55 protein-coding genes (2 of these 55 cut by a window edge) are annotated in these 57,671 nt (G+C 39.9%); 40 read left to right on the top strand and 15 right to left on the bottom strand.

The genetic code is table 11. The features are described from left to right. Nucleotides 1-336, top strand: the end of a protein-coding gene (locus H6614_08345) for a T9SS type A sorting domain-containing protein (GenBank protein ID MCB9243667.1). 1,164 nt of this gene lie to the left of the window's left edge; only the last 336 of its 1,500 coding nucleotides appear in the window; the start codon falls outside the window, past its left edge; it ends in the stop codon at nt 334-336. A 34-nt stretch (nt 337-370) separates the two neighbouring features. On the opposite strand, the gene egtD is transcribed toward H6614_08345, so the two are convergent. Both egtD and H6614_08335 read right to left on the bottom strand, forming a co-directional pair. Then, nucleotides 371-1,354 (bottom strand): L-histidine N(alpha)-methyltransferase, encoded by a 984-nt coding sequence (gene egtD / locus H6614_08340; protein MCB9243666.1) that lies wholly within the window; start codon nt 1,352-1,354, stop codon nt 371-373. Between the two features lie 119 nt (nt 1,355-1,473). Further along, nucleotides 1,474-2,127, bottom strand: a complete 654-nt coding sequence (locus H6614_08335; GenBank protein ID MCB9243665.1) for a thioredoxin family protein — start codon at nt 2,125-2,127, stop codon at nt 1,474-1,476. A 76-nt stretch (nt 2,128-2,203) separates the two neighbouring features. On the opposite strand from H6614_08335, the gene H6614_08330 reads away from it, so the two are divergent. Further along, the gene (locus H6614_08330; protein ID MCB9243664.1) at nt 2,204-2,641 is read left to right on the top strand and encodes a hypothetical protein; all 438 of its coding nucleotides are present in this window, start codon (nt 2,204-2,206) and stop codon (nt 2,639-2,641) included. A 34-nt stretch (nt 2,642-2,675) separates the two neighbouring features. Here H6614_08330 and msrB read toward each other — a convergent pair whose 3' ends face one another. Further along, complete coding sequence (msrB, locus tag H6614_08325) at nt 2,676-3,086, bottom strand: peptide-methionine (R)-S-oxide reductase MsrB (protein ID MCB9243663.1); 411 nt, start codon at nt 3,084-3,086, stop codon at nt 2,676-2,678. Nucleotides 3,087-3,384: 298 nt separating this feature from the next. Between msrB and H6614_08320 the strand changes: the two genes are divergently transcribed. Genes H6614_08320 through H6614_08305 form a run of 4 tightly spaced genes read left to right on the top strand, consistent with a single transcriptional unit; the run spans nt 3,385 to nt 5,160 of the window. Then, on the top strand, nt 3,385-3,918 hold the full coding sequence (locus tag H6614_08320; GenBank protein MCB9243662.1) for a GNAT family N-acetyltransferase: 534 nt from the start codon (nt 3,385-3,387) through the stop codon (nt 3,916-3,918). Nucleotides 3,919-3,927: 9 nt separating this feature from the next. Beyond that, nucleotides 3,928-4,365: an OsmC family protein gene (locus H6614_08315; protein ID MCB9243661.1), complete on the top strand. Its 438-nt coding sequence runs from the start codon at nt 3,928-3,930 to the stop codon at nt 4,363-4,365. Then, the gene (locus tag H6614_08310) at nt 4,365-4,769 is read left to right on the top strand and encodes a DUF3052 family protein (GenBank protein MCB9243660.1); all 405 of its coding nucleotides are present in this window, start codon (nt 4,365-4,367) and stop codon (nt 4,767-4,769) included. Before H6614_08315 ends, H6614_08310 begins: the two co-directional genes overlap by 1 nt. Nucleotide 4,770: 1 nt before the next feature. Then, nucleotides 4,771-5,160: a RidA family protein gene (locus H6614_08305; GenBank protein ID MCB9243659.1), complete on the top strand. Its 390-nt coding sequence runs from the start codon at nt 4,771-4,773 to the stop codon at nt 5,158-5,160. A 50-nt stretch (nt 5,161-5,210) separates the two neighbouring features. Here the strand turns inward: H6614_08305 and H6614_08300 are convergent, their stop codons facing one another. Beyond that, nucleotides 5,211-5,888 (bottom strand): hypothetical protein, encoded by a 678-nt coding sequence (locus H6614_08300; GenBank protein ID MCB9243658.1) that lies wholly within the window; start codon nt 5,886-5,888, stop codon nt 5,211-5,213. A gap of 212 nt (nt 5,889-6,100) precedes the next feature. Between H6614_08300 and H6614_08295 the strand changes: the two genes are divergently transcribed. The 6 genes from H6614_08295 (at nt 6,101) to H6614_08270 (ending at nt 10,789) form a co-directional block, all read left to right on the top strand. Next, nucleotides 6,101-6,955 (top strand): helix-turn-helix transcriptional regulator, encoded by an 855-nt coding sequence (locus tag H6614_08295; protein ID MCB9243657.1) that lies wholly within the window; start codon nt 6,101-6,103, stop codon nt 6,953-6,955. Between the two features lie 70 nt (nt 6,956-7,025). Next, nucleotides 7,026-8,018: a hypothetical protein gene (locus tag H6614_08290; protein MCB9243656.1), complete on the top strand. Its 993-nt coding sequence runs from the start codon at nt 7,026-7,028 to the stop codon at nt 8,016-8,018. A 27-nt stretch (nt 8,019-8,045) separates the two neighbouring features. Further along, entirely contained in the window at nt 8,046-8,432 is a 387-nt protein-coding gene (locus tag H6614_08285; GenBank protein MCB9243655.1) for a co-chaperone GroES, read from the top strand. A gap of 39 nt (nt 8,433-8,471) precedes the next feature. After that, nucleotides 8,472-8,867, top strand: a complete 396-nt coding sequence (apaG, locus tag H6614_08280) for a Co2+/Mg2+ efflux protein ApaG (protein ID MCB9243654.1) — start codon at nt 8,472-8,474, stop codon at nt 8,865-8,867. Between the two features lie 93 nt (nt 8,868-8,960). Further along, on the top strand, nt 8,961-10,067 hold the full coding sequence (locus H6614_08275) for a glycosyltransferase family 2 protein (GenBank protein MCB9243653.1): 1,107 nt from the start codon (nt 8,961-8,963) through the stop codon (nt 10,065-10,067). Then, the gene (locus H6614_08270; protein MCB9243652.1) at nt 10,067-10,789 is read left to right on the top strand and encodes a DUF3667 domain-containing protein; all 723 of its coding nucleotides are present in this window, start codon (nt 10,067-10,069) and stop codon (nt 10,787-10,789) included. Before H6614_08275 ends, H6614_08270 begins: the two co-directional genes overlap by 1 nt. Before the next feature lie 93 nt (nt 10,790-10,882). Here the strand turns inward: H6614_08270 and H6614_08265 are convergent, their stop codons facing one another. Together H6614_08265 and H6614_08260 are read right to left on the bottom strand one after the other, a co-directional pair. Beyond that, nucleotides 10,883-11,476, bottom strand: coding sequence for a hypothetical protein (locus H6614_08265; GenBank protein MCB9243651.1), 594 nt, complete (start codon nt 11,474-11,476; stop codon nt 10,883-10,885). 35 nt (nt 11,477-11,511) lie between these two features. Continuing rightward, nucleotides 11,512-13,173 (bottom strand): T9SS type A sorting domain-containing protein, encoded by a 1,662-nt coding sequence (locus tag H6614_08260; GenBank protein ID MCB9243650.1) that lies wholly within the window; start codon nt 13,171-13,173, stop codon nt 11,512-11,514. A 436-nt stretch (nt 13,174-13,609) separates the two neighbouring features. Between H6614_08260 and H6614_08255 the strand changes: the two genes are divergently transcribed. The 13 genes from H6614_08255 to H6614_08195 all read left to right on the top strand — a co-directional run bounded on the left by H6614_08255 (nt 13,610) and on the right by H6614_08195 (nt 27,348). Then, nucleotides 13,610-15,241 carry a T9SS type A sorting domain-containing protein gene (locus tag H6614_08255; GenBank protein MCB9243649.1) on the top strand — a complete coding sequence of 544 codons (1,632 nt, stop codon included), beginning with the start codon at nt 13,610-13,612 and terminating at the stop codon, nt 15,239-15,241. 81 nt (nt 15,242-15,322) lie between these two features. Then, complete coding sequence (locus H6614_08250) at nt 15,323-16,273, top strand: bifunctional helix-turn-helix transcriptional regulator/GNAT family N-acetyltransferase (GenBank protein ID MCB9243648.1); 951 nt, start codon at nt 15,323-15,325, stop codon at nt 16,271-16,273. A 161-nt stretch (nt 16,274-16,434) separates the two neighbouring features. Then, complete coding sequence (locus tag H6614_08245) at nt 16,435-17,796, top strand: hypothetical protein (GenBank protein ID MCB9243647.1); 1,362 nt, start codon at nt 16,435-16,437, stop codon at nt 17,794-17,796. Nucleotides 17,797-17,974: 178 nt separating this feature from the next. After that, a complete protein-coding gene (locus H6614_08240; protein MCB9243646.1) occupies nt 17,975-19,321 on the top strand; it encodes a hypothetical protein in 1,347 nt (448 codons plus the stop codon). A 46-nt stretch (nt 19,322-19,367) separates the two neighbouring features. Beyond that, a complete protein-coding gene (locus H6614_08235) occupies nt 19,368-19,952 on the top strand; it encodes a GNAT family N-acetyltransferase (GenBank protein ID MCB9243645.1) in 585 nt (194 codons plus the stop codon). Between the two features lie 79 nt (nt 19,953-20,031). Beyond that, nucleotides 20,032-20,529: a DinB family protein gene (locus H6614_08230; GenBank protein ID MCB9243644.1), complete on the top strand. Its 498-nt coding sequence runs from the start codon at nt 20,032-20,034 to the stop codon at nt 20,527-20,529. A gap of 11 nt (nt 20,530-20,540) precedes the next feature. Then, complete coding sequence (locus tag H6614_08225) at nt 20,541-20,990, top strand: DUF1569 domain-containing protein (protein ID MCB9243643.1); 450 nt, start codon at nt 20,541-20,543, stop codon at nt 20,988-20,990. 110 nt (nt 20,991-21,100) lie between these two features. Further along, nucleotides 21,101-21,916 carry an AraC family transcriptional regulator gene (locus H6614_08220; GenBank protein ID MCB9243642.1) on the top strand — a complete coding sequence of 272 codons (816 nt, stop codon included), beginning with the start codon at nt 21,101-21,103 and terminating at the stop codon, nt 21,914-21,916. 101 nt (nt 21,917-22,017) lie between these two features. Next, complete coding sequence (locus H6614_08215) at nt 22,018-24,036, top strand: hypothetical protein (protein ID MCB9243641.1); 2,019 nt, start codon at nt 22,018-22,020, stop codon at nt 24,034-24,036. Between the two features lie 57 nt (nt 24,037-24,093). Then, complete coding sequence (locus tag H6614_08210) at nt 24,094-24,705, top strand: YdeI/OmpD-associated family protein (GenBank protein ID MCB9243640.1); 612 nt, start codon at nt 24,094-24,096, stop codon at nt 24,703-24,705. Between the two features lie 135 nt (nt 24,706-24,840). Further along, complete coding sequence (locus H6614_08205) at nt 24,841-25,329, top strand: hypothetical protein (GenBank protein ID MCB9243639.1); 489 nt, start codon at nt 24,841-24,843, stop codon at nt 25,327-25,329. 128 nt (nt 25,330-25,457) lie between these two features. Then, nucleotides 25,458-26,942, top strand: a complete 1,485-nt coding sequence (locus tag H6614_08200) for an ABC transporter permease subunit (protein ID MCB9243638.1) — start codon at nt 25,458-25,460, stop codon at nt 26,940-26,942. 1 nt (nt 26,943) lies between these two features. Further along, the gene (locus H6614_08195; GenBank protein ID MCB9243637.1) at nt 26,944-27,348 is read left to right on the top strand and encodes a DUF4870 domain-containing protein; all 405 of its coding nucleotides are present in this window, start codon (nt 26,944-26,946) and stop codon (nt 27,346-27,348) included. 2 nt (nt 27,349-27,350) lie between these two features. On the opposite strand, the gene H6614_08190 is transcribed toward H6614_08195, so the two are convergent. Next, complete coding sequence (locus H6614_08190; GenBank protein MCB9243636.1) at nt 27,351-28,100, bottom strand: hypothetical protein; 750 nt, start codon at nt 28,098-28,100, stop codon at nt 27,351-27,353. 106 nt (nt 28,101-28,206) lie between these two features. Between H6614_08190 and H6614_08185 the strand changes: the two genes are divergently transcribed. Continuing rightward, entirely contained in the window at nt 28,207-28,740 is a 534-nt protein-coding gene (locus tag H6614_08185; GenBank protein ID MCB9243635.1) for a DUF4870 domain-containing protein, read from the top strand. 76 nt (nt 28,741-28,816) lie between these two features. On the opposite strand, the gene H6614_08180 is transcribed toward H6614_08185, so the two are convergent. The 3 genes from H6614_08180 to H6614_08170 are packed head-to-tail and all read right to left on the bottom strand — an operon-like array spanning nt 28,817 to nt 34,072. After that, complete coding sequence (locus tag H6614_08180) at nt 28,817-31,939, bottom strand: T9SS type A sorting domain-containing protein (protein MCB9243634.1); 3,123 nt, start codon at nt 31,937-31,939, stop codon at nt 28,817-28,819. 31 nt (nt 31,940-31,970) lie between these two features. Then, on the bottom strand, nt 31,971-33,848 hold the full coding sequence (locus tag H6614_08175; GenBank protein MCB9243633.1) for a T9SS type A sorting domain-containing protein: 1,878 nt from the start codon (nt 33,846-33,848) through the stop codon (nt 31,971-31,973). Next, nucleotides 33,845-34,072, bottom strand: a complete 228-nt coding sequence (locus H6614_08170; protein MCB9243632.1) for a hypothetical protein — start codon at nt 34,070-34,072, stop codon at nt 33,845-33,847. Before H6614_08170 ends, H6614_08175 begins: the two co-directional genes overlap by 4 nt. 200 nt (nt 34,073-34,272) lie before the next feature. Between H6614_08170 and H6614_08165 the strand changes: the two genes are divergently transcribed. Together H6614_08165 and H6614_08160 are read left to right on the top strand one after the other, a co-directional pair. Further along, a complete protein-coding gene (locus tag H6614_08165) occupies nt 34,273-35,730 on the top strand; it encodes a hypothetical protein (protein MCB9243631.1) in 1,458 nt (485 codons plus the stop codon). 7 nt (nt 35,731-35,737) lie between these two features. Continuing rightward, nucleotides 35,738-37,198 (top strand): hypothetical protein, encoded by a 1,461-nt coding sequence (locus tag H6614_08160; GenBank protein MCB9243630.1) that lies wholly within the window; start codon nt 35,738-35,740, stop codon nt 37,196-37,198. A 52-nt stretch (nt 37,199-37,250) separates the two neighbouring features. Here the strand turns inward: H6614_08160 and H6614_08155 are convergent, their stop codons facing one another. Both H6614_08155 and H6614_08150 read right to left on the bottom strand, forming a co-directional pair. Next, complete coding sequence (locus tag H6614_08155) at nt 37,251-39,413, bottom strand: T9SS type A sorting domain-containing protein (GenBank protein MCB9243629.1); 2,163 nt, start codon at nt 39,411-39,413, stop codon at nt 37,251-37,253. A gap of 47 nt (nt 39,414-39,460) precedes the next feature. Continuing rightward, a complete protein-coding gene (locus H6614_08150) occupies nt 39,461-39,727 on the bottom strand; it encodes a hypothetical protein (GenBank protein ID MCB9243628.1) in 267 nt (88 codons plus the stop codon). A 181-nt stretch (nt 39,728-39,908) separates the two neighbouring features. Here H6614_08150 and H6614_08145 point away from each other — a divergent pair, with 181 nt between their 5' ends. Further along, nucleotides 39,909-41,381: a hypothetical protein gene (locus tag H6614_08145; protein MCB9243627.1), complete on the top strand. Its 1,473-nt coding sequence runs from the start codon at nt 39,909-39,911 to the stop codon at nt 41,379-41,381. Nucleotides 41,382-41,558: 177 nt separating this feature from the next. On the opposite strand, the gene H6614_08140 is transcribed toward H6614_08145, so the two are convergent. Then, the gene (locus H6614_08140) at nt 41,559-42,779 is read right to left on the bottom strand and encodes a T9SS type A sorting domain-containing protein (GenBank protein ID MCB9243626.1); all 1,221 of its coding nucleotides are present in this window, start codon (nt 42,777-42,779) and stop codon (nt 41,559-41,561) included. Nucleotides 42,780-43,034: 255 nt separating this feature from the next. Here H6614_08140 and H6614_08135 point away from each other — a divergent pair, with 255 nt between their 5' ends. After that, complete coding sequence (locus H6614_08135) at nt 43,035-44,480, top strand: hypothetical protein (protein ID MCB9243625.1); 1,446 nt, start codon at nt 43,035-43,037, stop codon at nt 44,478-44,480. Nucleotides 44,481-44,504: 24 nt separating this feature from the next. Here the strand turns inward: H6614_08135 and H6614_08130 are convergent, their stop codons facing one another. Further along, complete coding sequence (locus H6614_08130) at nt 44,505-45,602, bottom strand: T9SS type A sorting domain-containing protein (GenBank protein ID MCB9243624.1); 1,098 nt, start codon at nt 45,600-45,602, stop codon at nt 44,505-44,507. 195 nt (nt 45,603-45,797) lie between these two features. On the opposite strand from H6614_08130, the gene H6614_08125 reads away from it, so the two are divergent. From H6614_08125 to H6614_08095, 7 genes are all read left to right on the top strand, one after another. After that, nucleotides 45,798-47,297, top strand: coding sequence for a hypothetical protein (locus tag H6614_08125; GenBank protein ID MCB9243623.1), 1,500 nt, complete (start codon nt 45,798-45,800; stop codon nt 47,295-47,297). Beyond that, nucleotides 47,298-47,504 carry a hypothetical protein gene (locus H6614_08120; GenBank protein ID MCB9243622.1) on the top strand — a complete coding sequence of 69 codons (207 nt, stop codon included), beginning with the start codon at nt 47,298-47,300 and terminating at the stop codon, nt 47,502-47,504. An 81-nt stretch (nt 47,505-47,585) separates the two neighbouring features. Continuing rightward, complete coding sequence (locus H6614_08115) at nt 47,586-48,953, top strand: hypothetical protein (GenBank protein ID MCB9243621.1); 1,368 nt, start codon at nt 47,586-47,588, stop codon at nt 48,951-48,953. Between the two features lie 109 nt (nt 48,954-49,062). Further along, nucleotides 49,063-49,740, top strand: coding sequence for a response regulator transcription factor (locus H6614_08110; protein MCB9243620.1), 678 nt, complete (start codon nt 49,063-49,065; stop codon nt 49,738-49,740). Beyond that, nucleotides 49,737-50,987, top strand: a complete 1,251-nt coding sequence (locus H6614_08105; protein MCB9243619.1) for a HAMP domain-containing histidine kinase — start codon at nt 49,737-49,739, stop codon at nt 50,985-50,987. The genes H6614_08110 and H6614_08105 overlap by 4 nt, the downstream gene beginning before the upstream one ends. Before the next feature lie 68 nt (nt 50,988-51,055). Next, on the top strand, nt 51,056-51,517 hold the full coding sequence (locus tag H6614_08100) for a PepSY-like domain-containing protein (protein ID MCB9243618.1): 462 nt from the start codon (nt 51,056-51,058) through the stop codon (nt 51,515-51,517). Nucleotides 51,518-51,565: 48 nt separating this feature from the next. Beyond that, a complete protein-coding gene (locus H6614_08095) occupies nt 51,566-52,312 on the top strand; it encodes a hypothetical protein (GenBank protein ID MCB9243617.1) in 747 nt (248 codons plus the stop codon). A 16-nt stretch (nt 52,313-52,328) separates the two neighbouring features. On the opposite strand, the gene H6614_08090 is transcribed toward H6614_08095, so the two are convergent. Then, nucleotides 52,329-53,789 (bottom strand): hypothetical protein, encoded by a 1,461-nt coding sequence (locus tag H6614_08090; GenBank protein MCB9243616.1) that lies wholly within the window; start codon nt 53,787-53,789, stop codon nt 52,329-52,331. 211 nt (nt 53,790-54,000) lie between these two features. Between H6614_08090 and H6614_08085 the strand changes: the two genes are divergently transcribed. The 3 genes in view from H6614_08085 to H6614_08075 are tightly spaced (at most 34 nt apart) and all read left to right on the top strand, a layout consistent with a single transcriptional unit that may run on beyond the window. After that, nucleotides 54,001-54,201, top strand: a complete 201-nt coding sequence (locus H6614_08085) for a hypothetical protein (GenBank protein ID MCB9243615.1) — start codon at nt 54,001-54,003, stop codon at nt 54,199-54,201. 34 nt (nt 54,202-54,235) lie between these two features. Next, nucleotides 54,236-56,101, top strand: coding sequence for a T9SS type A sorting domain-containing protein (locus H6614_08080; GenBank protein MCB9243614.1), 1,866 nt, complete (start codon nt 54,236-54,238; stop codon nt 56,099-56,101). Nucleotides 56,102-56,124: 23 nt separating this feature from the next. After that, a protein-coding gene (locus tag H6614_08075) for a T9SS type A sorting domain-containing protein (protein ID MCB9243613.1) crosses the window boundary here: on the top strand, nt 56,125-57,671 show its 5' portion. Its footprint extends 334 nt past the window's final position; 1,547 of the gene's 1,881 nt are visible here — the first part of the coding sequence; its start codon is at nt 56,125-56,127; its stop codon lies beyond the right edge, outside the window.

Here is a 57,671-nt window from a genome sequence, read left to right as displayed (position 1 = left end):
CAGTCAAGATTGATCTCATTCTACGATCCTGATATGCTTGTAGGATTACAAAATCAAAATAGTTCTGTTCCGGAAAAATATTCTCTACAACAAAATTATCCGAATCCCTTCAATCCCTCGACCACAATATCATTTGATATACCTCTGAACGGGTTCGTAACGCTGAAAGTTTATGATATTCTTGGTAAGGAAGTTAAAACACTGGTCAACAAAAGCTTAACCGCCGGAAGCTATGACTTTAGCTTTGACGCATCCGAGCTTAATTCAGGAATATATTTCTATACCCTGAGAACGGGTGACTTTGCAGAAACTAAGAAGATGTTACTAATAAAGTAAATTTTAACATTTTATAATACTAAAAAGGCAGCTTTTAGCTGCCTTTTTTATTAAATAACGTTAGTGCAAAATACTTTCTATCGTCATTCCATGTCTTTATCCAGTCCAGTCCTGCAGTATCCGCAAATTCCATTATAAGGTCATCGTTAAATTTATATGAGTTCTCGGTGTGGATGCCCTCGCCTTCGTCAAGCTCAATTTTCAAACCGAGATCGTTTATCATTACACTCTGCTTCTCCTTAGAGAATAAATGCATTTCTATCCTGCTCTTCTCTTTATTAAAAATGGACTCATGTCTAAACTTCGAAAGGTCGAATTCTCCACCCAGTTCATTATTTATTCTTTGAAGAATATTGAGGTTAAATTCCGCCGTCAAGCCGTCCCTGTCATTATAAGCTCGTACTAATATATCTTCATCTTTAATTAGATCGAACCCTATCAGCAGCGCATCTGTATCCTTCATCTCGCTTGCGATCTTTGACAGGAATTCCTTAATGTATGACCTTCGGAAATTACCAATGCTCGAACCAAGGAATATCGTTAGATTGTCCGAGTTATCTATATCTTTAACTATCCTGTATCCGGAAATATATTCAGATAAGATACCGTTTATTGTTAAGTTCGAATAATCTTTAAGTAATTGTTCAGATGTGGGGATCAGTATATCTGATACATCGAGCGGAATATAATTCAACTGCCGTCCTGTTTTGAGCTCGGCATCTAGTAAGTGACGGGTCTTTGTAGACGTACCACTACCAAGCTCTACCATAACAGGTTTATTCTTACTAAACTCAATTATATCACCTGACCTTTCTATCAAAATGCTCTCTTCCGTTCGTGTCGGATAATAATCCTCTATCTGTGTTATTTTATCGAAGAGCTCCGAACCCCTATCGTCATAAAAATATTTCGGATATAGAAATTTTTTCTCTGCAGTAAGCCCGTTCTTAACATCCTCTGCGAATGTGCTTTCAGTCAGAGCTTTCTCAAACCTGTAAATGTTTAACCGGTCATTCAAAATTTCTTTTGAAAAGACCGGCGAATTTTTTATTACTGTGTCCGTCGGTAACAATTTTAGGAAGGTTAGTTAAACTTAAAATAAAGTTCTTGTTGCTAATTACAACACCTAAAGAGCGTCTAGCTGTTTTCCCAGCGGTTTATTAGTTCAATAAATTCTTTTTGTATAGTTTCACATTTGTCTTTCGTGTACCATATTGCTATATCTTTCTGAACTTCGGCGAGTTCTTTCTGCTTTGTTCGTTTATGTTCCCGCATCATCTCCTGCGCCGGCTCAGGTCGGGGTCCCCACGTTCCCATATAGCTCCAGTTGGACTTATCTACAGATATAAGCTTTGGTATCGATCGTGTCCCGCTCGTCAGACAGCAATCCATTAATTCGGGGTTCTCATCCCTGAAAATAAACCCTAACCCTATATTATCAGAGAGTTCTGCTATCTTGTTTATTGCAGGAATGTTCTGCGCAGAATCTCCGCACCATGATTCCGTTAATACCAACCACGCATAATCCCTTTTTAGATCCATAGTGATCTCGACCATTCCGGGCAGTATCTCGATCGTATTATCCCATCTTTTCATTCTTACGGCATTTAGCTTGGTATTGTTTACCCTGCTTTCACTTTTCTCCGTACCGGTCGTATCTCTCTCATCAGCCAGCCTAAGTACTAAATTTTTATATTCACTATAAGATAATGCATTCTCGAATTTATTCCTGAAGAACTTAGGATTATGTTCTTGAATATTGCTATTTATTGCTCCGGTATTGTTTGACATTGTAAAATTATTTTAATCTTGATACTCTTATCAACATAAATTGGAAAAAATTAATCTTAATCTAAATTCATAAATTATGGCAGCAGAAGAAATAAAATTAATAATGAAGTACAATGCTTTTGTATTTAATAAAAATCTTGAAGAAATTTCAAACGAAGATAGTCTCACCACTGCTGATGACAGGGTAAACCTTATAAACTGGGTTGCAGGACATATTGTAAATACGCGTGATGATCTGCTTGAAGACGTTGGGAGTGGAAGGATCCTCCAACCTGAATACAAAGAATATTACGCGGGGAATAAACAACTTCCCTCAACCGATGTTGCAATTGATATTGATACAATAAAGAAAGATTTCGAGAAGCTTACGGAAGAAATAAACAAGGTCCTTGACGAAGGAGATAATGAAAAAGACAAAAAGGTAGCCTTTTTTATGTTTCATGAATCATACCACGCCGGACAATTGGGCGTGTTAAGGAAACTGCTTGGAAAAGAAGGAAAAATGCGGATATAAAAAAGCCCGCGTTGTGCGGGCTTTTAAACTAATTTTACTTCTCGTTTCCTTCTTTGTCTTTGAATTGCAATGATACCGAATTTATACAGTACCTCTTTCCAGTAGGAGGAGGTCCGTCATCGAATACATGCCCTAAATGTGATCCGCATCTTCCGCATGTTACTTCAGTCCTTACCATTCCATGTGAAGTGTCCTCACTAAGAATAATACTGCTGTCTGTTACCGCTTCAAAAAAGCTGGGCCATCCACATCCTGATTCAAACTTTGCAGTCGAATAGAATACAGGATTTCCGCATGCATTACAATGAAATGTACCTACATCTTTAAAATCTTCATACTTTCCCGTAAAGGGTCTCTCTGTTCCTTTCTCTCTGAGAACGTGGTACTCTTCGTCTGTTAGTTCTTTCTTCCACTCTTCTTCGGTTTTGTTTACTTTGTCGGACATATTATCTCCCTGGGTTTGATTATTTTCCGAATCCAATGAATCGGAGACCAATTTGACGTTTTCACTAACTACATTGTTGCCCGGTTCATGGCCCCCGGAGAAAAGCGAATTTCTGAATAAAAAAGCCACTACGGCTACCGCCGCGATACCGATCACTATTAATGGTTTCATTTTCATTTGTGGGTTATTGTTTGCTCTAGTGCTCTACGTAATATCAAACAGATTCCACTGCTGTTTAGTTTCTTAAACTGAATATATTTATATATGATTGAAATGTTAAGCGATTAAAATTATATTAATGTATGCCAGTGCTAATTTAATGGAATATAATAACATAGAGATACGCCAATTTGATCCGAATATGGATTCGGTTTCTGAGCTGACTAAACTTCTTAATAAAAGCTACAAACAGTTAGCTGATATGGGATTCCGGTACGTTGCTACTCACCAGGGAGACGATATAACATTGAGCAGAATTAACAGGGCATACTGCCTGGTTGCTTTAAAAGATGGCAGGATCATAGCAACTATATCCTATTACCATGAATCGGGTTACGAAAGATGTAACTGGTATGATAAAGATGGTGTCGGATATTTTGGACAATTTGGAGTTGATCCCGCGCTTCAAAAATCGGGCATAGGAAGCCGTTTGATGGAATTGATCGAGGAACATTCCCGCAACAAAGGTGACGCCGAGCTTGCTCTCGATACAGCCGAGGGCGCTTCTCATCTTATCGAAATATACAAAAAGAAAGGCTACCGCTTTATCGAATACGTTCGATGGAAAGATACTAACTACCGCAGTGTAATAATGAGCAAAAAACTAAACTGATCAAAAATCATGAGCACAAACGAAACAATTGCCGTTCTCAGACCGGATGAAAAATTCACCACTCATATCTCTGTAGACGGTCACGAAATAATTGCAGATGAACCAGGCTCCTCCGGCGGATATGATAAAGGACCGACTCCCTACGGTCTCATTGCATCCGGGCTTGCCGCCTGTACCGTAATGACTATGAAATGGTACTCCGATAGAAAAGGCTGGAATGTTGAGGAGTTCAAAGCCATTATTACTCACGGAAAAGATTATGTAGAAGATTGTGAGAATTGCGAAGAGGGTAAAAAAGCCCAGATCTATAAATTTAATGTGACGGTAAAAACAAAAGGACAGCTCTCCGACGGGCAGAAGCTCAAATTAATTGATATCGCTAAGAAATGTCCCGTCCATAGGACACTTTTATCACCGATCGACATAGAAACTAAATTCGAAGACTGATGCCCGCAGGATATTCCGGTACACCGCTCGTAAAAAAACTCGGTATTAAAGAAGGCTTTAAAGTCCGCTTCATAAATAAGCCAAAGAATTATATGGATCTGCTGGAAGAAATTCCTCCTGCTGTTAAACAGATCAAAACAGGCAAAGCTGACTTTGTTCACATATTCACTAAAAGCCGTAAGGAGCTTGCCTCCGAATTGAAGAAGAATATGAGATCCATAGAGCAGGACGGAATGATATGGGTTTCATGGCCCAAGAAAGCATCTAAGATACAGACAGATATTACGGAGGATGTTATCCGTGAAGTTGCCCTCCCGATGGGACTTGTGGATATAAAAGTATGCGCTGTGGATGATATCTGGTCTGGATTAAAACTCGTCATCAGAAAAGAAAACCGAAAATAAAATGAGCGAAAGAAAAAAAGTATCTGCTGGAACAAAATGGGGCGATTCCGTCGGGTATTCCCGCGCGGTTCGTGCGGAAAATATCATCGAAGTAGCCGGCACAACCTCCTTTGAAAATGGTGAAGTTGTCGGAGTGGGTGATGCATATACCCAGGGAATGTTTATTTTAAATAAGATACACTCTGCTATTTGCGAGCTGGGCGGTAACATAAATGATGTTGTAAGAACACGCATGTTTATTACGGATATCGGCGCTTGGGATGGTGTTGCCAAAGCCCATGGTGAGTTCTTTTCTGAGATCAAACCCGCTTCTACTATGGTCGTTATTAGCGGGCTTGCTCATCCTGATATGCTTGTCGAGATCGAAGCTACTGCAATTTTAGACCAATAAAAAACCCGGCTGAAAAACCGGGTTTTAAATCTTTTAATTCTCCCCTAAATTTATTCCTTCTTTGGTTCTTTCTTTACAGGAGTATTGTTATTATTGCTCTCCCTCTTATACTCTCTTCCGGAGTTATCGTTATTATAGCTCGGCGGAGGAGTATAGGTATTATTTGAGGACTTATAAGAATTATTCGAAGATTTCTTCTTAGTTGTATAACGCTTTTTAGAAGTTTTTCTCTTCTTGGAATATTTCTTTTTAGAGTTCTTCTTGCTCTTTGTGTACTTCTTATTTTTATTTGAAGTTTTTTTGTTGCCTACTGTTTTACCGGTGGTGTACTTCTTACCATTCCAGGTAAAAGTAGAAAGACCTTTTCTCTTTGCGTCCTTGTAAGCAGAGCCAAAACTTACGTTCTTGTAGCTGGCGCTTTCACGCTTGTTGTTGTTGCTTTTCTTATTGCTGGTGACATTCTTATTGTTGCCATCGGTATCCTTCACTGTGGTGTAAGTCTTCCCGTTGTATTTGAATGTCTTTAAACCTTTTTTTCTTGCCTCTCTGTATGCCTGTCCGAAACTCGAGAGGTTACTGCTAGACTTCTTCTTGTAAGTCTTTTTCTTTGAAGATTTCTTTTTCTTCTTTTTCCTGTTTTGCTCTACCTTTTCAGTACCGCTTGTTGATGCTTGAACGGTGCTGACTTCAGCAATAAACCCTCCAAAAAAAGAAAAACAAATCCCCAAAATAAGCGCTCGTAATAACACGTAGCCCTCCTTGTTTAATTAAATGGTTGACGAAAAAGTAAATTCACATTGCTAACGATTATTAACTTATTATTAATAACCAAAAAAAACAATACAATTTGGGGTAAAAGCCATATTCCGCGCTAAAATTAAACCTTTTCACTGTTTTTTGCATCAAATGTAATATATTTTAAGTAATATTTCATTTTTTAATGCAAGATTCCCATTTTAAGCCTAATCTCCTATTACTTCTAAATAGAATCGCTGATAAACCTGCATACATCACATTGAACACAGGTAATGATGTATTTGGATTTACTGTCGGTGAGACATTCCTGCCTCAGACATTGATCTACGCCCATAGAGGGGGATACCTGATCTCCCAAAACGATCGAGAAACTAGGTTGAGAAATGGATCCTTTCTTATTTTAAATAAAAATGAAAAATTTTCTATTTCCAAAATAAACGGTACCGATCGCGGACCTGTATTGCTGTTATTTAAAAAAGATTTTGTAAGCGATACCCTTTCGGAAAGCATCTCGGAAAAAATATTCCCGGCTGACTGGAGTTTCCATTCCCTGATCCGTGAAATGAGTACTGGCATAAAGAGGATTTCCTCGGATTTCCAGTGGGGAGAAGAAAAGTTTTTCGAAGTACTAATACATTTAAATTCGTTGGGGAGTAAAATTGAAAACGAATTAGAGAACCTGAGCCACCAAAAGAAATCAACCAGGTTGGAAACTTACCGCAAACTAAATAGAGCAAAAGATTTTATCCGTACATACTATGATGAAAAATTAAATCTCGATGATATCTCCAAGCAAGCTGGATTATCCAAATATTATCTTATCAAATTGTTTAAAGAACTTTATCAGCTTACTCCATATGAATTCCTACTTAGACAGAGAATGATACACGCCTGCGAAATGCTGAGGACCGAAAAGAAAAGCATAACAAACATTTGCTACGATACCGGATTTGAAAGCCCTTCCTCGTTTTCTTTATTATTTAAAAAACATACCGGATTATCCCCTCGCGAATACAGGAATTTATCCCTTAATTATTAGCAACATTTGATAAGAATTATTTCGTGTGCGAAACTAATTTTAGATTATTTAAATTTAATAATCTAGAAACATGAATACACTTAAATTGAAAAACCTGTTATTTATACTAATTTTGTTTTTACCATATCTTGCCCAAGCGCAGGATAAACCTGCTATCCGGTTCGATGATAAAGTCCGCATAGTCGAGGCATACAGGATAGCGGAAAAATCCGCTGATAGCATCTGGCAGGGATGGTCAAAAACACCCTTCGTCATTCTGTTAGTGGATGATAATTATGAGTATCTCTTAGGGCATACTCCTTTGACCGATGATTTCGTTTCTTTGGGTTATGACGATATTCTCAAGCAGGAAGTCTATTACCGTAATAGAACATTCGATAAGAAACTCTTAGCCACTTTTCCAGCAATTGACGGAATTCCTACTATTGTGATCGGACTCCCGGAAAACACCGGCTTAAACTCTGTCGGTTGGACAATAACATTACTACATGAGCACTTCCACCAGATGCAAATGTCTGATCCTGATTACTACACATCAGTCGCATCTCTCGATCTTGCAAAAGGTGATGAGTCGGGTATGTGGATGATAAACTTCCCTTTTCCATATAATTCCGCTGAAGCAGAACAGCAACTCGCGGTAACAAATGCTCTACTGGCAGATTTAATTGCAGATTATAATGAAGATAAGCTTAATGAATATTTAAAAGAAAGATCGAAGCTCAAAGAGATATTTGGCGAGGAAAATTACCGCTACTTCTCATTTCAGCTATGGCAGGAAGGTATTGCTCGGTATACAGAAATGCAGGTTATGGAAATGCTAAATGAAGGATATACACCAACAAAAGCATTTCAGCATCTCTCAGATTATCAGGATGTAAACAATGTGATAATATACGCATTTAAAGAATTGCAGAAAACTTTGAGAGAAGCCAAGTTAAGTGAATACGAAAGAGTTATATTCTACTCCATAGGTGCAGGGGAAGGATTATTACTTGACAAAGTTGATCCTGATTGGAAGAAAAAATACTTTACGGAAAAATTTTATATTGAGAATTACTATTAAAGTTATATTTTATTGTAAAGGGGATTGATGGATACGCATACTTCTGAAGCTGAAAAATTAAAGAACCTCATAATTGTCGGTGACAGGGTTTTAATAAAACCAAAGACTGCCGACGAAAAAACCAAAACCGGTCTTTATCTTCCTCTCAATGTACAGGAGAAGGAAGAAGTAAGGAGCGGGTTCGTGATGAAAGTGGGACCGGGCTATCCAATACCCCTTCCGGCTGAAGGTCTTGATGAAGATTGGAAGGGAAGTGATGAAGCAGTTAAATATATCCCATTGCAGGCAAAAGAAGGCGACCTTGCCATTTACCTTCAAAAAGGCGCGGTCGAAGTTCTTTATCAGGATGAAAAGTATTATATAGTCTCTCAGCACTCTATTCTTATGATTGAGAGATATGACGATGTTTATTAAAATAATTTATATATTCCGATAAGTAAAAAAAATTGGTTCATGACTACAAATATTAATTCGGATACCACTACTAATGGCATAAGAGTTCAGGTTTTCCCTGAATATGTACAGGAGCATTCTGACACAGATAATAACCTCTATTATTTTAAATACAGGATAATTATTACAAATAATTCCGATAAGGCAGTAACCCTTGTTTCACGACATTGGGAGATAATTAATTCCGAGGGAGATACAGAGGTCGTAGATGGTCCCGGGGTTATCGGGAAAACTCCTTATCTTGAACCCGGTGACGATTTTGAATATGAAAGCTACTGCCCTCTCGATACGAGCTGGGGTACCATGGAAGGCTCTTATAGCATGCAGGATGATGACGGTGATTCATTCGACATTGAGATCGGACGTTTTTATCTGTGTATACCCGTAACCGTGTAACATTAATCCGTAACTTTGGTTTTTAATCACCTCTTTGATTCCTTCATTAGTGATCCTCTCAATATCATTATCTTTATTCTTTTCTTTTTTTATTTGCTGACCTATATAGAATATTATTTCGGTAGCAGATCGATTAAAAACCTGAAAGACTTTCCACCAATCAAGACTAACGCTCCACCCTATATCTCTTTCATCATCCCCGCTAGAAATGAGGAAAAGAAAATAAAAGAAGCCCTTTCGTCCGTCCTTGCTCTGGATTATCCTCGATATGAAGTAATCGCAATTAACGATAGATCTAATGATAATACCGGAAAGATACTGGACGGGTTATCAGCATCAAATCCCGATCTGAAAGTCGTTCATGTCACTTCACTTCCTCCCGGATGGCTCGGAAAGAACTATGCACTCGATTACGGGGCAAAAAATGCTTCCGGTGAGTATTTCATCTTTACAGATGCAGATGTAGTTTTTAAACCGGATACGCTGAACCGTGTATTGGAATACATAAAACAAAACAACACTGATCACCTTGCAATGGCGCCGTCACACGTTTTTAAAAAGATCCTGCTGACTGCAGTTATAAGTATTTTTGAATTCCTTTTCATGGTAAAATTTAAACCGTGGAAAGTATCTAACTCCAAAAGCAAATACTTCATCGGGATAGGCTCATTCAATATGATCACAGCAGACGCATATAAAAAGACAGGCGGATTTGAAACACTGAGGATGCGTCCGGATGATGACATTATGCTTGGGAAGCTTGTTAAAAAATCCGGCTATCGTTCTAACTTTGTTTATGCTCCCGAACAATTATCTATCGAATGGTATAACACTGTGGGCGAAATGATCCGTGCATTCTATAAGAATACATTCTCTGGCTTTAATTACAGCCTGCTTAATGCAGTTCCTTCTATTTTTATGCTCGTTGTATTATCAACCCTACCCTATATAAGCCTTTTTTTTCTTAGCGGTATCGGTTTAATTATAGATGGAGCAATACTTGTAATAATCTTCCTTATATACCTGCTCTTAACAAAAACAAACGGAATAAGTATTTTTTACTTTCTCACTTACCCCGTTGCGTGTTCTATTATCGCTTACCTCATGATAAGATCGGTTTTCCTGAGCGTGATCAAAGGTGGTGTCGATTGGCGCGGTACTTTTTACAACTTAAAGGAATTGAAATCTAACAAAGTATAATGTCCGATAACTGGACCACAACTGATAAATGTCTTAATTGCGGTAGTCCCGTAACCGGAAATTACTGCTCAAATTGCGGTCAGGAAACAAATACCGGACGGTATGGTGTTTCAACGATTTCAAAAGATCTTGCAAAGGAAAAGTTCAATATTAAGTCAAAACATCTTAAGACCCTTTTACAGCTTATAATTTCACCGGGTAAATTTTCAAAAGAGTTTTTGTCGGGTAAACGGGTCTCTTATACAAAACCCATCACCTTTTATTTGTTTATCCTTGGTATATACCTGGTACTATTTCATAATTTCAGTGATGTTATCCTTCCCCCTGATAATACGGATGTAAAACATAATGAGCTGAATAACATTGTAAAGCAGAACATGAACTATTTTAGTTTTATCATGCCTGCGGTATATTCGCTGACTTTCTATTTGTTCAACGGAAAGAGAACAGGAATTAACATTGCCGAATCATTCGTGATTTCATTATACTTTTTTGCAGCAACACTTGTAATTGGTATATTATTTATGCTTTTGATTTTTATAGATCCTCTACTTTGGTCTTTGAGAACTATTATTATTGCCCTATATCTCCTTTACTCCTATTATCAGCTTGCTCAGTTGAAAGGGATAAAAGGCATTCTACTTACTATAATCACGACCTCTTCAGGATTTTTTATAGTGGTTGTAATAATTCTTGCATTCAGCATTATCTTTGTTTACTAGAGAATGTTATAGGTTCCATAATGGAATTAACATAAAAAAAAGGCTCTGCCGAAACCGGTAGAGCCTGAAATATTCTTTAACTCAAATAATTTTTTAGGTGGCGAACTTGTATATCTCGCCCGGTCCCTCATACTCCAGCAGACCAAAATCTTTTTCCGATAATGTGATCTTTGCATTGCCTAAAAATTCCGGCTTCTCTATTTCTATCACATTGCCATTCCTTGTAAATTTGTATTCACATGGTATCAGCTTGCCCGTATCCCAATTGATAGCGTACACTTTTTTAACAGCCGATTCACCTTCCGCCAATCCAACCATTAATAGTGCGTTAAAGTAATCGAACATTGGGTTTGGTCCGTCGAATATCTTCTCGTCTATATCCACCTCGCCCGATTGCATATCATCTTCCTCTCTGAAAAAATACGTGTAACTTTTTCCGTTTGACCCGGTAATTTCATATGTCACGTTCTTTTGAGGAGAACTCAACTGAATCCTTACACCCGAATAACCCAATGGCGTCAGGTTAAACTCACATTTTGCTCTTACATCGGGTCTGTTAATAAACTTCCCTTCCTCGGATACGTACCAGTTGCCGTTTCCGGCGATCAGCTTATACTCCTGCTCCTGTAATAGTTCGTTATCCTCCTTGTTGTACATTAATAGCTTCCCGGTGGTTTGTGTCTCCATGGCAGTTAAATTTACTTAATGAAAATTTTTAAAGGTTATTTTATTAGTAACATTTTCCTTGTTTGTGAAAAGCCTTCCGTTTCGAGTTTGTAAAAATATACCCCGCTTGAATAGGCGCTCGCATCAAAATTATAACTATATGAGCCTGCTTGTAATTCTCCGTTGACAAGTAACGTAACCTGCTGACCTAATTGGTTATAGATCGTTAATTTCACACCCGACGCTTTAGCTATGTCGAATCTTATCTGCGTAGAAGGATTGAACGGATTTGGATAATTTTGATAGAGCGCGTAGCTTTCCGGTGTGTTTCCGGAGTTATTCACTATTCCCACCGGAATATCATTGGTATCAACCTCTATATTATAGAGCGTTCCGCCGTTTCCGAATGTCCTCGCGTGAATTGCCTTCCCGCCGGCTATCACAGTTCTTCCATCACCTGATGTGCTCGTCCAGTATAATGAACCCGGAGTATTGAGCGCATACAATGGTGCATTCCCGGCAAATGTCTTAAATATAAAAAGATCCTCTGTTGAGTTGCTGATCGGTCCATATGATGATGCACTTAATATATTACCACTCTTTGAAAAGGATACGTTGCTAATCTCATCACCTGCACCTGAAAACGTCCATATCGGTGTTGAGCTTCCCGAAGAAAAGACTTTTACCTTTCCGTCGTATGAGGAAGCTGTTATGAAATTCAATGTACCTACGGCGATAAAATCTCCATTGTCGGTTATGTCGACCGCATACATCCAGTTATAAAATGACCCGGGCGCCTCCTGGTGTTCCCACTGGAATACATATGAGCTTCCATTCCATTGAAATACTCTTACATATCCCCTGTAATTGATCGTTGCAATTATACTTCCGTCTCCGCTGATTCCCTGGCGGCTTTGAGTTCCCGATGTCGAAAGAGGATTTATTAGCCCCCTATCCAGAAGCTGTCCGGTGTATGTTCTGAATACAAGAAATTCTCCGTATGTATTCACTATAACTACCGAATCATTTGCCGATATCCTGATACCCTGTATTAAGCCCGTGCTGACTGTCGGCACTACTTTAAAGCTCCATACCGGGGTTGTCGAACCGCTGTTGAAACCGAATATTGTGCTCGAATCCGACCTTGATGCACATGCAATCAAAAAATTTCCGTTACTTGTTATATCGACCGGTCCGGCTATCCCGGTATCTGGTAATGTTGTGAGGTCATAATTAAAAAATGGAGTATTACTAGAACTGTTGAACAATAAAATACTATGATATGACCCTGTCGCAATTACTCCGCCTGTATCGGATATTGCAATATTGTTCTGGCTCGTTTGAGTACTTACAAAATATTCCCAGGCTGGTGTGCTATTGGCATTACCGTATAGTGATATTCGCTTATTATTTAGGTCCCACGAGTTGATCGTCCTGTTACCATTCCGGCTTACTTCACAATGGTTTGATATAGCCGTTGCGTCACCGGTGTTCCATCTTAAGTTAGTCCCGTTTGCATCCAGTATAAACGGGATCTGGTTGTACTCCTGGGGATACTGGTAACCTTCGTTCCGCTCGGCATTGATCACCGTGCGTTTCTTTATTATTCCGTTTTCGTTTACTGTCTCCTCGAATTTTCCTATCTGTGGGTGGTCTTGTGAATATGTTTTTACTGAAAATATAGATAGGAACAAAAGCAGTAAAATAGTTTTGCTCATAGGTGAGTGAATTAAAATTTTTTTTGGAAATGTGCGTAACAATATGTTAACAAAAATTTTTCAAAAATAACAGAGAATTTTCATTTATTTTATAGCTCTCGGAAATTGAGATTTCGCCACTCCATAGGTGATTTCCTACAATAAAATCGGTTTATAGCTTATTTGAAGACAATTTCATCTATAATAATTTTGAATCTATAAGATTAGGTTGTACTCATTGTTCTATTAGGTGAAGCAAAATGGAAATGTTACGGTTACTACTTCGTTGCTGCCCAGGACGCTAGTATTATACTGTTAAGGCATTAACATGCTCCAAATTCCATAATGGCGAGTATTAGTCCTCCTGATACCGCCTGCTTCACCGTCTTTTTTTATCTCTTCGTCCCAAAATCAATCCTACATTGCAGTTTTTTACTCCTTTTTATAATTTATTCCAATGAAATTCTCCATCTGCATAGTATTAATTTTTCTTAATTCCCTCGCGGCTTTCTCGCAGGTATCCCAGCAATGGGTCAAAAGATACAATGGACCTGCCGGGGGTTTTGACATTGCCAGAGAAATGTTGCTAAAACCTGACGGCTCTATCATTGTCATTGGCAATTCCGTCGGAATCGGCACTTCCTCTGATATTGTAATCATTAAATATTCTCCGGCTGGTGATGAACAATGGGTATCACGTTACAATTACCCTGCTGATAGGTCTGATAATGTTTCATCAGCGGTATTGGATGATCTGGGATACATTTATATTACCGGCTTTATAACGGACTCTACCGATGTTACCCGTATGGCTGTGCTTAGATTCGATTCTGCAGGAATATTTCAATGGATCAGAACATTCGATTCAACTGCCTACACACAGTCTTACGGCGAGTCCATCGCTGTGTCCGGTGACGGCAATATCTTCGTTACAGGAACCGCAAGGAGCATTTCTTCTTTAAATGATTTCGTTACTATGAAATTCTCCTTATCAGGTGAACTCTTATGGCGAAAGACATATAACGGACTAGGTAATGGAGATGATAGCTCCGTCGGACTTGTACTGGATGATCAGAATAATGCCTTTGTTACGGGAAGCAGTAAAACAACCGGAACAGCATCCGATATTGTTATGCTTAAATACAACAATTCGGGAAATCTCCTGTTTACAAAAACATTCTCCGGACCGTCGGACCTGGATGACAGACCTACTTCGGTCACTACCGACCAAAATAACAACATAATCATAGCCGGGGTTACTTCCGGCTCAAATGGTTTCGATTACCTTACTCTTAAATACTCTAACCAGGGAAACCTTTCATGGTCTAAAACATACGATGGTACAGGCAATAGTATTGATTACACATATAAGGTAATAACTGATGCCGAAGATAATATCTACGTTACAGGAAGTAGTAGGAGCGGTACTCTACTGGGAACGGAAGATGCCGTTACAATAAAATATGATTCTGCGGGTGCTGTAAAATGGACTAACCGCTTTGACGGTCAGGCATCGGGAAGCGACATAGGATACTGTCTTACAGTTGACTCAAAGCAAAATGTTTATATTGGATGCGCTACCGATAGAGGAGGTATTCAGCTTATACTCGGAACATTAAAACTCAACTCTTCAGGTAAAATGGAATGGTTGCAAACTTATAACTTTTATTCCGCGCCTGAGGATTTTCCATACAGCATCCTGGTCGATGATCTGGACAATGTTTACCTGTGCGGTATCAGCTTTGGAGGAACTACTGATTACGATATTGCTACAATAAAATACTCACAATCGATAGGAATTAGCCAGATTGGAAGTTCCCTGCCGGAGAAATTCGAGCTTTTCCAGAATTATCCCAATCCCTTTAATCCCTCGACAAAGATAAGCTTTGATCTTCCGCAAAGCTCATATGCCACATTAGCCATCCATAATTCTATCGGACAGGAAATTACCGTCTTAATCGACCGGGACCTTCAGCCCGGTAAATATGAGTTCAATTTTGATGCTTCTTCCCTGCCTTCGGGAATATATTTCTATACCCTAAGTTCAGCCGGCTTCAGAAAAACTGGAAAAATGATGCTTATCCGCTAGTTTTTCTCCAAAATTAACCCTTGACAAGAGCCTATAAAATAAGTATGTTAAAAATACATAAGAACTTATATAATTCATTATATGGATTTAATTAAGCAATTGGGTTATTTATCTCTCGGTACCAGGTTCAGGATACTTACGGATAAGCTATTACAGGATGTCGATAAGGTATACAAAAACCTTGATTTAGATTTTGAACCCCGATGGTTTACAGTTTTTTACCTGGTTCATAATACCGGAGCGATAACAGTCACAGAAATTGCAAATCACCTGGGATATACACAGCCCGCTGTCACGCAGATAATTAATATTTTAACTGAAAAGGGTCTGCTCAGCTCGGTTAAGGAAAAAGAGGATTCCCGTAAAAAGGTTATAACCGTAACTACAAAAGGAAATGAACTCTTTAAGAAACTCCAGCCGGTTTGGCAGGTGATCGAGAGATCCGTTAGAGAGCTTTTCTTATCGACGGGATATGACATTCTTTCCGTCCTTGGAAAAGTCGAGGCAGAGCTGGAGCGAAAGGATATTTTTTCACGCGTCTCCGATGCGATAAAACAAAAGAATGAAGACGGTATAAAGATCGTGCAGTACCGTCCGGAGTATAAAGATTTCTTCAAAGACCTTAACTATGACTGGATCAGAAAATACTTTAGAGTTGAAGAGCCCGATAGAAAGATTCTTGAAGACCCGGAGCATGAGATACTTGCAAAAGGCGGTACTATATTCTTCGCTGATTATAATAACACTATCGTGGGCACCGTTGCATTAATAAAACATCCAAACGGCTCTTATGAATTAGCCAAAATGGCTGTCACAGAAGAATACCAGGGAAGACATATCGGCGAGAAACTTGCTATGGCTGTTATCGAAAAAGCCGCTGAAGAAAACGCTTCTGAATTATTCCTCGAAACAAATACAAGTATGATAGCCGCAACTAATCTTTACCGTAAGCTTGGCTTTGAAGAGGTTATACAAAACGAGCCAAGCAAATACGAAAGATCTACAATTAGAATGAATATGAAGCTCAATTAATATTTTTAGAGGGCGCGAAGGGAAAACAAATGGAAAAGTTCAATTCTACAAAAATAGTTATCACTATCTTGAAACTGGGATTTATACTGGCATTACTATTGTACTCGCATTCTACACTTTTTAATTAAGAAGATATAAAAAATAAAATAACTGTAAATACAATGAAAACACTCTCAACTTCACGGACATTTTTGCGGATCCTTGGATTGGCGTTTACCACCCTCATAATAATCCAGAATCCCGCTAAAGGTCAGAACGAAACCGGCGGAAAAACCTTAAACTCGGAGGAAAAAATGCAGGTCGTCACAAACATCTCTGACCTTCTTAATAATAATTATATATTCCCGGAGACTGCCGCCAAAATGGAGGAATTCATTAAGTCCCAGCTCCAGAGCGGCGTTTACGATAATATTACAGACCCGATGGAATTCGCAATGCAAATGACAAAGGATCTGCAATCCATTAGTAAAGACAAACATATCCGTGTTGGATACTCTCCCCGACAGGTTAATGAGATCAGGGAAATGCAAAGCCAGAATGTTAGCCAGGAAGAACAGGACAGGATGTTTCTGCAGCAGCTCCTCGGTGATAACTTCGGCTTTAAAAAAGTCGAGCAGTTACCCGGCAATATTGGTTACATTGACTTCCGCTTTTTCGGTCCGGGTAATCTGATCAAAGACAAGGTCGCCACTACAATGTCCTTTGTGGAAAATTGCGATGCGTTGATCTTTGACATGCGGTACAATGGAGGTGGTGACCCGACGGGCATTCAGCTAATTTGCAGTTACCTCTTCGGTGAAGAGCCGGTACATCTTAATGACCTCTACTTCAGACCAAATGACACACTGGAACAATACTGGACTTTAAAAGAAATTAAAGGAAAGCGTATGCCTGATGTGCCTGTTTATGTTCTAACCAGCTCATTCACCTTCTCCGGCGCAGAGGAGTTTTCATATAACCTGAAAAACCTTAAACGTGCTACTATCGTTGGTGAAACTACCGGCGGAGGCGCGCATCCCGGAGGTACTGAAATTGTCAATGACGATTTCGTAATGAATATCCCTTCGGGTAGAGCAATCAATCCATATACCAAAACTAACTGGGAAGAAACCGGTGTCTCACCTGATGTACCCGTAGACAGTAAGGATGCATTTACAAAAGCATATATTATGGCTCTTGAGCAGATGGCTTCAAAAAGTACTGATGATGAGAAAAAAGGAGTTTTCAATTTCCTCAAAGAGTCTCTCGAAATGTCTATGAATGCACCTGATATCAGCCTCGATGTCCTCAAAGGCTATGCCGGAAAATACGGAGAAAGGCTGATCACATATGATGATGGAAGATTATATTACCAGCGCGCAGGCAGACAGACCTTTGAATTAACACCCCTAAGTGAAGATACATTTATGTTTAAGGAAGTAGAATATTTCCGTATCAAGTTTGATAAAGACTCAAACGGAAACGTGACCGGTATTACTGGTATTTACAGTAACGGTCATACAGATAATACTCCAAAGGATTAACCGGACACTCATCTCCAACGGTTATTCCATTATAATCCCCCGTTCGCTGCTCCGATAATCAGCATTTGCGGTTTTTCCGCGCGGGGGATTTTTGCTTTATAATTCAAAAACTGCTATTTTCTCTAAACCCTCTTATATTGTTTATCATCCTAATTTATATACAAATCAATCTATAATTATGGTAAGTAAATTAATTAGCCAGTTTGTTTTCTTAGTAGCGTTTGCATTTTTAATGTATGATCCGGTTTTTGCGCAGACCAAAAACGAAAACTTTGTGCTTGATATGGAAGTGAAATCTGAGACTGTCAGCTCAGTTTCAGAGTTACTTTTGGATAATTACATTTTCCCGGACTTAGCTAAAGAAATGGGCGATTACATAAATACACAACTTCAAAGCGGAGCATATAATAATATTACGGATCCTGTTGATTTTGCTCAACAACTCACAATTGATCTGTTAAAAATTAGCAATGATAAACATATAAAGGTTTCCTTTTCACCTGATCGTGTAAAAGAAATGAGGGAATTCATGGAAATCCGGCTTACTCCCGAAGAAGAAGACAGTTTGTATATTGAAGAGTTAAAACCCGAAAATTTTGGTTTTAAAAAAGTAGAGATCCTCCCGGGTAATATCGGCTATATTGATTTTCGACGCTTTGCTCCGGCTAATATTATCGAAGAGAAAGTTTTTTCTGTTATGGAATTTTTAAAAGATACCGATGCTCTTATTTTTGATATGCGTTATAATAGCGGTGGGAGTGCTTCAGGAGTTCAGTTAATTTGTAGTTACCTCTTTGGAAAAGAACCCGTCCATCTTAATGACCTATACTTCAGACCGATGGACACCACTGAACAATTTTGGACATTAAAAGAGATAAAGGGAAAGCGCTTGCCGGATATTCCTGTATATATTCTTACAAGTTCATTCACTTTTTCAGGGGCTGAAGAATTTTCATACGATTTAAAAGCGTTAAACCGCGCAACCCTTGTCGGACAGTCTACAGGTGGAGGAGCGCATCCGGGAGGACCTGAAATAGCCAATGACTACTTCTATATCAACATTCCAAAAGGAAGAGCTATTAATCCATACACCAAAACCAATTGGGAAGGTACAGGCGTCTCTCCTGATGTAGATATCGATAGCCGTTTAGCTCTTACCAAAGCCCATATTCTCGCGCTCGAAAAAGTTCTAACAAATGTTAACAATGACCAAACTAAAAGCCAATTAAATTTTTTAATTGGATCCTTAAAAGATGCTCTGAATGCTCCTGAAATAGATGTCAATACACTGAAAAGTTATGTAGGAACTTACGGTGAAAGGAATATTACCTATGAAAACGGACAACTCTATTTTCAGAGAGGATGGAGGCAAACCTACGAGATGAGCCCTATTTCGGAAGATACCTTTATGTTAATGGATATGCCTTACTTCCGTATCAAATTCGACAAGGACGCAAATGGAAAGGTAATTGGTATTACAGGTATATACGACGACGGGCACACTGATAATACCTCAAAGGATTAATCTCGGTTTGCGTTTTTTATAATATTCCTTCTGATTATGTTAAGTAATGATTTTTAATAGAAACATCGTCCTTGAGGATTCAAGGATCCTCCTCCGCCCTGTCGAACCCAACGATAGAGACGGGCTTCGAAGTATCTTCTTCGATGATGAGATATGGGAATATACCGTAACAAAAACATCCACCGAGGACGAACTTACCACATTTATCAATGACGCATTATACAATAAACAAAATGCTGTCCGCTACACTTTTACTATCATAGATAAAATCTCCGGTGAGATTGCAGGTTCATCCAGCTTCGGAAATCTCTCGGAAATAGACAGGTGTGTCGAAATTGGATGGTCATTTATGGGAAGGAAGTTCTGGGGCACGCATGTAAATATCCACGCTAAATTCCAGATGTTGCAGTTCGCTTTCGAGCAAATGAAAATGAATCGGGTCGAATTTAAAACCGATGATGCTAATCCCCGTTCCGGTCGCGCTCTGATAAAGATCGGTTGCAAAAAAGAAGGAGTTCTCCGAAGCCGCCACCTCCTGCATAACGGCAGAATGCGTGATACGGCTTATTACAGCATACTTGCGGATGAATGGGAAAATACTAAAGAAACAGTATTTGCAAAGCTATTATAAGCACCGCGTTTGACCTTTAACTTGCAACTTTTTATATTAATCTTATACAATCAGTATTTAACTTCCATCATTTAATTCAATGATAACTAGAAAAGATATACTCCTTCAGCAGATGCACGCCTGCTTCGATGAGGAGACGTGGTTCGTTACTCTCAAAAATGCTCTCGATGGACTGACGCCGGAAAATGCCGCGTGGAAATCCGGCGGCAATCATTCTATACATGAGATTGTAAACCACCTCATCTTCTGGAATCAGCGGTATCTCAACCGTTTCATAAATGTTCCCGTCGAGGAGATTAAGGACAACGAGTATACCTTTACAAATGACGCTACCGGTAGTCACGTAGATAGCTGGAAAGCAACGGTGGAAAAAGTCTATAGTGTTTTTTCCGAATGGTGCACTCAACTCGATGAAGCACTGGATACCAAACTAGAAGGAGTTCCTATAAAAGGTTATCCTGATACATGGTTTACAGTAATTGGAAATATCAATATTCATAACGCTTATCATATTGGACAGATCGTTACCCTGCGCAAAGAACAGGGATCATGGAACCCCGACAGGGGTGTAAAATAACCACAATAAAAATGAAAAGCCTCTACAACGAAAAGGATTTAAACGAGATTATCTCCCGTATTGAAAATCTTCCGGCTGATGCTCAGCGTCAGTGGGGTAAAATGAACGTTGGACAGATGCTTGCTCACTGTAACGAACCCTTTAAGCAGGTATTCGGAGAGGTCAAGCTTAAGCGCACTCTGCCCGGGATCCTGTTCGGCGGATTTGCAAAAAAAATGGTCACAGGTGATAAGCCATTTAAGCAGGGACTACCCACTGATAAAGCTTTCATCTTTAAGGATGATACGAATTTTGACGAGGAAAAGAATAAGCTCATAGAAGCCGTTCGCCGGTTTGGAGAGGGAAAAGGAAGCAACCTGACCGATGACCCGCACCCCTTCTTTGGAAAGATGACTACAGAAGAGTGGGACATGCTGTTTTATAAACACCTCGACCATCACCTTCAACAATTCGGAGCATAAAATGATGATTACACTTGGGAATCTTATTCTTTGATGTTACGTATTAAGAATTATATAGCGTCTATGATTTTCATCATAGAGCTTCATTAAGCAACAAAATAAATATATTAATGTACTCTGTACTTAAATACGGACAATATTTCGGGACAGTAGATATATCCTTTGATTTAAATGAATTAAAATTAACTCAAACATCATACTTACCCTTTTCAAGATTACCATCACATTACCATCAAAATAATTACCTTTGCTACGTTAAACGCGGCACATATTCCGAAAAATTCGGCAATAGGACAATTCACTGCACCAGGGGTGATTTAATAATTCATCCGGTTCAATACGAACACTCTAATACATTTTTTTCGTCACCGGTGACATGCCTCAATATCGAATTAAACTCATCGATTGAATCTTATGCTAAGAATGTCCCTTATGTACATACTTTACAAAAAATACAGGATCCTGCACTTTCCATCTTATTGGCAAAAATAAGCTCGGAAATTTTCCTCTCTGATGAATTCTCACCTCTTGTTATTCAGGGACTTGTCATCCAGCTCTTTGCTCAAATGGCACGTACCCAGTATAATTTTCCGCTCAAAAAACCACTCTTTCTTAAAAAGATAGAGGAAATTCTTAATGAGGAAACCGGCACCTCTCTTGATCTAACACTCTTGGCAAAACACGCCGGGGTTCATCCAGTTCATCTCGCAAACACATTTAAAAAATACAATAACAAAACTATTGGCGAGTTTTTTCGTGAACTTAAACTAGAAAAAGCGATTTCATTGCTTATTTCAACAAAACTCCCTCTTGCACAAATTGCGTTCCAATGCGGATTTTCTGACCAATCACATTTCACTAGGGCATTTAAAAAATATACTCACCATACCCCGACAGCTTTCAGGCAGATAAATTCTCCCCATTAGCCTGTAGCACTAATCCTGTACAAAAAAGCTTAGAATATTCTATCAACAATTATACTTTAACATTATATTTGTGAGAAGATTTATCTAATCAAAAATGAAAAATGAAAGCTGTATTTTTCATTATAATTGCTGTTTTACTTTTTGATAAACATGGTGATACCGCAACAATTCAAACTATGCCTCAAGATCCATATTATAATATAAAGCTTAACGTTTTTCCTGACGAAAAATATCTTACTGCAGAAGGCACTTTAGTGTTTAACATTAAGGACTTTCCTGGCGACTCTATTAAATTTCTCCTGAACGAAACCATGGCAGATCTTAAAATGAACCTCATCGAGACTGACGGTTCCATTATTCCTCTTTCTCTCGAAAAGGAAGAATCTCAAAACGGACAGATTCAATATTCATTTTCCACTCCTGTCAACTCCGGTTCACATTCTCAGGTTAAGGTCTCATTCAGCTTTAACGGCGGTCGACAATCTGCTTTTGAATTCTATCTCGGTTCCGACGGCTCGTTCGCGGCAGGTGTCGCTGCTGCTTGGTATCCGCAGTTGCTGGTTCCGCTTTCAAATGGAAGCTATAATGTAGCGTATGCTATTGGGCAGTTAGGAATATCAGTACCTCATAAATATACTCCGGTTGTAGCAGGAGGAACCCTGGTGTCTCAATATGAAGATTCTTTGAACACAAGAATATATAATGTTGATAAACCCGGATATTTTACCTTCTATGTCGGTAAATATACACTAACCAGCTATAACGGAGGTCCGATACCGGTTGAAGCGTACACCCTAGACAATAAAGAATATATAAATTCGTATCTTGAAGGCTCCTCTAAAATTGTAGATTTCCTCACTTCTGCTTTCGGACCATATCCTTATGATAAATTTATAATAGTTGAAATACCCGATGAAGAATCTCAAAAGCAGGGCATTGGCGGTGCAAGCGTACCCGGAGGAATAATGATGCCATCCGGCTCTCTTGAAGCAAAATTCAATCTCGCGCTTTACGGGCACGAGATCTCTCATCAGTGGTGGGGAAACCATATAACTAGAACCGGGGATGCCGGAACCGGCATGCTAGATGAAGCTCTTGCGCAATTTGGAGCACTAATCGTTGTAGAAAAGTTTGATAATAACAATGGTGCCGAAAAGTTCAGGCGGACAGGTTACCCAGGTTATATATTTAGTCAGAGCGGATTCGGTTATCTCAAAAATACTGCCGCTGGTATTGATAAACCGCTCTCTCAGCTTACACCTGCTCTCACCCATACTCTTGGAGACAGCAAAGGATTCCTTGTTTATGATATCCTTTCTCAGCAGGTAGGAAGAGAAAGATTTTTCAATGCCCTTAAAAACATAACTGCAAAATACGCGCGGATAACATGGGAACAGTTTCTTCAGGAGGTTCAGGATGCTTCAGGTCAGGATTTGCAATGGTTTTATGACCAATGGTTTAATAGAACTGGCGCGCCTGAGTGGAATTACGACTTTGTTCAAAACGGAGATACACTTCAAATAAATGTCACACAAACCGAACCTTTCTACCGTATAGACACCCTTGAAATAACTATTGCCGGTAATGACGGAAGTGGGTCCTCAACACGAAATGTTTCTATAGCCGGGAAAGAATCAATAATCAAAATCCCCGTAGATTTCTCGGTAAATTCCGTTACTCTGGACCCCCATTTCAAAGTTCTCAACTGGCAGCCCTCCTACAAAGAAGAGGTTTACCAGCTTGCACCGATTGCAAAGCTAACTGATCTTCGCGTTGCAGATAAACTTTCCGAAGCCGAGACATTATATGACAGCCTTAAAAATAACATTCCTTCTCCGGACCGTTATGGTTTTTATTCACTTCTTCAGTATGAAATTGCCCGCATCATGTTTGCTCAGGAAAAGTATCAGGAAGCCATGGAGCACTTCAGAAACTCTGTTTCCGCACCTTCTTTTAATAATAATATTTTACCGTGGATCTACTATAGAATGGCTCAAACTGCTCAAAAACTCGGCGATAATGAAACCCTGCGGTGGGCTGTACAATCTGCTGTAGATACCGATGAAGCTAATGGGGAAAGGACTATAGTCAGCACCCTTGCTCTGAAACTCCTCAAATAAAACTCCTTCATTTTTCATCAAAAAATAATATATTCAGGTAGGATTAGCTCAAAACCTATGCCTAAAAAAGATAAACGCGTCGACGCTTACATTGCAAAAGCACAGCCATTCGCTAAACCTATCCTGAAACACCTGCGAGAACTAGTTCATAAAGCCTCACCTTTGCTTGAGGAAAATATAAAATGGAACGCCCCGAGCTTCGAATACAAAGGCAATGTTTGCGGATTTGCTTCATTCAAAGAACATGTCACCTTTGGATTCTGGAAAGCCGCCATTATGAAGGATGCAAAGAAATTTCTCGCCGCCGACACCGCCTGGGGACATCTGGGAAAAATTAAAAAACTCTCCGATCTCCCTTCCGATAAAAAGATTATAGCTTATGTAAAAGAAGCCGTCGACCTAAACGAAAAAGGCATAAAACTGCCTCGCTCTATTAAATCCGGAGAGAAAAAGCCCGCTCCCGAACCCCCTGACTACTTTATGAAAGAATTGAAAAAAAACAAGAAAGCGATGGGCGCCTTCGCCGCTTTTTCACCCGCTCATAAACGCGAATATATAGAGTGGATCACCGAAGCAAAAACCGATGCTACGCGTGATAAACGAATCGCAACTGCCATCGAATGGATGTCCGAAGGAAAATCCCGTCACTGGAAATATAAAAACTGCTAGATACTTTTTTGAGGAGAATCTAACACCAGGAAGCACATGAAAAAATAATTATTTCTTCCTCTTTTACCTTTTTTACTTTTATTTTTTTAGTAAAAAAACTATCCTTTACTTCTTACTAAATCAAAGGAGGAATACATGGGCTTTGTTAGATTTACTTTCTTTCTATCACTTCTTCTTCTATTCAGCAATGTTTCGAAGTCAAAAACCGGCGGCGATCCAACTTGGACTATTAATTGCCAGGTCTGGGATAATGAAAGCAAAGGATATGTCAGCACAGGACAGGAGATCGTCCGTAAATACCAGATCGGTTATGCACCTCTGCTAAAGATTGGCATCGTTTATGGACAGAATAATAGCAGCTCTCCGCGTGAATTAAAGATCATTGACGTTATGAACGGATACGACCCTAACGTTGAACAACAATGGTGGTTCAACGCTGCCGGAGGACTCTCGGCGGACCCTGGTGAGCAGGACTGGCTTGAGGTGTCTTTCGTTGGCGCAACGAATAAGAACGGTTGGATAGACGAAGGAACTTATGAAAGTGAAATAACTTTTGAAGATCAGACCGATGGCGCTATCTACAAAGTACCCATCACTATATATGCATTCAAACCCGGAAAATAACTAAGTTTATGCCCTTATCTCCCACTTAGAATGAGAGAAGTCCCGGTCCTCTAGAAAAGAGAGGGCACCGGGACAGAGGGGTTCTAAATTTAATTTCTCTTCCACTACATATATCTTATATTCTTTCAATGAGATTTATCCTATCCATATTACTTTTTTTTGCTTTATTATCTTCCTCACACTCTCAGACTCTTAAAGTCGGTGCAAAAGCATTCAACGAAGGCTATATCCTCGCCGAAATACAATCACAGCTCCTCGAAGATGCCGGCTTCACCGTCGAACGCACATTCAATCTTGGCGGCACGCTCATTTGTTTTGAAGCACTGAAAAACGGTGAGATAGATACTTACCCGGAATACACAGGTACAATTTCCGAGGAAATTTTAAAGCTGAATACAAAACCATCTGAGGACGAACTCCGCAGCCGGCTGCTGGGTCAATATAAACTCAATATTACTCCCTCATACGGTTTCAATAACACTTACGCCCTCACAATGAAACGTGAAACCGCCGATCGTCTTGGCGTCAGAAAAATATCTGACCTTACCGCTCACCCTGATATCACTATTGCGCTCAGCTACGAATTCCTGAAACGAAAGGACGGCTGGGATAATCTCGCGTCTTTCTACAGCTTGAAAAATAAACCCGTAGGCATAGAGCATGGACTCGCCTACCAGGCGCTCGATGAAGGAAAGATTCAGCTCACCGATGCATACTCCACTGACGGAGAAATAGAAAAATATGACCTTGTCATACTCGACGACGACAGAAGCTTCTTCCCTAAATACTATGCGCTCTCTTTTTACAGGGATCAGCTTGACCCCAAAGCCCTCACTGCCCTCGAAAAACTCGACGGGCAGATAACCGAATCCGAAATGCAGGACATGAATTACAAGGTCCTGTACGAAAATAAGACCTTCGGTGAGATCGCTCACGAATTTCTTAGTAAAAAGAATCTACTGGATAATACAACCGGGCATACTTCGTCATCCTGGCTTATGGAGATCCTCGATAAGACTTTGACTCATATCTGGCTTACGTCGTTTGCCCTGATTCTATCTATACTGGTAGCTTTGCCCCTGGGGATATGGATATATTACTTCTCCTCTGCCGCGCGTCCGATACTATATGTCGCCGGTCTTTTACAGACAATACCTTCCATCGCCCTCCTTGCATTCATGATACCCTTGTTCGGTATCGGGGTCTTGCCCGCTATCGTGGCTCTGTTCCTGTACGCGCTCCTGCCCATCCTCCGTAACACCGCCACCGGCTTATTCTCCGTCGACCCTCTGCTCAAAAAGGTCGGTACCGGGATGGGCCTCACCCGCTGGCAAAAACTCCGCTATGTCGAGCTCCCGCTCTCCTTCCCTACGATAATCGCTGGAATCAAAACCGCCGCCGTGATAAATATCGGCACCGCAACACTTGCTGCTTTCATTGGGGCGGGGGGACTCGGTGAATTTATAGTTACGGGGCTGTCGCTGAATAATACTAACCTCATACTAATGGGGGCCGTACCCGCGGCGTTATTGGCTATACTGGTGGAGTTCTTCTTCGAAATGGTAGAGCGTGTCCTCGTCCCAAAACATCTCAAAATGAAACTGGAAAACTAACATGGAACATCAATCCCCGCCAAATTTAACACAGGATGAGAGATTAATGAGTTTGTTTTGCCATATCATCGGAGGCATCATCTTATCGATAATCCTTTACTTTGTTATGAGCGATTCAAAATTCGTGCGCTTTCATGCTCTGCAGTCAATCTTTTTCCATTCATTGATGATCATACTAATTATGATCCTTTTTATTATCTATTTCTTTATAGCCAATATCATGAGATACAACGATAGTCACGTATGTCTCCTCTTCTTAATCCTTCTATGTATAATTGGTTTTTCGTTCGGAAGTCTTATCTACAGTATAATGGTCGGTGTGTCTGCATTTCAGGGAAAGCTCAAAGAATATCCTATCGTCGGCAGGTGGGCTTACGATAAGATCTACCAGGGATTATACTTCTGATATTATTTGGAAAGCAATTCCTCCACCCATCTAACCCCCTCATCATAATTATTCCTCAGCGCATCGCCGTCCTTGCAAAAATACAGTCTCTCCAATTTCTTAACTACGTCCGCCGGCAGTTCATAATAAACATACCGTGTAGCAAAGTTATAATGCTCTCTTAACGCGTATTTCATTCTAAGCAGATCTATGAGTGGTCTCAGTACATACGAATTATAGAATGCAAACGCCTCTATGTAATTTTTTCTGTTTATCTCTTTCAGCGGGAGTATCTTAAACATTTCAAAAGTTGTCTCTATATACCGGCGCCTCCTCTCTATCCCTTTATCTATGTCATTGCTATCGAACTTCGCCTTCGTCTCTGTGCCATTCTTATCCAGATAGAATTTTAGTCCGCCATGTATTTCCTTCTCCGTGAATTTTGACTCATTACTCCGGGGTATTACCGAAAGGTCTATCATCAGGAAGGGGCTTGTATCCTCCAGCAGATAAAACGACTGCGGATTGCCATGCCACGTCGGGTCTGGAAGCCTGTATTTTATCTTGACGGGCGATATCCCATTCAGCACTTCCTCTATCTTAACAAAAGCATCTTCTACATTTTCATCGTTAACGTCCACACCCAGATCTATATCAGACCATTCGTCCGTCCTATCGAATGCCTCAGAACCTCCCTCCCACATCGCGTTAATATATACGACTGGTTCGAGCTCTTTTATCAGCCTGTTTATTATTTCTTCTCTTTTTATCATATTTTTTAAATAATATAACGGTTTTCGCTTTCCATTGTTTCATTTCCTCTTACCATTTCCGGTTTAAATTTTTTATTGTATCTTTACCCAATCAATCACTACCAACATGACGGATCAAACCAACACAGAAAACATAACCTCCGATGACAAACTAATGGCGCTCGTAGTAAATATAGGCTCCATATTCTCAGGTATGATTCTGCCCCTGGTTATTTACCTGATATACAGAAAGAAAAATAAATTTGTAAGCTTTTATTCACTCCAATCCCTTTACTTTCATATCTTTCTCATTATTATGCTCATTGTTTTATGGAATGTTGTAGGTATTATTCTTTTTTCATTAAATGTTAACATTGATAATGCAGATGAGATGTTTACACGGCAATGGTTCACAAAAGAGCTTATAATTCAAGGAAGTATATTTATTTTATATATTGTGTCGGCAATTTTTCTGATCAGAGTGGGATTCAAAGCAAATAAAGGGCTGATAGTTAAACTCCCTCTTGCCGGGAAAATGGCATACGAAAAGGTCTATGAAGAAGAATACAAAAAATCTTTTAATCTCAACCGAAATTATAAATCCGAATTCACCTACAAAGACAAGACCTCCGAACAAAAACGCGGAAAGGGACTAATATAAAAAGCGTCCCATGTGATACAGGGACGCCTTTGTAAGATCAGGGTTCAACCAAAGAAACCTGAAGGAATGACAGTCTCTACTTCACCAATATCATCTTCTGTACCTTCACAAAGTCACCTGCCGTAATCCGGAAAAAATACACTCCGCTGGCAAATTGTGATCCATTCCACTCTACCTCATATCTCTGTGGCTCCAGGTCGTTATTAACTAGCGTAGCTATCTCCCTGCCGGTAATATCATAAACTTTCAACGATACAAAACCCGACTTTGGTATGTCGAACTTTATCTTTGTTGTTGGGTTGAATGGGTTAGGGTAGTTTTGGTATAGCTCATAGACAGTCGGTAATGATGAAGGCTCTATATTAGTTACGCCGGTAGTAAAATTCCATACGGATGAGAAAGGTCCTTCTCCCAGGGTATTCTTTCCGCTCACTCTCCAGTAGTATTTTGTATTGACGGCGAGAAAGTTATTGCCTAGCTGCAATTGTGATGATGTTACGGTATCGACATCCACTAGTGTGCTTCCGAAAGTGGAATCGGTCGATATCTGTATGTGGTAATTTACTGCACTGCCAACGTCATCCCAGTTCATTAAGGGGTTTACTTCTACCAGTACAGCATTATTAGCCGGATATACCAGCACGGGAGCCTGCGTGATAGGACCGATCCCATTGAACTCATCCGCCCCCACGTCGGGCATTGTCGGGTTTCTTGTCGTGCCGTGTATATCCGTCGTTATTCCTGCTATCGGCATTGCCCCGCCTTCACAGAGTGTAGCCACATTTGTCTTCATATCCAGATTGTATGGGTGCGAGGATACATTCATAAATGGACTGTTTTCTGTAAATGAATTTGTTTCCGCCGGTGCTACCGCCGTCTGAAACGCGCTAAATGTGGTATGAAGAGTCATGCTGTCGAGATAGTATATGTTAAGCGGTCCGCCGGATACATATACGTTATTATTGTTCGAAGCAGGATTATAGATGGCTCCACCTGTATTAAATATGCCAATTGTTGTTCCGGTGGTAAATTTGTTTACAAGAATGTTATTCTTTAATGTAGCATCGGTGTTCCCGTTTAGATACAAAGCAAAACTGGCTGAGTTCGTACCCGGTGAGCTCCCATCCATATAAATGGTATTATAAAAAATATTCGCAGTATCACCGCCGTCTATCCATAGCCCCGGTATACCATACCCCGAATTATCCAAAGGCGCGTATATCTCGCTAATCATATTATTAAACACATTATAATTCGTATAACCCGCGCTTCCATCTAGCAGCATTCCATATGCAGGACTATAGGTTACTTCGTCAGCTCCTTCATTGATAATGTTGTAAACACGGTTTGCCGATATGTTTCCCATACTGCTGCCATCGACGAAAATACCTCCCGTCTGTCCCGCACCTTCATTTACAACATCATGAACCTCATTCCCGCTTACATTAATTGTCCTGTTATCCGAACCGTTCGAGTTCTGTGTAAAGATTCCCGTTGTATTTCCGGTGCTGTTATTGACAAGGTTGTATAAAGTATTATCATAAATACTTTCATATCCGTCTGCCTGTGAACCGAAACAGTAGATCCCGTCTACACGCCCTGCACCTGAATCACTTAAAAGATTGAATATTGTGTTATTGTAAATCTCGATCGTATCCGTATTATTGTTATTGTGAATACCTCGTATTGTGTTGTTACTCAATTCTTTAAATAAATTCCTGATCGTATTATCATGTATGCTTTGCTTTCCGGGAGCTGTATATTGACTGTAAATCGCTGTCAGGGTTCCTCCGGGAGCAGGATTGTATATACTGTCTATTATGTTGCCACTGATTTCATAGCTCTCTCCCGCGGTTGAGAGGTATACGCCATAAGTATGTCCCTGACCGGGTGCTGATTGAAACCGTCTTAGATTTTTTATTTCATTATCAGAAATTGTAAGCATTGATCCAGAGATAAAACTTAGCGCTGAAACGTAAATTCCGTATTGAGTACTCCTCGCAGTGGAACTGCCATTACCGACGTAATTATCCCTTATCGTATTTCCTGATATATTTATTTTATATATGTGCACTCCTACATATATGTAATAATTAGTTGCTGTGGTTGCGCCGTCATATCTGCAGCTGTGTATTTTGTTATTAGTTATGCTGACCAGGTTATCGGTGCCATTTGCGCCCATATTTGCATAGATAGCATAGTGGGCGATGGTTGAACCTCCGCAAGTATCGGATATGTCGTTATTATCGACTGTTACTGTTGTATTATTACCGCTGCTCATTAAAATTGCCATTGCCGATCCGTTCTGATTTCCCGTATTTACTCTTATGGTATTATTGCTGATGTTTATACTGTCCTGGTTTGTGATGTAAAATCCAAGCCTGGTATAGTTTGAAACACCGTTAGATAACCCGCTTCCGATATTTATCAGAGTATTTCCGGTGATGCTTCCTACATCAAAGAAATGGTCATAAAGATCATAAGGCGGTGATGATGATGAACCGATAAACATCATTCCGTTGTAGCTGTTATTCAGCGTACACCCCTGTATTGAAATGTGTTCGTGTCTTCCGCTTATTGTCGTTGCATTAGTTGTGGTACCGGCTGTATCCCTGCTCAAAGCTGCTATGCATAGTGACAATGTATTTGTCTGTTGCTGTAATATCGTGCATCCCGTTATTGTAACATATTTACACCCGTCCGTAGAAGACTTCCTTAGCATTACAATACCAAATTCCGTTCTAAGCGTCTGTGACGTGCCGGTGTAATTCTCTACAAAATCTATATTGCTGAATGTTATGTAATCCGTGCCAACCAGTTCTATGATCGCATCACCATACGTTCCCAATGTGGTTACCGATATTACTCCCGAACCTCCGGCGTCAGTTTGTAATTTGGGGTTAGTCCCTGCTCCGCTACGTTGAAATACAACCGGGCTGGACACGGTAGGTAGGTTAGTAACGATGTCTATCTTATAACCTCCGGCAGGAATAGTCTCGGTATATCCCGGCGCAATATTAAAAGTAACACCGCCAGCGCCTACACCGTTGCCGTTTAGATCGTTAATCGCGGAGGCGACGGTGGGATAATCCCCCGGTATTGTTTTGTTACCTGATATGCCGCCCCCGGCATTCGCATTGCTTTGTGCCAATAGTAAAAAAATAGCTATCGCAAGTACTGTTGTTGTAATCCTTTTCATTTTATGCTATTATAGTTAATGTTAATATTTTTTATTTTACAAGAGTCATTCGTTTTACCTCGACAAACCCATCCGTTTCTATCCTGTAAAAATAAATCCCGCTCGAATAACTACCCGCGTTCCATTCTATCTCATACCTGCCCGCAGTCAGTTCGTTATTCACGAGCGTGCTTACCTGCCTGCCCAAAACATCGTAGATATCCAGCTTCACTACACCGCTCTTTGGTATATCAAACTTTATCTTAGTCGTTGGATTGAATGGATTAGGATAGTTGTTATAGAGGGCGTACTCATCAGGAAGTGAGCCTGTGCTTTCAATGCCCGTTATCATAGTTGAAACCATATTCGAATAACCCGAGTTACCGCCTGTATTATACGCATACACCCTCCAGTCATAAGTTCTTCCAACTATCAATCCCGTTTGTATAGATGTTACAGAATCTGTGATCGTGGTGTCGGTGTTTACCCAGTTCGTATTTATATTATCCCTTCTTTGAACAACAAAACCATTCTCCGTACTCGAACTGTCCGTCCAGCTCAGAAAAACTACTCCTACTTCAAGCACACTTAACGATAAACTGTGCGGAGGATTCGGTGGAGATAGTACATTTACGGGTATTGTATTTGAATATCCTGAGTTGCCTGATACATTATAAGCGTATAATCTGTATGAATAACTTCCCGGAGTCAGTCCTGTATCAAGGTATGAATGGATATTCTTACCGGTTGTATCTATGGTCACCCAGTTTGTATCCGGCAGATCCCTCCTTTGAAGGACAAATCCGTCTTCATTTGACTGAAACTCAGACCAATCAAGTTGAACAGCCCCGGGTGATGGGAGGCTGTGAGTTAAATTGATAGGCGCAGGAGGTACATACACAAATACCGCTATTCTGCTGGCTGCGGTATCCCCCGCTTGAGAAAAAGAGCCGCCTGTATACAAATTATTATTATAATGTAATAGACTAAATACCGCACTGCTCGTCCCCTGTCCGATCGGTGACCAGCTCGCTCCGTTCCATTTGGCAACTCTTCTTACGGAATCCGTGCCGGACATCTGAAAATTTCCTCCAATATATACATCATTACCTGATGTTATAACGGATATGACAATACTGTTTACTCCGGGACCAAGCGCTGACCAGCTGGTACCGTTCCATTTGGCAACAAAGTTTACGGGAACACCACCTGCCTCGGAAAAATAGCCGCCGACATAAAGATTGTTGCCCGCAATTGCAATTGACTGCGTAATGTTATTTAAACCTGATCCAAGCGCTGACCAGTTTGCGCCATCCCATTTTGCAATGCGATTTGCAGGAATTCCGCCTGCTTGTGTAAAGTAACCACCCGCGTAAAGATTAACCCCATCTGTAGCCAAATTGATAACTGTATTGTTTAACCCTGAATCGAGCGCAGACCAACTTGTGCCGTCCCATTTGGCGACGCGGTTAGCCGGGTTTCCGCCTGCCTCGGTAAAGGTACCGCAAGCATAAAGGTCATTCCCTATAAAGACAATTTCAGAGACCTGGTCATTTAAACCTGAACCTAGCGGTGACCAGCTCGTACCATCCCATTTGGCTATGCGGAATGCAGGAGTACCGCCCGCAGTGGTAAATTGACCTGCCGCATAGACAATTCCATTTTTTACAACAAGTGAAAAGACGCTATTGTTAAACCCTGTGCCAAGCGCAGACCAACTTGTGCCATCCCATTTGGCTATGCGGTTTACAGTATTTCCTCCCGCTCTTGTAAATAATCCACCTGCATAAATAGTATCTCCATCAGCAGCAAGGGTGTAAACTGTACTATTTGTTCCTGATCCCAATGGGAGCCACGTTCCGGGCTGAGCCATGCCTTGTGATGTAATAAAAATGAACAATAGTATTATTAGTTTCTTAAATACTTTCATTTTAAATCCTCCTGGTAAGATTTTTTTATTTTCGATTTTTTTATTTCTTCTATTATCCTGAAAAGTTTGTTCTCGATCGCTTCTGCTTTATTGGGGGAAAGATCCTTCTTCCTCAAAAACATTTCTGCTTCAGCCGATACGATTATCATTTTCACAATATCGCTGTTCGCCTCTGTTATCATTCCGTTTAGAATGTTTAATTCCTTTTTTATTTTTGTTAGCATATCCATCTTTTTTAAATTCTTTACACAAAATTACTCCTGTACCGGTGTTCACTTCAAACAAATTTTTTTAAATAGTTTCATGGAAAATTCACATCCGAAATTGGCAAAAACGACGATTTTAAGCTGAATTTTAACTTTCCCCTTTTAACTTTTGAACTCCGGAGGTATATTAGTTTCAATAAAATAGACCCTTTTTATTAATGCATAGTGGTAAACTTTTACAGATATTAAAATCTTTTTCTCCGGACGAGGCAAAGAATTTCGAAAAGTTCATTGCATCACCATACTTTAGTACAGGTAGGAATGTGGAAGGGTTGTACTCGATCCTGAAGCCCTATCATCCCGAATTTGATTCACCAAAGCTGGATAAAAAAAATATATTTAAGAAACTCTTCCCCGGAGAGAAGTTCAGTGAGATGAAGCTTAAGAATGTCACTACCGCCTTGACAAATCTCGCGGGGAGATTTCTTGCTTACGAGCGGTTTGACTCTGATCAGTTTAACGCTAATTATCTTACAGCCTTTCAGTTTAAGATCCGTGGAAATGAAAAGCTCCTTTCCAATTCACTCAAACTTCTTGAAAAGGGTTTAGAGAAACTCCCCTTTGATTCGGTAGATCTCTTTTCAAAACAGGAGAGGACCGCCCGTTTGAAAGAAGAATATCATTATATGGTGAGTGACTTCCCGAATGTCTTTAAAGAACGTGATAGATATGCTGGCTATTTTACTCTTTCGTTTCTTATTGCGTCTTTGAGGCGGGAAAGAGAAAAAGTGCAGATAAAAGAAGCCTATAATATCCCGTTGGAAAATACTTTGTTTGATTCTGTTATAGACTTTCTTGATTTTGAAAAGTTAATAGGTGATCTAAAAAAGAAGAAATATTCGATGGTTTGGATGTTGGAGTTGTACTATTACTGTTTCTGCTTTACGCGGGATCTCAGCGATAAAAATTCTTTCGAAAAATTTAAGAAAATTTTTTATCCCAATATCGATAAATTCTCTCGCCGTGAAAAATATTTCTTCTTTAATGACATTATTGATTTTAGCGTAAGGAACGAGCATAGAGGAAATAATTCATATATTAACGAAGAAATGAAAGTTTACAAGGTTATGATGGAACAGGATAGCTTCACTGTTTCCAAAAGCGAGTATATAAGTATCATACTTTATAGAAATGTGATGCTGCTGTCGTTGATGCTCAGGGAATATGACTGGCTTGTACAATTTATGAAAAAATATTCCGGTAAACTAAAACCTGAATATAGAGAATCGATGAAGCATTTTACCAAAGCCAGCATAAACTTCGAACAGGGGAATTTTGAATTGGCGTTGGAAGATCTCAGCAAGATCACCTATGACGTATTTTTCTATAAATCCGATATCAAAGGCTTACTGCTTAAGACTTTTTATGAACTTGACCTTTATGAGCAGGCATTTTCGTTCATTAATACATTCCGGCAGTATTTAAAAACCGGTAAACTCGGTTCCAGTAATACAATTATGTTCCAGAACTTCCTTAACTTTTATACAAAACTTCTTAAAGCAAAAACGGGAAATAAAACAACTAGCGTTGGAAAGCTCATTGATCAATTAAATGCAAAAAAATCCGTTTATTCCGGTAATTGGTTGATGGAAAAATTGAAAGAACTTAATAAATAAAACATCTGTGAATGATAGCAAATTAATTCAGATTCTGAAGACCTTCTCTGTAAATGAGATCAAGGACTTCGAAAAGTTCATTGCATCACCATACTTTAGCACAGGTAGGAATGTGGAAGGGTTGTATTCGATTCTGAAGCCCTATCATCCCGAATTTGATTCACCAAAGCTGGACAAAAAGACCGTTTTTAAAAAACTCTTCCCCAGTGAGAAGTACAGTGAGATGAAGTTCAAAAACGTCACTACTGCTCTGACACGTCTCGCTGAACAGTTTATTATTAATGAAAGCTTTAAAAACGACCCGCTTGAATTCGAATCAAAACTTTTTAATACCTATTGGAACAGAGAGAACCTCAAATTATTTGCCGGCACTATGAACTCTCTCGAAAAAAAGATCGATAAACTGCCCTTTGACCATGATTCAGCGTTTATACTTAACGAAAAGATTGCATCTCTTAAGTACAGCTATTTTTTAAAGATCAATCGCCATGATAAAGCAATACCTTTAATCGGAAAGGCAGCTGAATATAATGCCCTGACCTTCCTTACCCGCTTTATAAAAAGTATTAATTACAGGAGTAAGGTATCCGGGACATATAAGGCTAAAATGGAAAACACACTTGTGGATGTATTATGGGAAGGCTTAGAGTTTGAGCGCATCCTGGCGAACCTGAGAAAACGTAAATACCCTTACCTTTGGCTACTTGAGCTGTACTATTATACTAACAGGTTTTATTCTAACCCGGATGATACGGAGTCATTTCACAAAGCAAGGGATGTCTTTAATAAGAACATAGAAAAATATTCCCGCATCGAAAAATATTTTGTTCTCAATGACTTTTATTCATATTGTATCCAACGCTTTAGCAAAGGCGATAATAGTTTCATTCGTATGGAATTCGAGATTTGCAAACAGCTCAAAGATGAAAATGCTTTAACTTCAGCCGACTATGTTTCTCTTGAATTGATGAATTACAGAAATGTTGTATACTCAGCCATAAAGGCTAAAGAGTATGACTGGCTCGAAAATTTTATCAAAGATTGTACACCCTTACTGCGCCCGGACGGAAGGGATAATATGAAGAACTTTGCACTATCAAAACTGGAATTTGAAAGAGGAAAGTTTGAGAATGCACTTGAGTACGCTTCAAAGATACAATATGATATGTTTACTTATAAGCTGGATATCAAAAACCTGCTCCTTATGATATACTACGAACTTGGTCTACTCGACCAGGCCGAGTCACTCATAGCTACATACAAACACTACGTAAAATACAACAAAGATTTTTCACGTAATTATATGCGTAAATTCAAAAACTTTATTACTATTTATTCTTCTCTCTTCAAAGCCCGCTCCACCGCCAATACAAAAGACATGGATCTTCTCTTGAAAAGAGCTGAAGATATGGATGTACTTCCATCCCGTGCATGGTTTACCCGAAAGATCAAAGAACTACAAAAATAAAAACGCCCTGTATGTTATACAGGACGCCTAATGGATTCTTACTTGAAAGACTTTACTTTACCAGCATCATCTTTTTAGTACTGACGATCTGCCCATCGACTGCCAGCGAATAAAAATATACTCCGCTCGCCAGTCCGCTTCCGTCGAACCTCTGCTCGAACGTGCCCCGGTTCAGCTCTGCATTATCTAATAGAGAGGCAGCCTCCCTGCCGGCAATGTCAAATATTTTGAGCGATACCGTTCCCTGCTCGGGGAGAGCAAATTTTATCGTAGTCGAGGGATTAAAAGGGTTCGGGTAGTTCTGCTCCAGATGATACTCTGACGGTACTTCATTTGTGAACGTAAGCTCGGTCCCGGTCATGGTCTCTTCATATCTCCATACTCCGGAATTAGCCCCGCATAAAAAAGCCCTGTTTGTAGCAGTCATGTAAACACAATTTGCTGTACTTCTTGGAGTATTAAGTATTTCCCATGAATTTCCGCCGTCCCGGGTTCTTAAAACATCACCGCCGCTTACAGTTACCATCCCGTTCAGCGGGTCTATAAAATAAACCGACTCAAGTGTCGATGAGACCGGTACCGCCACGCTGTCCCAGTTGGCACCCCCGTTCGTGGTTTTTCTTAAATTTCCATCATCGCCGGCAAACCATCCCGTATTTGCATCCAGCATTTGAATTGAATTGATTGTACCTGTCATTCCCGAATTTTGAACGGTTACGCTTGCGCCGCCGTTAGTCGTTTTATACAGTAAACCGTCGTCTCCGCCGGTCCAGCCGGTATTTGAGTTTATAAAATACGACCCGTAAATATAGCTGCTCCCGTGACCGGATACATAAGGTGTCCAGTTTATACCTCCGTTCGTTGTTTTAAATGAGCCGTCGCCAAATACATACCCGGTATTTACATCGGGAAATGATATAGCCGAAAAACCACTCGCGCCTCTGCCTGCGCCCGGCATGGAGAATAGTAAAGGTGAAGTAAGTTCTGTCCAGTTCTCTCCCCCGTCCGTGGTTTTGAACACATTGGAGTTACTGCCGGTAGTATAACCTGTCAGGGAATTGACCATACTCAGGGAGACCATTCCCCCATCGTCCGTATTAGGGAAATTTGCTATTTGCCAGTCTGTCCCCCCATTCGTCGAATACATTACCTGGTCGAATGTGGTTGATGTCGTTGGGCTCCCTGCAGTGATGACCCGCCCGTTTGTGCTCTCTGCCCAGATACTTTGCATGGTTCCTGTTTTTAAGATATTTGTATATGATTTCCTGTTCGAGGGGTTGTATCTTGCATTTATTAGCCCGAAATTACCCGCGGTTATAAGTGTGTCCCCCATCACGCTTATATCAGTACTGTATAACCTGTCTGAAATAATCTGCGAAGGAGCAAGTATCTGAACCGTATCCCATGAAGTTGTTCCTACGGGCGCTCTGTATATATTGGTTGGATTTCCCGTTATATATACATAATCCACTGAGGATATATTTGCAAAATCTATATCCTGATAAGGAGTATTGGGGAGAGAACCCGACATATTTGTCCAGCTGCTTCCAAAGTTTGTCGTCATGCTCACTTTTCCGTTTATACTAACAGCATACCCGGTATTGCTATTTAAAAAATTCACCTTTTGTATACTGCCCGCTATTCCTGTGCTTATCGTGCTCCAGTTTTGTCCTCCGTTTGTTGTTTTACGTATGTTACCGCTTAAGCTCGCCAGTATGATATTACTTGTGTCTTTTGCATAGACATCGTAATAGCTGGTCGGTGTCCCTCCCGGGAGCGTGTCCCACGTAGCTCCGCCATCCGTAGTTTTTGCAATGGTTGAGGGAGAGTTGCCCGAAATAAACCCTGTACTGGAGTTTAAAAAATGCATCCCGGTCCAGACTATACCCGAAGAAATAACCGCCCCGGATGTATCCCAGCTTGTGCCGCCGTTCGTGGTTTTCAGTACCTTCCCGACGCGACCGCATAGCAAGCCCGTATTCATATCCGAAAAATACCCGTCAAATAAGCTCGTTGATCCGTTACCCTTGAAAATGTTATTCAATACGGTCCAGGTATTTCCTCCATTTGTCGTTTTCATAAAGGTTGCCCCGGCACCGCATGCGTACCAGTTATTCGCGTCCCACCTTTTTATCCAGAATAGGTCATTGCCCTGGGGAGTTGGATGTATCCATTTTATCTGGTTATTTACCTGGGCGGAAGTGATTTTCGGCATGCACGCCGTGATTAACAGCAATAATAAAAGAGAGATTAAAGGTCTTTTCAAGGTTTTATCCTCCTTATATTTTTATTAGTATTTTTTACAATCTTGTCTAACCGGGAAAACATCGCCTTCAGATCTGATTCCTCTGAATTCGATATATTGCTCTTTTTTCTTTTTGATAGATTTTCTAAATAACCGCTTATCATTATTATTTCTGTAATTTCCGAATCGTTGTATTTCATATTTCCATTGTAAAATCCCTCACGGATCAATTCTTTGCAGATTTTTATTTTTTCTATTAGATCTTCGTTTGTTTTTCCGTTCATTTTCATGCTTTCTTGATCAATTGCTCCTAAGATAATAATGCATATACCCTTCGTGCAAAGAATTATTTTGCGAATATTGAGGTAACTTTGCCGGCTTAACAATTTTGTAACTGTACTATGTCGTTAAAATATAGTATCTTAAATGAGCCACATTCTTCCTAATTATTGCAAAAAAACTGCCGTGAAAAATACAACCGCGATCAAGCTCCTGAAAACTTTCTCGAAAAAAGAGTTTAAGGAGTTCGAAGGGTTTGTCCATTCTCCCGGAAAAAGCAGGAGACGTGATGTCTCCCGGCATTTTGATGCTGTAAAAAAATACTATCCCAATTTTGACAGCCCGAAATTTACAGATGAAAACGTTTACAAGGCGATATTGCCGGGAGAAAAGTTTGATAAAGCCCGGTTTGCATTAGAGGCGTTTTACCTCTTTGAATCCGCGTGCCAGTTCCTATCTGCACTGGAGTATGAAAAAAATGAAATAGAGCAGGATCTTTCTTTATTGAGACAGCTCGCCGAGCGGGGAATGGACGGCTCGTTTGAAAAACTAGCAAAAAAACTCGATAAGGTTATTGTAAGCGCTAACTTTCAACTCGACGCTTTTTTTAGATACCGCTTTGCTTACGAGGACCTCTTGATGACCTTTTATATCAGGAAAAATGATTTTGCATCGCAGTTTAAACATTCCTTGAGAAAAGCAGACTGCAGTATAGGGCTTTCGCTATTAAGGTCATTGAGGAGTATTGCGGATAAGTTTATTGCCGAAACATATTATAATATAGAGCCGGACGCGGTGCTACTGGATATGTCATTAAGTAATGCAAACCTCGATAAGCTCTTCGCTGATTCGAAAAAGCACCCGTACCTCAAGCTTCTCGAAACAGTGTACTATCTCTCCAGAGGTATTACCGATAAAAAAGGATTGAAGTGGATAGATAGGTCAGAGGAAGCATTTTTTGAAAATTTCGATTCTTATTCCCTGGATGAAAAGGTCTATATATTCAGAAGCATTATGAACGTTAACCAGCTCAAAATGAACCTGTCCCCCGATAAGGAAGCGGTTAAAGTCATGAACAGGAAGCAGTATGATCTGATGAAGACAACTATAGAAAAAGATATTTATAAAACCTCTAAAGAAAAATACATGCCGCTTTTTCTTTTCAGGAACATTCTCATTGCGTCGCTTGAAAATCAAGATTACAAATGGTCGGAGAAGTTTATAAACGGTTACGCAGATAAACTCAAACCGGCTAACCGGAATAATATGCTGAATTTTTCTATGGCTCTGCTTTTATTCGACCTGGATAAATTCGAGAAAAGCCTGGAGTATCTCTCTAAGGTCAAGTATGGAACGTTTCTTTTAAAAAGGGATGTAAAGATCCTGCTCATGCAGTTGTATTATGAACTTAAACTTTTCGACCAAGCTTACTACATGCATGATACTACGTATAAATATTTCAAAAACACCCCTGACGTATCTGATGACCTCCGCATTAATAATCTTAATTTCCTGAAATACTACTCCGGTCTGTTAAAACTAACAAACGAACCCGACCCCGTCGAGGCGGAGCTGACCCTCAAAGATATTAAGAAAATCCCTGAGACTATCGAAAGCTGGGACTGGCTCGCCAAAAAATTCGAGGAATTATCCAAATAAAAAATCCCCCATTTTAAAGAAACGACCGCCGTTGTTGGTGTTTGAGTGAAGCGTCACCAACAACAACTAAACCCTGAAGAGCTGACATTTTAGGGGTGCACTAATTAAAAATCCCCCCTTTTACAAAGGGGGGAGCCTCGTAAAGGCGGGGGGTTAAGAATATTTATCTGATCAAAATTACTTCACTAGCATCATCTTCTTTGTCTCTACAAATCCTTCCGTCTGCAGCGTGTAAAAATACACACCGCTCGATAGCTTCGAGCCGTCAAGCGTGTATTCGTACTCACCTGCGTTTAGTTTGCCATTTACCAGTACTGCTACCTCTTTTCCTGCTGCGTCAAAAACGCTCAGCTTTACAATGTTTTCACTTTTAATTTTAAATTTTAAATTTGTCGTCGGATTGAACGGGTTCGGATAGTTCTGCTCGAGGGAATATTCTCCGGGGATTTCATTGGTTTGTAAAGTGATCGATGCCAGTGTTGTGGTTCTCCATATAATACCGGTCGCTCCTCCAACCCAGGCTCTGTTACCGTTCCGGGACAATGCTGTCGCAAGCTTCAGATCGGGTGACGTAAAGTCCGGTGTCCAATTACTGCCTGCATCGGTGGTTTTATATATTGACGTGCCTGCGAGTGTCATATAAAATGTATTTCCGTATCCTGTAATTCCCTGCACCGTACCTCCTGCCGGTAATGTAGATGAAGACCATAAAATACCTCCGTTTGTCGTCTTGTACCCGGCACTACTTCCTCCCGCCAAACCTGAGCTCCCGGTTATCCATATTGCCGATATTCCGGAGGTTGGTGAGAATGTCCACGAAGAACCTGAATTAGTTGACGCATATATCCCGGTATTTGTTCCGAATGCGTAATTGCCTCCTGATGCATAGAGACAATTTGGCAATATAAATCCTGTCCCTGCCAGATACATTCCTGACGAATCCCAAGTAAAACCGTTGTCGGTTGTTTTCCATATCGACCATCTGCCTCCTATTGCATCTCCCACCATTATGCCTGTCCCGTTTGGAAATATGTGAATTGCCTCTATATAACCGTTCATCTGAGAAAACACCTGTGACCAGTTACCGCCGCCGCCTGATGTTCTCCACACCTTGCTTTGAGAAGTACCAAAATCATTTGTTACAACTAATGCATTGCTGAGATCTATTCCGAACACAGTGATAGGGGCTGATGCAAAAGTTGAACTCGACCATGTTGACCCGCCGTTATCTGTTCGGAATACTTTATTGTCACTGCTCACTGCCCATACTACGTCATTATTGACTGCTGAAATAGATGTTATGGATTGACCTCCCGTTATAGTCGGACTCCACTGTGAAAATCCAGTAGTTGATAGCCAGCTAAGAAGTAAAAAAATAGATATTATTAATGCCTTCATCTTTTGCTCTTTTATATATCCCCCAAAAGCCAAAACCCTTTAGTGATTGCGTTATGATCATACTGCTGGGAGGAGGATCAGCAATTGGGGGAATAAAATTTTTTCAGATTTAATCATAACGCAATTCAACATACATTATTTAGTCATTGATTGACAAAGAAAAATATATCAATTTTTAGCTCAGCCATTAAGCGGAGCTTTGATATAGGTATTATATTTATAATAATTTAACTTATTCACTTTTAGCCTCAAATCGTGAAGAATACCCGGTTAATAAACCTTCTTAAAACATTTTCAAAACAGGAAATAAAACGGTTCGGAGACTTTGTGCGCTCGCCGTACTTTAACCGCAGTAAAAGAGCTGAAGAGTTGTTCGATGTGATTGGAAGGTATTACCCAAAGTTCTCATCAAAAGATCTTTCCGAACAGTTGGTCTATAAAAAGATCTTCAAAGAGAAAAAGTATGACTACTTTAAACTTAAGAATGTTATTTCGGACTTATATGGTTTGGCGATGGATTTTATAAAGCATAGGGTGTCGGAAAATACATTTGAAAAAGAGCTCCTATTCCTTGAAGATCTGAGAAAAAGGAAACTGGAAAAACATTATGAAACAGAGCTGAAAAAAGTTGAAAGATCCCACTTAGATAAGAAAATAAAAAATGAGAACTATTTTTTCGATCTGTACAGGCTTACTTCCGAAAAAATATATTACAATTTCCAGCTGAAACCAAATACAGTCTTTCACATGCTTCAGGATGAGTTCGATAATTTCTTTCTGTTCTCCGTGATCAGGCTTATGAAATTCTATACGTTGATGTTCCACGAACAAAGACAGAATAATTTCGATTACGATATGAAACTTCTGGACGAAATAAAGCAATATCTCGCCGGACCGGAAGCCGAGAACAACCCGACATTCCTGTTGTACAAATATATTCTTCTCCTCGAAGAGAATCGTGAAAAGGAACATTATTACAAAGTAAAAGAGGTGCATAATAAATATTCCAATGTGCTTACATTTACTGATAATTATATGAGCTACATTCATAGAATAGGCTTCTGCGCTTACCTCTATAATATAGTCGGGGACATATCTTTCCACGGTGAGATGTTCGGTATGCAGCGGGAAATGCTCGAAAAAGGGTTTTACAATAATTCTGTTTTTCCTTATCCGGATTTTTTAAATCATGTCAAGATAGGCACTCTTGCCGGTGAGCATAATTACGTGAAAAATTATATCGGCAAATATAAGAACCGGCTTCCTGGGGATGAAAAAGAAAACTGTCTTAACTATGTCGAGGCGTTCATTGCATTTCATCTTGGTAAAAAACAAAAGTCACTCGATTTCGTCAGCCGGACTAACTTTAGTAATTTTATCATGAAGATACAGGTTAAGATAATGCAGATTCAGCTTTATTATGAACTGCAAATGTATGAACAATTACTCGGAGCTGTTGATACCTGCCGTCATTACTTAAAAAACGAAAGCTCATTGACCGATCAATACCGTGAAACTATAGCGGGATTCCTTGGTATCGTTAACTACCTCGCGCTCTTAAATGAAGATCCTAAGAAAGCAAAGGATGAGTATAGAAAACGGGATGTTATTAAACAGATAAATGCATTAAATACAAACGTCTTTGGAGTAAAACTATGGTTGATGGAACAAATAAAAAAACCCGCATTCAAGCGGGTTTGAAAAAGTGTCGCCAAGTATTTTTCCTTACTTCACTAGCATCATCTTCTTTGTCTCGATAAATCCATCCGTCTGTAGCGTGTAAAAATACACCCCGCTCGATAGCTTTGCTCCGTCGAATGTGTACTCATACTCACCTGCGTTTAGTTTACTATTTACCAGCACTGCCACCTCTTTTCCTGATGCGTCAAATACGCTCAGCTTTACAAAGTTTTCATTTTTAATTTTAAATTTTAAATTTGTTGTCGGGTTGAACGGATTTGGGTAGTTCTGCTCGAGCTTATATTCGTCTGCAATGTTGTTACCTGTATTCTGAATTCCTGTTATTGTAAAGTGCATAAAGCTTACCGAGTTACCGTTGAAAGACGGGATCACAAGCGTGTCCGTCATCCTGTTGTAAAAAATATCTGCCGGTCCGTTTATACCCGTTGCTACCTGCATCGGAGGCGCAGAAAAAGTGATGTCATAATAATACACACTACCTGTTCCCCAGCTCGACACGAATATGTTATAATTATCGTCCCTTGTCAGCCCGTCTAACTGTTGGAACGGTGTGATTGCTAATGTCGAAATAGATGAGTCGCTCATATTGATTCCGTATATCGCTGAATTTGATGTTATGTATGTGCAAACCAACATCCTATTCCTGGGCGCGTCATACAATAATCCGTTAGGAGTATCTATTCCCGATGCGAATGTCCAGAATGCTCCCGTAGCTATGTTGAATTTTATTATGCGGTTGTTGTTCATATCGGATGCATAGATAAACCCGTTACCGTCGGTTTCCACGTCGTTCATAGACGTGATGTTTCCTGCCATCGGCACCTGCACATTAAAAATTTCCTGCCCGTCACTCAGCCTGTATCCCATCATCCTGTCAAAATTCGTCACATATAGATTATCCCCCGCTATCACCATTCCCCTGTACACCGCGAATCCCGGCGCCGTCACAAATGGACTTACCACGCCCTGTGAGCTGATCGCTTTTATGTCTGCACCCCCCACATTCGATACTAAATACCTTTGCCTCGGCGCATCATATACTACGCTCTCCGGAGCATTGTACTGCCCGTATACTTCCACCACAAAAAACATACTAACTAAAATAAATAATAGAGCTTTCATTTTACTTCTCCTTTTGATATTTGATTTAAAATTTGTTTTCATCTTTCAGAAATCTTTAATCAAAACTACCCATCTCTCCCTCATAAACCAAAGAAAATTCACACTATTTTTAATATTTTAATTGTATCTTTAGGGAAGATTTAGGCTAAATTCTGGTAAATTTTGGTGGTTTAGAAATTACTAAATTAGTAATGTATGGTACAATCAGATGACATATTTTTGCTGGTGAAATCGCTGACAAAGGAGGAGAAGATCCATTTTAAGCGGCATGGGGGGGTGCATGTGATGGGCGACGGCAATAACTACATACGGCTGTTCGATGCGATAGACGCGATGAAGGTGTACGACGAGGAGGCGCTGATGAGAAAGTTCGAGGGGGAGAAATTTACGAGGCAGATATCGGTGGCAAAAAACTACCTTTATAGAGCCATACTCAAATCGCTGAAAACCATTCGCCGTCCGCGGTCAAAAAAGGAAGAAATACTGAGCCTGCTCGCAGAGGTGAATATATTGTTTGAGAAGAGGCTGTACGGGCAGTGCAAGAAACTGCTCCGGCGGGCAAAAAAGATTGCGCTGGAATATGAGAAGCATCCGGAGCTAATGGAGATACTTTCATGGGAGATGCAACTAATATACAGGGAGGACGTGCTGAAAAGATTCAGTGAGGAAAACATAAACCGGATATTCGACGAGAGGAAGGAACTGCTTAAAATAAGAGAGAACCTGAATGAGTACGACAGGCTGGAAAGAAATTTTAAAACGCTGACGGGGTTTGTTAAAGACAGGGAATCCGAAGAGTATAAGAGGAAGCTGAAGAAATTTTTCGCGCACCCGCTCCTAAAGGGAGAGGAGAAGGCGCTCTCGACTGTGGGCAGGCTGAAATACTACGCAATAAAGGCTAACTATTTCTATGAGACACAGGAAGACGAAAAGAGTTTCGATTATGAGATAAAGCAGATCAGATTGCTCGACGATAAGCCGGCGGTCAAGTCGGAGCGGTTCATAGATTACCTGGTATTGATGAGCAATACTATACTGCTGTGTATAAATCTGAAGAAGTACGAAGATTATAAATGGTACCTGGATAAGATGAGAGAGCAGATGGATGAAAGGATAGTTTTAAAGAATACATCCTACCAGCTGTATATAATAGAAAGGTCGTACCTGATGGAGATGGTTTATTATAATAAGCAAAAGGACTTCGCAAGGATAGTGGAGCTGTATGACCGGGCGAAGGAGAAGGCAGAGGAGAAGGGAATGGAACTCCGCGCGACGGAGGACAGGAACATGAGATATTTTGTGTGTGTGGGATATTTTAATATGAAGGAGTATTCTAAGGCGCTGGAGAGGCTAAACGAGATATTGAACGATAAGGAGGCGGAGTCGCGTCCGGTGGAGTATATTACCGCGCGGATCTTTAACCTGGTACTGCATTACGAGCTGGGGAACATGGACCTGCTGGAGTATGCTTCGGCATCTACGCAAAGGTACATAAGAGAGCGGAAGAGGATATCGAAGTTCGAGATGCTATTCTTCAGGCTAATGAACAGGCTGGTGAGAAGGAAGCCGGGGAAGAGGGAGTCAGAGATATTCGGGGAGTTTATTTATGAACTGAAAAAGCTGAACGCGGGCGAGCACAGAGCGGAGATGCGCTCGATGAGTTTCCTTGTGAGCTGGGTGGAGAGTAAACTATAAATGAAAATCCTAACCACAAAGACACTAAGAACACAAAGATTCACAAAGACAACAATAATGGAATGGCAGCATTTTGAAACAGCGGTACTGCTAGAAGAATACTGGTGGAGCGCTCAGTTTATTAACCCCCGTCCCGATCTAATACCTTGGTGGAGTGGTGGGAGCCTTAACTATAAGTTTTCAGTGTGTCAATGTTCAGTTTATTAACCGATCTCATCGTGACATAAAAAGGGAGGATAATCATTCCTATAGGTTTTATCAAAAGAAAATTACTATTTTAACTATACTATGACAGAAAAGTATACAAAAAAATTATTAAAGCTTTATGAAAGTTTATTATACTCGAAGAGAACAGACATAAGTCTTCTGTTTACAGACAAACCTTACTTAAATTTTGTCGATGAACTAATTAAATTTAAAGACTTTTCAGATATATATAATTGGGAGATTGCTCACTATGTTATTTCAAAGCATTGTCTTAAATATAAAAATGAAAAAATAAAAAAAAATAGAAACGATTTACTTCTAAAACTAATAAGGGACTTAAAAAGAAATTTTTCAAAATTTCGCAAATTGCATTTAATTATAGTTCCGCTACCATCATTAAGTTTAAACAGTTTAATAAGCTTTAAAAATATTACCTTTATTCCAAGCAATTTCACATTAGATCAGAAACTTGAAACAATTAAGAATTTGTCAGAAAGCACAAATGAGAATGTACTTTTTTTTGCAAATCATACTTCAAAAACGAGATCTCCAGATTTTTTTGAATATAGTTTAATGTGTATCCAATATATCGACTACAATGAATTTATGAGACTTAGGGTTGATGAAGTTGTTAAGGTTTACGTATACTTATTACGAAGTCTTTACTTCTCAGAGATACTAGAGCATAATATTAACGACTACAAAATCAATTTATTTGTTCAACCTGTTACGCAAAAATATTTAAAAAAAAATAGTCATGTTGCAATATTTGGAAAAACTAATGAAGTGCAATTCCATAAGGTATTAAGTTTTTCAACCAAATGTTATTTTAATATTGACTGGCTGGAAAATCCAATTTACCAAAGAAAATACTTAAATCTAATTAAGAAATATTCTGAAGTAAACAATGACTTCGAGCAATTATTTTTAAATTCTCTAATAATCCTTAACAAAGCATATGACCAAAAAATGTTGAACGAACATTCCTTATGTTTACTCCTATTAATGACATCTTTAGAAAACCTATTAGCCCTAAATAAAAATGAAAAAAGACTAAGAATTGCAACACTGGCTCCCAAACTTGTATCAATCAAAAAATCAAAAATGTCGCGTTTCTCTTTAGTGTTAAGTCACATGTATTTGCAGAGGAATAACTTTGTTCATAGTGGTAAGGAAGTTAATTTTTATAATAATATTTCAGACAGACTAGAAAGCCCTTTTGAAAAATATCTTCTCCCAAGCTTTATCATTGCCTCCAAACTAATTGTTTCGTTTCCAAAGCATATCAATAAGTTAAGAAAACTCTCTTTTGGAAAAAATTTTTATAAAGAGTGGGAAAAATATCTGGATGATATGTTTTCAAAAGCACTATTCGGAGCTTCTAAACTTGAACCAACTAAAAAGAAAATTGAATCTATAGATTCCTATTTAGATAGCTTGTTTAAATAATAGATGGAGAAAACAACTTGATAATCGACCTAGTTCAGCTAACAAAGGGCAAACTCAATATGATAACAAGTACAGAATTTCTTTAGATTGTTTGTGTTAAATTATAATTATGAAGATATTAATAGTAGAAGATGAGCCCGAACTTCTGGATTCCATCGAGAGGTATCTGAGCGAGGAAGGCAATATTTGCGAGGCATCTAATAATTATAAAGATGCATCCGAAAAGGTATGTATGTACGAATATGACTGTGCATTAGTGGATATTATGCTTCCGGACGGAAGCGGATTAGACCTTATAGACATGTTGAAAAGGGAGCAGTCAAAATGCGGGATAATAGTAATCTCTGCCAAAAATTCATTAAACGATAAGATCACCGGGCTGGACCTGGGAGCGGATGATTACATTACAAAGCCATTTTACATGTCGGAACTTAATTCAAGAGTGAAATCGGTAATAAGAAGGCGGGTATTCGATGGCAATAAGTCGGTATCTTTTAATGAAATAAAAATACTGCCGGATGAGAAAAAGGTTTTTGTGAGGGATTCGGAGGTAAGCCTTACGAAAAAGGAGTTCGATATATTGTTGTATCTGATCTCAAATACAAACCGTGTGCTCACAAAGGAATCAATTGCGGAACACATCTGGGGAGACTTTGCCGAGTCTTACGATAATTTCGATTTTGTATATACACATCTCAAAAATCTCAGGAAAAAGCTTTCGGACGCAGGTTGCAAGGACTACATAAAATCAATTTACGGTACGGGGTATAAACTCTCCGAAGAATGAAACTTATAAATAAAATAAGCATAAAGTTTTTCTTCGTAACACTGTTACTATTTATCTTATTTGGTTTTGTGACGCTTTATGTCATAAAGGGAGCTATCGAATCTGAAATAGACGAGGAGCTTGCCACCACGAGTGAAGCCGTAGTGCAGAACATTAAGAATGAGAAGAGCGTCGTCTTCGAGCCGTTCATAGAAATAAATAAAATGGATAAACCGGGTGAAGATTACCATACATATAAGGACACTTTATTACCGGATGAAGATAATGAAGCGGAACAGTACAGGGAATTAATAAGCTATAGAAACATAAACGGGTCATACTACAAAATAACTGTCAGAACTTCATCCCTGGAACAGGACGATCTCTTCGATTCACTTTTGACAGTTTTCTTAATCCTTACCCCGCTTCTTCTCATATCGCTTTACTTCGTTAACAGGAGCACGGCGAAACAGGAACTAAGACCTTTTTACAGAAATCTAGAGAAACTAAAATCCTTTTCATTAAAAGAGGAAAAAGGATTTCAACTCGAACGGACAACTGTTAAGGAATTTAAGGATCTTAATGAAACATTAGAGGAGCTCATTTCCAGAGCTGTTTCCGAATACAAGCTGATAATTGAATCATCGGAAAATCTTTCGCATGAGCTTCAAACTCCCATCGCCGTAATAAAGTCAAAACTCGAGCTTTTGATCCAGAATGAAGAATTAGATCCGGAAACAGCCGGATTAATTAATTCTATAGAGAACCAGATAAACCGGCTTTCAAAGATAAACCGGTCGCTTATTTTATTGATGAAGCTCGAGAACAAGGAAATGTTCGAAACAGAAAGTGTCAACCTAAACGAGCTGATAGAGAAGCACCTGGAATTTTCAGAAGACATTATTAAGAAAAAGAGTTTATCCGTTAATAAAAATGAAAACGACCCATTAATAATAAACATGAACAGAGCGCTTGCCGATATATTGATCGGTAACCTTATCTCAAATTCATGCAAACACAATTATGAAGGCGGACAAATAGAAATAGAAACGAGCAATAATCACCTGGTCATAAAGAATACAGGAAATCAACCCGCTACAGATACCGGCAATTTTTTCAACCGTTTCGGGAAAGATGACAAGGCTTCAGACAGTGTCGGATTGGGACTATCGATCGTCAAGCAAATATGTAATTTCTATAACTTTAGCATTAGTTATATCTATTCCGACCCTTTTCATACCATAAGAATAAATTTCATTTCGCAATAGCACAAATTTCCTTCAGATTCTCCGGTTAATTTTATACAGGTATTTAATTAATCAAAGAGGATATTATAATGAAGATCAAACTTTTAATTCTCGCAATCGTTTTGTTTCCTTTAACGCTGTCGGCACAGGATGTTCCGTCTAACGTAAAAGAAAAGGCAAAGTCAATGTACCCAAATACGAGCATCAAGTGGGACGTCGATGGACCGGGTAAATATGAAGCCGAATTAACGGACAATGGTGTTACAATGTCCCTGCTATTCGATGATAACGCAACACTGCTTGCAACCGAGACTAAGATGGACGTTAGCGGGCTTCCGCAAAAGGTTCAGGACTATATAGCGTCAAATTATAAAGACATGAAGATCACCGAAGCGGCTAAGATCGTGGATAACAACGGAAATACAACCTATGAGGCAGAGGTATTCGATGGTAAAAAACATAAGGACGTTCTATTCGACAGCAACGGCAACCCGCTAAGGGGCAAAGGCGATAAGGATGATGATGATGAAGATGAAGACGACGGGGATTAATAAATTCCCGTCACTCCCCTTTTTTGAAAAATTACTTATTACAAGACAATGGACAGATTGAATAAAGTTGCGAAGATAACGGTATACTTCTGGATAATGAAAGTATTCGCAACGACACTGGGGGAAATCGCCGGAGATCATCTATCGATGACTTCCGACATAGGATACAGTGTGAGTTTAGCTATAACGATGGGTTTGTTTGTGTTGGTGGTCTCGATACAGTTATCAGTTAATAGATTGTACACGGCTCTTTACTGGCTCGTTATAGTAGGTTCGACGACAGCGGGTACAGAGGTTTCCGATTTTATGGACAGGACACTGGGATTAGGTTACGCCTGGGGATCGCTCATACTCTTTTCATTATTGATGCTTGTCTTATACCTATGGCACTTTCGTGAAAAGGGTATAAGAGTATATCCAATCACCGAAAGAAGAATCGAACTATACTACTGGATAGCAATATTGATCTCGAACAGCCTGGGAACAGCATTCGGAGACTATTTAACAGATAACATGGAACTCAGCTATTTAGCAGGAGCAAGTGTAACAGCAGCGATAATAATTATTGTGGTACTTCTACATTATTATACAAAGATAAATGAGATACTATTATTCTGGATCGCATTTATTTTCACCCGTCCGTTCGGAGCAACGTTCGGAGACCTTCTTACAAAGCCTTTATCAAAGGGCGGTCTCGAACTTGGAACCGGAGCGGCGGCAATAGTAACAGCAGTATTGCTTTCGTTAATAATTGTATATACGAGTATGAAAGATAAAAACGTAAAGATAGTTTAATTGAAGGGCAGTCAGGTTATTTCTGCAGTTCTTTGATCTTTTTAATAAACCATGCGCGGAATGGCAGGACGTCGATTTCCTCAGCTTTTTTTAGAAGGAGGTCGGCGTTTTTTGTCTTTACGGCGGAACGGATCTTTAATAGAGAATTATAAATATCGATGAAGTTTTTATATTGACGCAGAAAACTTTGAGAATAATCTTTAGTGTGTTTGACATAGTGCTTGTAAGTATCTATAAGGTATTCTGCCTGGTCAAATAATTCCAGCTCGTAATACGTCAAAAGAAGGAGATTTTTAACATCGATCTTATAAGTAAACATATCGAATTGTATTTTTGAAGTATGTTCGAGAGCTTTTTCAAAATTACCCCTTTCAAATTCCAGGCGCCCCAGTGAAAAGCTTTTCATGCTTGCCCTATGTTGAGGCAGAAGCTTAGGAATACAATCCTCAATAAACGTTTCAAGCCAGTTAAACTCTTTCACTTTAAGAGCAGCATTAACAGTATTTCTGAATCTTATAATTTCATAAGTCATATTGTCGTCAGGTGTCAATGCATTTTCATCCTTGATCTGCTTGCATATTTCAAACTTCTCCCGTCGAAACGAGGTATCACCATGACGATCTCGTGTTGTACAGAAAGCATAAAAATCTTCTAAAATAAAATGCTTCTCAAAACGCGAGTATTTCTCTTTGTGTTCGTTAAATACCTTCCTTGCCTTATAAAATGCATCCACATCTTGGTAATCCGAATAAAAACGAAGGGTATAATAATATAACTCCAGCAACCAGAGGTACGGATATTTCCTCTTGCGCAGACCCGAAATAATCTTTTCCAGGTCGAGAACATCCCGGACCTCCTCAACCAGCGGATTATCCATAGAAAATTTAAACATCCTATCAACCTTTGTTCCATAGTTAAGGCTTTTGATGAACATAACAAGGAAAAATAATGTGTTATATTCAGCGGTTTTTCCCATCAATGGAATTGCTTTGTCAAACTGGTTGAATTTTAAAAAATAACTATACTTGAATGTTGTGATCGTTTCCTTATCCTTGAATGTCCTCAGACGGTTAAACGGCAATTTATCGATCTTCTTTTCAAGAGCGTTTAATGTGTTGTAAAATTGCTTAAAATTTTCTCTATAGAAGTATTCTTTAGATAACGTCAGATCAACTTCAAAGGAATCTTTTTTAAATCCTTCGTAAACCATAAACTGCTCGGCAAGCCGTGTAAGGGCGGTAGCAACATTCTTTAATTTCATCTCGTTGTACTTCTCTCCGGGAAAAAGTTTTTTAAAAACGCGCTTTCTATCAAGTTCAGGTGAGTCGAAATCCGGGTAGTGGTCTTTTAGAATGGAGTAGAGCCCGTCAGTATTCCTGCCAGTGCTGAAATATGGCGAGGCAACGAATTTTTCGAAATCTCTGATCTCATCCGGAGAAAAAGTCTTCAGGATCTGTATGAGTTTACTGCTATTCATCAGATATTCATCGGGAATTTGGGAGATAAAATTTGAAACTAAATATACCGCAGTGAACCAAAAGTTAAAAGGATAAAGTTAGAATAGGGCTTAAAATCGCTATTTTTGGCATTTCCGTGTAATAATCGCCATGAAACTTTTGAAAAAAGTTTCTTTGGGAAGAAGGGTAAGGCGGGATAAATTTGTGTAAAGAAAATTTAAAAAGATGAACATGAGAACAAGAATCAAAAAAGAACTGAATATTCTCAACCGAATGATAACAGAGACAAACGGCGACATCATGAAGATGATAAACCTGTCGGCTGAAGCGGAAATGATGCTGAGAAAGAAAAATATTTCCGAATATGAAGCCGAGGTAATGGAGACTAAGCTCTTTAAAATTATCGCGGGCACAGAGAAAACAGATCATTAGAATAATAAATTTAAAAACAAATAATAAAAAGAAGATGAAAACAGCAAAAACAATTATGACGGTGTTCCTGATGCTAGTGAGCGGTATTACAATGGCGCAAACCGGGAAATGGTTTCCGGTCCCGGGAGCAAATCTGAACGGCAATGTTAATACAATCGCTTTCAACGGAGATACACTTTATGTAGGGGGCAGTTTTACAATGGCCGGTGGTATCACTGCTAACCATGTAGCCAAATGGGATGGTTCAACCTGGTCCACAATTGGAACGGGATTTGACGGCAGAGTCTTAACATTTCTATTCGACGGAGGTTATATATATGCAGGAGGCAACTTTAACCAGGCAGGAGGGATCACTGCAAATAATATTGCAAGATGGAATGGGACAAGCTGGGATACCCTTGGATCGGGATTTAATAATTCTATCTGGGGTATCACAACAGACGGGACTTATATTTACGCCGGAGGGAGCTTTACTACAGCCGGGGGAAGCCCGATAAAGGGAATTGCGAAATGGGACGGTACAAGCTGGTCCTCCGTCAATTCAAACATTACTTACCCTTCTTGTTTAACTCAATCAGGCAGTGATCTGTATGTGGGAGGGACATTCGGATCCCCGGGAAGCCGTATAACAAAATGGGACGGCACAAGCTGGTCTGGGTTGGGAACCGGGGTAAATTTTCCAGTTGGTGCCATAGAGATAGCAGGGAATGATCTATATGCGGGAGGAAACTTCACAATGGCAGGCGGAAACCCGGCAAACAAGATAGCAAAATGGGATGGAACAAACTGGTCAGCCCTTGGCTCGGGATTAAATAATTATGTACATGCAATAGAAACATTCGGGTATAACATCTATGCAGGAGGCGAATTTACCACAGCCGGCGGGAACCCGGCAAACCACATAGCCAGGTGGGACGGCACAAGCTGGGACAGTCTTGGCTCAGGGTTTGAAAGCGTGGTAAATGTTCTCGTTTATCATAAAAACTGTCTTTACGCGGGAGGCGAATTTACCATGTCCGGCGGAGATACCGTGAATTATCTAGCCCGTTACGTCTTTGCGCCAACTTCACCATATGGTCTTTCATCCAGTTTGGCGGGTATGGGTGGAGTGACCTTAACCTGGTCAGATAGTTCAGACTATGAGGATGGGTTCGTAATAGAAAGAAAATATGACACCGATACGAACTGGACAGTAGTAGATACTACAGGTGCAGGCATTGCAATGTACACCGACTCTGGATTAGCCTCCGGAACATACCAGTATAGAGTGTATTCATTTAATGAAGGCGGTAACTCCAGTTATTCAGATACTACAATGGCAAATATACCGGTTCCTCCGTTACCGCCTCATAGTTTATCTCTAAATGTATTAGATACAGGTATAGTAAAACTAACGTGGGCAGACAGCTCAAATAGTGAGGATGGCTTTGTACTCGAGAGAAAAGATAATGTAGATACGAACTGGACGGCAATAGATTCTTTAGAAGCGGATTCAGTAACATACACTGACTCAGGATTAACCGTAGGAAGGACATATGAATGGAGAGTATATGCATTTAATGCAGGCGGTAACTCAGGATATTCAAATGTTGTATCATCACTGATAACTGGTATAGCGGGAAACAGTTCGCTACCCGATAAATACGCACTATACAGCAACTATCCAAACCCATTCAATCCAAGCACAAAGATAAAGTTCGACATACCGAAGAGCGGTATTGTGAAACTGACTATCTATGACATACTGGGCAGGCAGGTAAGCACGCTGATAAACAGTGAACTCACAGCAGGCAGATATGAAATGGAGTGGAATGCGGGCAGTTATTCGAGCGGGATATATTTTTACAGGATCGAAGCGGACGGATTTGTCGAGACGAGAAGAATGATGCTAATAAAATAAAACAAAATACAGATTAAAATAAAATGAAAACAGCAAAAATAATTATAACAGTGTTCCTGATGCTAATGAGCGGTGTCACTATGGCGCAAAACGGAAAGTGGTTTCCGGTCGGACCACCGGGAATGAGCAGCGGTGTATATGCCATGGCTTTTAACGGAGATACACTTTACGTGGGGGGCGCATTTACAACAGCAGGCGGAAATTCCGCAAAACGTATAGCCAGGTGGGATGGTACAAACTGGACCACCCTGAGTACAGGATTCGATGGTACGATCCTTGCGCTGGAAGTAAGCGGAGGGGTATTATATGCGGGAGGCGGCTTTTCACAGGCAGGCGGTCATACTATTCTAGGTATAGCTAAATGGGACGGAACGGACTGGGACAGCCTGGGCTCAGGGTTAGACGGAGGTGTCCGAACTATCGCAGTTGATGGGAACGACCTCTACATTGGAGGATCATTTACTACAGTTGGTGGGATCACTGCGAAAGGCATAGCCAGGTGGAATGGGACAAGCTGGAGTAACTTAGGCACAGCAGATCATCATGACAACCATAATATCGCCCTATTAGGCGGTAACATATATATAGTAGGAACCTTCCCCAATCCGGGAGGCTACACAGGAGTATGGAACGGGGCAAGCTGGGCTTCGCTCGGGTCAGGGGTCAATAGTGATGCATATGTAGCAGAGGTAATGGGTAATGACCTATATGTAGGGGGCGTCTTTGTTACAGCAGGAGGAAACACAGCAAAAAGAATAGCTAAATGGGACGGAACAAACTGGAGCAATTTAGGCGGGGGAGTAAGTGGTCCTGCAGCGCAAACAGTACAAGGACTAGAAACGGTCGGAAATTACCTTTATGTGGGAGGCTCCTTTACAACAGCAGGCGGTGTAACGGCAAATAACATAGCCAGGTGGGACGGAACAGAGTGGGACAGCCTGGAGGCAGGTGTTAATGGCCGGGTGAGGGTTATAGTTTACCATAAGAATAATCTTTATGTTGGCGGTGATTTTACAACGGCAGGCGGAGTAACTGCTAACCGTGTTGCCCGATATGTCTTCGCGCCAACCTCGCCTTATGGTCTTACATCCAGTGTGCCGGGTACGGGTACAGTTAGCTTAAACTGGGCAGACAGCTCGGACTATGAAGACGGGTTCGTAATAGAAAGAAAAGATGATACCGATACTAACTGGACAGTAATAGATACTACCGGGGCAGGTATTGTAATGTACAATGACTCGGGGTTAACCTCCGGAACATACCAGTATAGAGTTTATTCATTTAATGAAGGCGGTAACTCCGGTTATTCCGATACTGCAATGGCAAATATACCGGTTCCTCCTTTACCGCCTCATAGTTTATCTCTAAATGTACTCGATACCGGTATAGTAAAACTAACATGGGCAGACAGCTCGAGCAACGAAGATGGCTTTGTACTCGAGAGGAAAGATAATATAGATACAAACTGGACAACAATAGATTCTTTAAAAGCGGACTCAGTAACATACACTGATACCGGATTAACCGTGGGAAGGACATATGAGTGGAGAGTGTATGCATATAACGCCGG

It is taken from the genome of Ignavibacteriales bacterium (assembly GCA_020635255.1).
GTDB lineage: Bacteria > Bacteroidota > Ignavibacteria > Tepidaquicellales > Tepidaquicellaceae > JAEYVS01.
Note: the sequence above shows the minus strand (reverse complement) of the source record. Positions and strands in the feature narration are given on the sequence as shown.

Coding starts and splice junctions, on each gene's coding strand:
- H6614_08335 (MCB9243665.1), bottom strand. CDS start 2,127: ATGTCAAACAATACCGGAGCAATAAATAGCAATATTCAAGAACATAAT.
- H6614_08330 (MCB9243664.1), top strand. CDS start 2,204: ATGGCAGCAGAAGAAATAAAATTAATAATGAAGTACAATGCTTTTGTA.
- msrB (MCB9243663.1), bottom strand. CDS start 3,086: ATGTCCGACAAAGTAAACAAAACCGAAGAAGAGTGGAAGAAAGAACTA.
- H6614_08320 (MCB9243662.1), top strand. CDS start 3,385: ATGTATGCCAGTGCTAATTTAATGGAATATAATAACATAGAGATACGC.
- H6614_08315 (MCB9243661.1), top strand. CDS start 3,928: ATGAGCACAAACGAAACAATTGCCGTTCTCAGACCGGATGAAAAATTC.
- H6614_08310 (MCB9243660.1), top strand. CDS start 4,365: ATGCCCGCAGGATATTCCGGTACACCGCTCGTAAAAAAACTCGGTATT.
- H6614_08305 (MCB9243659.1), top strand. CDS start 4,771: ATGAGCGAAAGAAAAAAAGTATCTGCTGGAACAAAATGGGGCGATTCC.
- H6614_08295 (MCB9243657.1), top strand. CDS start 6,101: ATGCAAGATTCCCATTTTAAGCCTAATCTCCTATTACTTCTAAATAGA.
- H6614_08290 (MCB9243656.1), top strand. CDS start 7,026: ATGAATACACTTAAATTGAAAAACCTGTTATTTATACTAATTTTGTTT.
- H6614_08285 (MCB9243655.1), top strand. CDS start 8,046: ATGGATACGCATACTTCTGAAGCTGAAAAATTAAAGAACCTCATAATT.
- apaG (MCB9243654.1), top strand. CDS start 8,472: ATGACTACAAATATTAATTCGGATACCACTACTAATGGCATAAGAGTT.
- H6614_08270 (MCB9243652.1), top strand. CDS start 10,067: ATGTCCGATAACTGGACCACAACTGATAAATGTCTTAATTGCGGTAGT.
- H6614_08265 (MCB9243651.1), bottom strand. CDS start 11,476: ATGGAGACACAAACCACCGGGAAGCTATTAATGTACAACAAGGAGGAT.
- H6614_08260 (MCB9243650.1), bottom strand. CDS start 13,173: ATGAGCAAAACTATTTTACTGCTTTTGTTCCTATCTATATTTTCAGTA.
- H6614_08255 (MCB9243649.1), top strand. CDS start 13,610: ATGAAATTCTCCATCTGCATAGTATTAATTTTTCTTAATTCCCTCGCG.
- H6614_08250 (MCB9243648.1), top strand. CDS start 15,323: ATGGATTTAATTAAGCAATTGGGTTATTTATCTCTCGGTACCAGGTTC.
- H6614_08245 (MCB9243647.1), top strand. CDS start 16,435: ATGAAAACACTCTCAACTTCACGGACATTTTTGCGGATCCTTGGATTG.
- H6614_08240 (MCB9243646.1), top strand. CDS start 17,975: ATGGTAAGTAAATTAATTAGCCAGTTTGTTTTCTTAGTAGCGTTTGCA.
- H6614_08235 (MCB9243645.1), top strand. CDS start 19,368: ATGATTTTTAATAGAAACATCGTCCTTGAGGATTCAAGGATCCTCCTC.
- H6614_08230 (MCB9243644.1), top strand. CDS start 20,032: ATGATAACTAGAAAAGATATACTCCTTCAGCAGATGCACGCCTGCTTC.
- H6614_08225 (MCB9243643.1), top strand. CDS start 20,541: ATGAAAAGCCTCTACAACGAAAAGGATTTAAACGAGATTATCTCCCGT.
- H6614_08220 (MCB9243642.1), top strand. CDS start 21,101: ATGTACTCTGTACTTAAATACGGACAATATTTCGGGACAGTAGATATA.
- H6614_08215 (MCB9243641.1), top strand. CDS start 22,018: ATGAAAGCTGTATTTTTCATTATAATTGCTGTTTTACTTTTTGATAAA.
- H6614_08210 (MCB9243640.1), top strand. CDS start 24,094: ATGCCTAAAAAAGATAAACGCGTCGACGCTTACATTGCAAAAGCACAG.
- H6614_08205 (MCB9243639.1), top strand. CDS start 24,841: ATGGGCTTTGTTAGATTTACTTTCTTTCTATCACTTCTTCTTCTATTC.
- H6614_08200 (MCB9243638.1), top strand. CDS start 25,458: ATGAGATTTATCCTATCCATATTACTTTTTTTTGCTTTATTATCTTCC.
- H6614_08195 (MCB9243637.1), top strand. CDS start 26,944: ATGGAACATCAATCCCCGCCAAATTTAACACAGGATGAGAGATTAATG.
- H6614_08190 (MCB9243636.1), bottom strand. CDS start 28,100: ATGATAAAAAGAGAAGAAATAATAAACAGGCTGATAAAAGAGCTCGAA.
- H6614_08185 (MCB9243635.1), top strand. CDS start 28,207: ATGACGGATCAAACCAACACAGAAAACATAACCTCCGATGACAAACTA.
- H6614_08180 (MCB9243634.1), bottom strand. CDS start 31,939: ATGAAAAGGATTACAACAACAGTACTTGCGATAGCTATTTTTTTACTA.
- H6614_08175 (MCB9243633.1), bottom strand. CDS start 33,848: ATGAAAGTATTTAAGAAACTAATAATACTATTGTTCATTTTTATTACA.
- H6614_08170 (MCB9243632.1), bottom strand. CDS start 34,072: ATGCTAACAAAAATAAAAAAGGAATTAAACATTCTAAACGGAATGATA.
- H6614_08165 (MCB9243631.1), top strand. CDS start 34,273: ATGCATAGTGGTAAACTTTTACAGATATTAAAATCTTTTTCTCCGGAC.
- H6614_08155 (MCB9243629.1), bottom strand. CDS start 39,413: ATGCCGAAAATCACTTCCGCCCAGGTAAATAACCAGATAAAATGGATA.
- H6614_08150 (MCB9243628.1), bottom strand. CDS start 39,727: ATGAACGGAAAAACAAACGAAGATCTAATAGAAAAAATAAAAATCTGC.
- H6614_08140 (MCB9243626.1), bottom strand. CDS start 42,779: ATGAAGGCATTAATAATATCTATTTTTTTACTTCTTAGCTGGCTATCA.
- H6614_08130 (MCB9243624.1), bottom strand. CDS start 45,602: ATGAAAGCTCTATTATTTATTTTAGTTAGTATGTTTTTTGTGGTGGAA.
- H6614_08125 (MCB9243623.1), top strand. CDS start 45,798: ATGGTACAATCAGATGACATATTTTTGCTGGTGAAATCGCTGACAAAG.
- H6614_08120 (MCB9243622.1), top strand. CDS start 47,298: ATGAAAATCCTAACCACAAAGACACTAAGAACACAAAGATTCACAAAG.
- H6614_08115 (MCB9243621.1), top strand. CDS start 47,586: ATGACAGAAAAGTATACAAAAAAATTATTAAAGCTTTATGAAAGTTTA.
- H6614_08110 (MCB9243620.1), top strand. CDS start 49,063: ATGAAGATATTAATAGTAGAAGATGAGCCCGAACTTCTGGATTCCATC.
- H6614_08105 (MCB9243619.1), top strand. CDS start 49,737: ATGAAACTTATAAATAAAATAAGCATAAAGTTTTTCTTCGTAACACTG.
- H6614_08100 (MCB9243618.1), top strand. CDS start 51,056: ATGAAGATCAAACTTTTAATTCTCGCAATCGTTTTGTTTCCTTTAACG.
- H6614_08095 (MCB9243617.1), top strand. CDS start 51,566: ATGGACAGATTGAATAAAGTTGCGAAGATAACGGTATACTTCTGGATA.
- H6614_08090 (MCB9243616.1), bottom strand. CDS start 53,789: ATGAATAGCAGTAAACTCATACAGATCCTGAAGACTTTTTCTCCGGAT.
- H6614_08085 (MCB9243615.1), top strand. CDS start 54,001: ATGAGAACAAGAATCAAAAAAGAACTGAATATTCTCAACCGAATGATA.
- H6614_08080 (MCB9243614.1), top strand. CDS start 54,236: ATGAAAACAGCAAAAACAATTATGACGGTGTTCCTGATGCTAGTGAGC.